The sequence below is a fragment of the Psychrobacillus faecigallinarum genome (assembly GCF_014836595.1).
Classification (GTDB): Bacteria; Bacillota; Bacilli; order Bacillales_A; family Planococcaceae; genus Psychrobacillus; species Psychrobacillus faecigallinarum.
The window spans coordinates 57,672-115,342 of record NZ_JACSQO010000001.1 but is presented as its reverse complement, the minus strand read 5'-3'; the positions used below and the strand labels follow the sequence as shown (position 1 = coordinate 115,342).

Annotated in this window: 64 protein-coding genes and 5 pseudogenes (1 of these 69 only partly in view); 62 read left to right on the top strand and 7 right to left on the bottom strand. The window is 34.4% G+C overall.

Annotation, left to right across the window (positions count from 1 at the left end):
• Together H9650_RS00690 and H9650_RS00685 are read left to right on the top strand one after the other, a co-directional pair.
• Positions 1 to 451: the 3' portion of a helix-turn-helix transcriptional regulator gene (locus tag H9650_RS00690; protein WP_151110472.1), read on the top strand. The gene continues 5 nt to the left of window position 1, outside the view; only the last 451 of its 456 coding nucleotides appear in the window; its start codon lies beyond the left edge, outside the window; its stop codon occupies positions 449 to 451.
• A 54-nt stretch (positions 452 to 505) separates the two neighbouring features.
• Complete coding sequence (locus H9650_RS00685; RefSeq protein ID WP_191696364.1) at positions 506 to 1,282, top strand: hypothetical protein; 777 nt, start codon at positions 506 to 508, stop codon at positions 1,280 to 1,282.
• Positions 1,283 to 1,508: 226 nt separating this feature from the next.
• Here the strand turns inward: H9650_RS00685 and H9650_RS00680 are convergent, their stop codons facing one another.
• Positions 1,509 to 1,847, bottom strand: coding sequence for an NUDIX hydrolase (locus tag H9650_RS00680; protein WP_225215851.1), 339 nt, complete (start codon positions 1,845 to 1,847; stop codon positions 1,509 to 1,511).
• A 160-nt stretch (positions 1,848 to 2,007) separates the two neighbouring features.
• Here H9650_RS00680 and H9650_RS00675 point away from each other — a divergent pair, with 160 nt between their 5' ends.
• The 8 genes from H9650_RS00675 to H9650_RS00640 all read left to right on the top strand — a co-directional run bounded on the left by H9650_RS00675 (position 2,008) and on the right by H9650_RS00640 (position 8,469).
• Positions 2,008 to 2,334: a hypothetical protein gene (locus H9650_RS00675; RefSeq protein WP_144538132.1), complete on the top strand. Its 327-nt coding sequence runs from the start codon at positions 2,008 to 2,010 to the stop codon at positions 2,332 to 2,334.
• An 18-nt stretch (positions 2,335 to 2,352) separates the two neighbouring features.
• Positions 2,353 to 3,051 carry a class I SAM-dependent methyltransferase gene (locus tag H9650_RS00670; protein WP_191696363.1) on the top strand — a complete coding sequence of 233 codons (699 nt, stop codon included), beginning with the start codon at positions 2,353 to 2,355 and terminating at the stop codon, positions 3,049 to 3,051.
• Between the two features lie 52 nt (positions 3,052 to 3,103).
• A complete protein-coding gene (locus H9650_RS00665; RefSeq protein ID WP_191696362.1) occupies positions 3,104 to 3,940 on the top strand; it encodes an alpha/beta fold hydrolase in 837 nt (278 codons plus the stop codon).
• A 68-nt stretch (positions 3,941 to 4,008) separates the two neighbouring features.
• Positions 4,009 to 4,809 (top strand): class I SAM-dependent methyltransferase, encoded by an 801-nt coding sequence (locus H9650_RS00660; RefSeq protein WP_191696361.1) that lies wholly within the window; start codon positions 4,009 to 4,011, stop codon positions 4,807 to 4,809.
• A gap of 8 nt (positions 4,810 to 4,817) precedes the next feature.
• Positions 4,818 to 5,294 (top strand): AraC family transcriptional regulator, encoded by a 477-nt coding sequence (locus H9650_RS00655; RefSeq protein WP_191696360.1) that lies wholly within the window; start codon positions 4,818 to 4,820, stop codon positions 5,292 to 5,294.
• Between the two features lie 136 nt (positions 5,295 to 5,430).
• On the top strand, positions 5,431 to 6,102 hold the full coding sequence (locus H9650_RS00650) for an AlkZ-related protein (RefSeq protein ID WP_191696359.1): 672 nt from the start codon (positions 5,431 to 5,433) through the stop codon (positions 6,100 to 6,102).
• Positions 6,103 to 6,198: 96 nt separating this feature from the next.
• Positions 6,199 to 6,402 (top strand): VOC family protein, encoded by a 204-nt coding sequence (locus H9650_RS20725; protein ID WP_318245375.1) that lies wholly within the window; start codon positions 6,199 to 6,201, stop codon positions 6,400 to 6,402.
• Between the two features lie 597 nt (positions 6,403 to 6,999).
• The gene (locus tag H9650_RS00640) at positions 7,000 to 8,469 is read left to right on the top strand and encodes a protein adenylyltransferase SelO (RefSeq protein ID WP_191696358.1); all 1,470 of its coding nucleotides are present in this window, start codon (positions 7,000 to 7,002) and stop codon (positions 8,467 to 8,469) included.
• 361 nt (positions 8,470 to 8,830) lie between these two features.
• Here the strand turns inward: H9650_RS00640 and H9650_RS00635 are convergent, their stop codons facing one another.
• Together H9650_RS00635 and H9650_RS00630 are read right to left on the bottom strand one after the other, a co-directional pair.
• Positions 8,831 to 9,052, bottom strand: coding sequence for a hypothetical protein (locus H9650_RS00635; protein ID WP_191696357.1), 222 nt, complete (start codon positions 9,050 to 9,052; stop codon positions 8,831 to 8,833).
• Positions 9,053 to 9,276: 224 nt separating this feature from the next.
• Positions 9,277 to 10,092, bottom strand: coding sequence for an EcsC family protein (locus tag H9650_RS00630; protein WP_144538140.1), 816 nt, complete (start codon positions 10,090 to 10,092; stop codon positions 9,277 to 9,279).
• Between the two features lie 304 nt (positions 10,093 to 10,396).
• Between H9650_RS00630 and sstT the strand changes: the two genes are divergently transcribed.
• The 6 genes from sstT (at position 10,397) to H9650_RS00600 (ending at position 14,800) form a co-directional block, all read left to right on the top strand.
• On the top strand, positions 10,397 to 11,629 hold the full coding sequence (sstT, locus tag H9650_RS00625; RefSeq protein ID WP_144538141.1) for a serine/threonine transporter SstT: 1,233 nt from the start codon (positions 10,397 to 10,399) through the stop codon (positions 11,627 to 11,629).
• A 99-nt stretch (positions 11,630 to 11,728) separates the two neighbouring features.
• A complete protein-coding gene (locus H9650_RS00620) occupies positions 11,729 to 11,974 on the top strand; it encodes a hypothetical protein (RefSeq protein ID WP_151110446.1) in 246 nt (81 codons plus the stop codon).
• A 101-nt stretch (positions 11,975 to 12,075) separates the two neighbouring features.
• Positions 12,076 to 12,630, top strand: a complete 555-nt coding sequence (locus H9650_RS00615; RefSeq protein WP_151110444.1) for a DUF1572 family protein — start codon at positions 12,076 to 12,078, stop codon at positions 12,628 to 12,630.
• Positions 12,608 to 13,708: a DUF1835 domain-containing protein gene (locus tag H9650_RS00610; RefSeq protein ID WP_191696356.1), complete on the top strand. Its 1,101-nt coding sequence runs from the start codon at positions 12,608 to 12,610 to the stop codon at positions 13,706 to 13,708. Before H9650_RS00615 ends, H9650_RS00610 begins: the two co-directional genes overlap by 23 nt.
• A gap of 77 nt (positions 13,709 to 13,785) precedes the next feature.
• Positions 13,786 to 14,259 (top strand): DinB family protein, encoded by a 474-nt coding sequence (locus tag H9650_RS00605; protein ID WP_191696355.1) that lies wholly within the window; start codon positions 13,786 to 13,788, stop codon positions 14,257 to 14,259.
• Between the two features lie 46 nt (positions 14,260 to 14,305).
• A complete protein-coding gene (locus H9650_RS00600; protein WP_154311068.1) occupies positions 14,306 to 14,800 on the top strand; it encodes an LURP-one-related/scramblase family protein in 495 nt (164 codons plus the stop codon).
• Between the two features lie 184 nt (positions 14,801 to 14,984).
• Here the strand turns inward: H9650_RS00600 and H9650_RS00595 are convergent, their stop codons facing one another.
• A complete protein-coding gene (locus H9650_RS00595) occupies positions 14,985 to 15,536 on the bottom strand; it encodes a glutathione peroxidase (protein WP_144538147.1) in 552 nt (183 codons plus the stop codon).
• Between the two features lie 813 nt (positions 15,537 to 16,349).
• Between H9650_RS00595 and H9650_RS00590 the strand changes: the two genes are divergently transcribed.
• From H9650_RS00590 to H9650_RS00545, 10 genes are all read left to right on the top strand, one after another.
• Positions 16,350 to 16,793 (top strand): VOC family protein, encoded by a 444-nt coding sequence (locus H9650_RS00590; RefSeq protein WP_191696354.1) that lies wholly within the window; start codon positions 16,350 to 16,352, stop codon positions 16,791 to 16,793.
• A 33-nt stretch (positions 16,794 to 16,826) separates the two neighbouring features.
• Entirely contained in the window at positions 16,827 to 17,387 is a 561-nt protein-coding gene (locus H9650_RS00585; protein WP_191696353.1) for an AAA family ATPase, read from the top strand.
• A 24-nt stretch (positions 17,388 to 17,411) separates the two neighbouring features.
• Positions 17,412 to 17,858, top strand: a complete 447-nt coding sequence (locus tag H9650_RS00580) for a GNAT family N-acetyltransferase (protein WP_191696352.1) — start codon at positions 17,412 to 17,414, stop codon at positions 17,856 to 17,858.
• A gap of 265 nt (positions 17,859 to 18,123) precedes the next feature.
• Complete coding sequence (locus H9650_RS00575; RefSeq protein WP_191696351.1) at positions 18,124 to 18,906, top strand: serine hydrolase; 783 nt, start codon at positions 18,124 to 18,126, stop codon at positions 18,904 to 18,906.
• Positions 18,907 to 19,009: 103 nt separating this feature from the next.
• Complete coding sequence (locus H9650_RS00570; protein ID WP_191696350.1) at positions 19,010 to 19,834, top strand: SDR family oxidoreductase; 825 nt, start codon at positions 19,010 to 19,012, stop codon at positions 19,832 to 19,834.
• Between the two features lie 414 nt (positions 19,835 to 20,248).
• A complete protein-coding gene (gene dacB, locus H9650_RS00565) occupies positions 20,249 to 21,706 on the top strand; it encodes a D-alanyl-D-alanine carboxypeptidase/D-alanyl-D-alanine endopeptidase (protein WP_191696349.1) in 1,458 nt (485 codons plus the stop codon).
• Between the two features lie 161 nt (positions 21,707 to 21,867).
• Positions 21,868 to 23,571, top strand: a complete 1,704-nt coding sequence (locus tag H9650_RS00560) for a peptide ABC transporter substrate-binding protein (RefSeq protein ID WP_191696348.1) — start codon at positions 21,868 to 21,870, stop codon at positions 23,569 to 23,571.
• A gap of 422 nt (positions 23,572 to 23,993) precedes the next feature.
• Positions 23,994 to 24,749 carry an SDR family NAD(P)-dependent oxidoreductase gene (locus H9650_RS00555; RefSeq protein ID WP_144538163.1) on the top strand — a complete coding sequence of 252 codons (756 nt, stop codon included), beginning with the start codon at positions 23,994 to 23,996 and terminating at the stop codon, positions 24,747 to 24,749.
• Positions 24,750 to 24,956: 207 nt separating this feature from the next.
• Complete coding sequence (locus H9650_RS00550; protein WP_191696347.1) at positions 24,957 to 25,508, top strand: SUKH-4 family immunity protein; 552 nt, start codon at positions 24,957 to 24,959, stop codon at positions 25,506 to 25,508.
• 42 nt (positions 25,509 to 25,550) lie between these two features.
• Complete coding sequence (locus H9650_RS00545) at positions 25,551 to 26,150, top strand: NUDIX hydrolase N-terminal domain-containing protein (protein ID WP_191696346.1); 600 nt, start codon at positions 25,551 to 25,553, stop codon at positions 26,148 to 26,150.
• A gap of 582 nt (positions 26,151 to 26,732) precedes the next feature.
• On the opposite strand, the gene H9650_RS00540 is transcribed toward H9650_RS00545, so the two are convergent.
• Positions 26,733 to 27,626, bottom strand: a complete 894-nt coding sequence (locus H9650_RS00540) for a 3-hydroxyacyl-CoA dehydrogenase (RefSeq protein WP_191696345.1) — start codon at positions 27,624 to 27,626, stop codon at positions 26,733 to 26,735.
• Positions 27,627 to 27,866: 240 nt separating this feature from the next.
• Here H9650_RS00540 and H9650_RS00535 point away from each other — a divergent pair, with 240 nt between their 5' ends.
• The 10 genes from H9650_RS00535 (at position 27,867) to H9650_RS00495 (ending at position 35,158) form a co-directional block, all read left to right on the top strand.
• Positions 27,867 to 28,295, top strand: coding sequence for a GNAT family N-acetyltransferase (locus H9650_RS00535; RefSeq protein ID WP_191696344.1), 429 nt, complete (start codon positions 27,867 to 27,869; stop codon positions 28,293 to 28,295).
• 19 nt (positions 28,296 to 28,314) lie between these two features.
• Positions 28,315 to 29,097 carry a GNAT family N-acetyltransferase gene (locus H9650_RS00530; RefSeq protein WP_144538168.1) on the top strand — a complete coding sequence of 261 codons (783 nt, stop codon included), beginning with the start codon at positions 28,315 to 28,317 and terminating at the stop codon, positions 29,095 to 29,097.
• Positions 29,098 to 29,441: 344 nt separating this feature from the next.
• Positions 29,442 to 30,218 (top strand): NUDIX domain-containing protein, encoded by a 777-nt coding sequence (locus tag H9650_RS00525; RefSeq protein ID WP_191696343.1) that lies wholly within the window; start codon positions 29,442 to 29,444, stop codon positions 30,216 to 30,218.
• A 61-nt stretch (positions 30,219 to 30,279) separates the two neighbouring features.
• The gene (locus tag H9650_RS00520) at positions 30,280 to 30,825 is read left to right on the top strand and encodes a cysteine hydrolase family protein (protein WP_151110410.1); all 546 of its coding nucleotides are present in this window, start codon (positions 30,280 to 30,282) and stop codon (positions 30,823 to 30,825) included.
• Between the two features lie 29 nt (positions 30,826 to 30,854).
• A complete protein-coding gene (locus H9650_RS00515) occupies positions 30,855 to 32,327 on the top strand; it encodes a nicotinate phosphoribosyltransferase (RefSeq protein ID WP_191696342.1) in 1,473 nt (490 codons plus the stop codon).
• 19 nt (positions 32,328 to 32,346) lie between these two features.
• Positions 32,347 to 32,961: a nicotinate (nicotinamide) nucleotide adenylyltransferase gene (gene nadD, locus H9650_RS00510; protein ID WP_151110406.1), complete on the top strand. Its 615-nt coding sequence runs from the start codon at positions 32,347 to 32,349 to the stop codon at positions 32,959 to 32,961.
• 92 nt (positions 32,962 to 33,053) lie between these two features.
• The gene (locus H9650_RS00505) at positions 33,054 to 33,629 is read left to right on the top strand and encodes an alpha/beta fold hydrolase (protein ID WP_318245374.1); all 576 of its coding nucleotides are present in this window, start codon (positions 33,054 to 33,056) and stop codon (positions 33,627 to 33,629) included.
• Positions 33,630 to 33,647: 18 nt separating this feature from the next.
• A complete protein-coding gene (locus H9650_RS20720) occupies positions 33,648 to 33,797 on the top strand; it encodes a hypothetical protein (RefSeq protein WP_225321695.1) in 150 nt (49 codons plus the stop codon).
• A 113-nt stretch (positions 33,798 to 33,910) separates the two neighbouring features.
• The gene (locus tag H9650_RS00500) at positions 33,911 to 34,717 is read left to right on the top strand and encodes a hypothetical protein (protein ID WP_151110404.1); all 807 of its coding nucleotides are present in this window, start codon (positions 33,911 to 33,913) and stop codon (positions 34,715 to 34,717) included.
• Positions 34,718 to 34,846: 129 nt separating this feature from the next.
• A complete protein-coding gene (locus tag H9650_RS00495; protein ID WP_151110402.1) occupies positions 34,847 to 35,158 on the top strand; it encodes a hypothetical protein in 312 nt (103 codons plus the stop codon).
• A gap of 136 nt (positions 35,159 to 35,294) precedes the next feature.
• Here the strand turns inward: H9650_RS00495 and H9650_RS00490 are convergent, their stop codons facing one another.
• Both H9650_RS00490 and H9650_RS00485 read right to left on the bottom strand, forming a co-directional pair.
• Positions 35,295 to 35,849 (bottom strand): hypothetical protein, encoded by a 555-nt coding sequence (locus tag H9650_RS00490; RefSeq protein WP_151110400.1) that lies wholly within the window; start codon positions 35,847 to 35,849, stop codon positions 35,295 to 35,297.
• Positions 35,850 to 36,143: 294 nt separating this feature from the next.
• A complete protein-coding gene (locus tag H9650_RS00485; protein ID WP_151110398.1) occupies positions 36,144 to 36,686 on the bottom strand; it encodes a helix-turn-helix domain-containing protein in 543 nt (180 codons plus the stop codon).
• Between the two features lie 187 nt (positions 36,687 to 36,873).
• Between H9650_RS00485 and H9650_RS00480 the strand changes: the two genes are divergently transcribed.
• The 26 genes and pseudogenes from H9650_RS00480 to imm47 all read left to right on the top strand — a co-directional run bounded on the left by H9650_RS00480 (position 36,874) and on the right by imm47 (position 57,306).
• Positions 36,874 to 37,128: a PLD nuclease N-terminal domain-containing protein gene (locus tag H9650_RS00480; protein WP_191696341.1), complete on the top strand. Its 255-nt coding sequence runs from the start codon at positions 36,874 to 36,876 to the stop codon at positions 37,126 to 37,128.
• Positions 37,109 to 38,017: an ABC transporter ATP-binding protein gene (locus H9650_RS00475; protein ID WP_191696682.1), complete on the top strand. Its 909-nt coding sequence runs from the start codon at positions 37,109 to 37,111 to the stop codon at positions 38,015 to 38,017. Before H9650_RS00480 ends, H9650_RS00475 begins: the two co-directional genes overlap by 20 nt.
• The gene (locus H9650_RS00470; RefSeq protein ID WP_191696340.1) at positions 38,014 to 38,793 is read left to right on the top strand and encodes a hypothetical protein; all 780 of its coding nucleotides are present in this window, start codon (positions 38,014 to 38,016) and stop codon (positions 38,791 to 38,793) included. The genes H9650_RS00475 and H9650_RS00470 overlap by 4 nt, the downstream gene beginning before the upstream one ends.
• Before the next feature lie 41 nt (positions 38,794 to 38,834).
• Positions 38,835 to 39,536, top strand: coding sequence for an ABC transporter ATP-binding protein (locus H9650_RS00465; protein WP_191696339.1), 702 nt, complete (start codon positions 38,835 to 38,837; stop codon positions 39,534 to 39,536).
• 121 nt (positions 39,537 to 39,657) lie between these two features.
• Positions 39,658 to 41,109, top strand: coding sequence for a hypothetical protein (locus tag H9650_RS00460; protein WP_191696338.1), 1,452 nt, complete (start codon positions 39,658 to 39,660; stop codon positions 41,107 to 41,109).
• Positions 41,110 to 41,129: 20 nt separating this feature from the next.
• On the top strand, positions 41,130 to 41,453 hold the full coding sequence (locus tag H9650_RS00455) for a GntR family transcriptional regulator (RefSeq protein WP_225215850.1): 324 nt from the start codon (positions 41,130 to 41,132) through the stop codon (positions 41,451 to 41,453).
• 290 nt (positions 41,454 to 41,743) lie between these two features.
• Positions 41,744 to 43,294 carry a histidine kinase N-terminal 7TM domain-containing diguanylate cyclase gene (locus H9650_RS00450; RefSeq protein WP_225215849.1) on the top strand — a complete coding sequence of 517 codons (1,551 nt, stop codon included), beginning with the start codon at positions 41,744 to 41,746 and terminating at the stop codon, positions 43,292 to 43,294.
• 372 nt (positions 43,295 to 43,666) lie between these two features.
• Positions 43,667 to 45,439: a ribonuclease YeeF family protein gene (locus H9650_RS00445; protein ID WP_191696337.1), complete on the top strand. Its 1,773-nt coding sequence runs from the start codon at positions 43,667 to 43,669 to the stop codon at positions 45,437 to 45,439.
• A 1-nt stretch (position 45,440) separates the two neighbouring features.
• Positions 45,441 to 45,869: an SMI1/KNR4 family protein gene (locus tag H9650_RS00440; RefSeq protein ID WP_191696336.1), complete on the top strand. Its 429-nt coding sequence runs from the start codon at positions 45,441 to 45,443 to the stop codon at positions 45,867 to 45,869.
• Between the two features lie 798 nt (positions 45,870 to 46,667).
• Positions 46,668 to 47,254 (top strand): annotated as a pseudogene (locus H9650_RS00435) (recombinase family protein); the annotation flags it as partial.
• A gap of 78 nt (positions 47,255 to 47,332) precedes the next feature.
• Positions 47,333 to 48,475: pseudogene (locus tag H9650_RS00430) on the top strand (IS110 family transposase); the annotation flags it as partial.
• Positions 48,476 to 48,637: 162 nt separating this feature from the next.
• Positions 48,638 to 49,006 carry an HNH endonuclease gene (locus H9650_RS00425; RefSeq protein ID WP_191696335.1) on the top strand — a complete coding sequence of 123 codons (369 nt, stop codon included), beginning with the start codon at positions 48,638 to 48,640 and terminating at the stop codon, positions 49,004 to 49,006.
• Positions 48,976 to 49,413 (top strand): SMI1/KNR4 family protein, encoded by a 438-nt coding sequence (locus tag H9650_RS00420; protein ID WP_191696334.1) that lies wholly within the window; start codon positions 48,976 to 48,978, stop codon positions 49,411 to 49,413. Before H9650_RS00425 ends, H9650_RS00420 begins: the two co-directional genes overlap by 31 nt.
• An 896-nt stretch (positions 49,414 to 50,309) precedes the next feature.
• Entirely contained in the window at positions 50,310 to 50,621 is a 312-nt protein-coding gene (locus H9650_RS00415; RefSeq protein ID WP_191696333.1) for a hypothetical protein, read from the top strand.
• Positions 50,622 to 50,682: 61 nt separating this feature from the next.
• Positions 50,683 to 50,850: a hypothetical protein gene (locus tag H9650_RS20345; RefSeq protein ID WP_225215848.1), complete on the top strand. Its 168-nt coding sequence runs from the start codon at positions 50,683 to 50,685 to the stop codon at positions 50,848 to 50,850.
• A complete protein-coding gene (locus tag H9650_RS00410; protein WP_225215847.1) occupies positions 50,843 to 51,151 on the top strand; it encodes a hypothetical protein in 309 nt (102 codons plus the stop codon). Before H9650_RS20345 ends, H9650_RS00410 begins: the two co-directional genes overlap by 8 nt.
• A 28-nt stretch (positions 51,152 to 51,179) precedes the next feature.
• Positions 51,180 to 51,965 (top strand): PoNe immunity protein domain-containing protein, encoded by a 786-nt coding sequence (locus tag H9650_RS20340; RefSeq protein ID WP_225215846.1) that lies wholly within the window; start codon positions 51,180 to 51,182, stop codon positions 51,963 to 51,965.
• Between the two features lie 560 nt (positions 51,966 to 52,525).
• Positions 52,526 to 53,114, top strand: a pseudogene (locus tag H9650_RS00400) (hypothetical protein).
• Positions 53,111 to 53,758, top strand: coding sequence for an SMI1/KNR4 family protein (locus tag H9650_RS00390; protein ID WP_191696330.1), 648 nt, complete (start codon positions 53,111 to 53,113; stop codon positions 53,756 to 53,758). The pseudogene H9650_RS00400 and the gene H9650_RS00390 overlap by 4 nt, the downstream one beginning before the upstream one ends.
• 98 nt (positions 53,759 to 53,856) lie before the next feature.
• Complete coding sequence (locus H9650_RS00385; protein WP_225215845.1) at positions 53,857 to 54,201, top strand: hypothetical protein; 345 nt, start codon at positions 53,857 to 53,859, stop codon at positions 54,199 to 54,201.
• 51 nt (positions 54,202 to 54,252) lie between these two features.
• Positions 54,253 to 54,588, top strand: coding sequence for a transposase (locus tag H9650_RS00380; protein ID WP_225215844.1), 336 nt, complete (start codon positions 54,253 to 54,255; stop codon positions 54,586 to 54,588).
• Positions 54,589 to 55,075: 487 nt separating this feature from the next.
• Positions 55,076 to 55,399, top strand: a complete 324-nt coding sequence (locus H9650_RS00375) for an Imm30 family immunity protein (RefSeq protein ID WP_191696680.1) — start codon at positions 55,076 to 55,078, stop codon at positions 55,397 to 55,399.
• Positions 55,389 to 55,597, top strand: a pseudogene (locus tag H9650_RS00370) (polymorphic toxin type 50 domain-containing protein); the annotation flags it as partial. The gene H9650_RS00375 and the pseudogene H9650_RS00370, both read left to right, overlap by 11 nt.
• A gap of 19 nt (positions 55,598 to 55,616) precedes the next feature.
• Positions 55,617 to 55,841: pseudogene (locus H9650_RS00365) on the top strand (hypothetical protein); the annotation flags it as partial.
• 444 nt (positions 55,842 to 56,285) lie between these two features.
• A complete protein-coding gene (locus H9650_RS00360) occupies positions 56,286 to 56,489 on the top strand; it encodes a hypothetical protein (RefSeq protein ID WP_151110378.1) in 204 nt (67 codons plus the stop codon).
• Positions 56,490 to 56,511: 22 nt separating this feature from the next.
• Positions 56,512 to 57,306, top strand: coding sequence for an Imm47 family immunity protein (gene imm47, locus H9650_RS00355; RefSeq protein WP_191696329.1), 795 nt, complete (start codon positions 56,512 to 56,514; stop codon positions 57,304 to 57,306).
• Positions 57,307 to 57,671: the final 365 nt, after the last annotated feature.

Below are 57,671 nucleotides of genomic sequence, written 5' to 3'. Positions count from 1 at the left end.
TCGTGATTTCTTAATACATATAACTTCTCAAAGTCTTAAGCTTATTAGAGTAGAAAATGACTATACACAAGATAAAATGGCCGAACTCTTAGGCATCTCAAAGAAAACTTTGGTTCAGATAGAAAAGGAAAGGACTTTTGCAAATTGGACGACTACTATCGCAATATGCGCTTTGTTCCGTGATAGTCCTACGCTACAAAATCAAATTGGGGGAGATCCAATGGAGGTCATTGAGCTCACTGCCCATGATGTAATTATAAGACCAAAGGATAAAACGCTTGGCGGCTATATATGGTGGAAAAATGTAGAGGAGAAAAATGGTTTTCGTCTTCAACAAAATGTGCTCAGCAAGCACTTTCGAATAGTGGATGAAGAAAATTACCGTATACTTAGCACCTTTGATGAATTGGTAGCTAGAGAAAAATGGAGTATTATTAGTCAAAAAATATAATGTTGTTCAAACCTCCCTTTTAGTGTAATATTACACTAAAAGGGAGGTTTAGTTATGAGGGAAATAAAAAAATATATCCTGATACTTTTGTATTTAGTTGCGTTGGTGTTTAATTTCATGCCTGCTATTAAATTTCCAGATGGCAATTTAAACTTTTATCATTTAGTTATTTCTATATGTCTTTTGGTAGGGTTATTAATTTACACTGGCAAAAAGATGTTGAGGATTTGGATATTAATAGCTTTTGGAGCATCATTGACTGTATTCGGTATAAATAGTTTGGAAAATCAATTTTTGCATTTTTCCTTTTTAGACGTAATTGCGAATATACAATATCCACTGTATATGTTTTTCGTTATTCCGTTGTTTGGACTAAACAAATTATTGAATTTGAGCTATGGGAGTTTTTCGTTGATCGTTTCTCTAATATATTTAGTCATTCTGGCAAGTAACTATGCCCAATATAAGTGGAAAAAACAAAACGTAGCTTTTATTATTTTAGTTCTTATGTTTTATTGTTTCCCATTTGGATATTATGCAATGTATTTAGACTTTACGAAAGGAACGATGATTGGATACCTAATTATGATTATAGGGACAATAGTTCTTGCCTACATATGTAAGTCGTTTCTCTTTATTTCGGTCCTGCTAATAGGGAATATATTGTCAATTATCAGTTCTTTATATTTTATTCATATGATGAATACGACTGTAGACTGGGGATATTATTTTAAACCATTCCGTCCCTATACTGTATTTTTTATAAGCTTCCTCTTAAACTGTATTCCTCAATGGATTATCAGTAAATCAGTTAAAAGGAGGTCTAAATAAAGACAAAAAAAGGCTGACTTTCTTTAGAGCTATTGGAATCCATGTATTACTAATACAAATTTGAAGTGTCAAATTCTGTTTGATAATAAAATGAATTAATAATTTACAATTTCACCTAGTGATCCATTGCATGTCCACCGCTTTTTTCTTTGCTAGTTGTAAAATTTGAAGTCTAGGGGCATATTTGTTTTCAAGTTGTGTGATAAGCAGCTCGAAAGTTAAGAAATTACTTATAAGATAACCACGTTTTTTCGTTTTGAAAGTCATATTTTCCAAGTGTTTTTACTTTAGAAAGGTACCAAACTGTATATGTATCTGTAGAAGACCAGTACCAGGATGCAAATGGTATCTTTTCCTCCATTAATGTAATACCTACTTCCTCCATTACTTCTCGAACCAAAGCTTCCTCTAAGGTCTCGCTATTTTCAACTCGACCACCAATAGTGGTGATTAGCTGTTCATCTTTGTCCCAAGCAAGCATAATCATACCTTGCTCATTTATGGGGATACAATGAACCCCAGCAATTTGTTTATCGGTTGGTAGAGTATCGATAAAATTTAGCATGAAATTTCCTCCTTCGTTTTTAAAAGTATTCGATAATAATTGTAAAATACCTCTTAAAATAAAATACAGAATAATTAAAAATCTATTATTATATTTACAAATTTTGGTGTATAATTTAGTAGAAAGCCTATTTACAGTTCTCATAAAAGGGGGTCTAAGGTTGAAAAATTTATACGTAATAGTTGCTACTTTACTTGTGGAAACTGCATTAATCTGGGGTGTTTCTATCTTATTAAATTGGAAGATGGTTGATATAATCTTCCTTGGAGGATTAGCTTTATTTGGACTGATTTGGTTTTTTCAACTTAATTCAAATAGACAAAGCAATGCTGAAAATGCACATCTGAAAGGCTGGAATGGGCAGAACGGGGGAGCGATTACTCCGTTTCAGTTTAAGAGTTCTCCAGTAATTATTGGTCTATTACTTTTTATTGTAGTGAGCTTTTGTGTCACAGCATTTACTTATTATCCTTACTTTATTGATTAAACGAGACGGGGTCTAATAATGCGGAGGTTAGTTACTGAACCAGAAGATTTATATCTATTGTTAGATAGTCTATTAAGAGAGCCAAAATTATTTTGGAATGGGTTTTATAGTGATCGAAAAAAAGATATTCCTTTCTTTAGTAACGTACCCGATGAAAATTTAGTCGATTATATAGATTGCGGTATATTTAAGCCGGGGAGAGTATTAGAGCTAGGCTGTGGCCCGGGGCGAAATGCTATTTATCTTGCCAAAAAAGGATATGTAGTAGATGCCGTTGATCTTTCGAGGGAAACTATAAACTGGGCTATCGAGCGAGCTAAAATAGAACAAGTAGATATCAATTTTAATTGTCAAAATATTTTTGAACTGAATTTTCAGGAAGGAAGCTATGATATCGTGTATGATTCTGGCTGTTTTCACCATATTGCACCCCATCGACGAATAAGTTATATCCAATTAGTAAAGAAAGCTTTAAAAACAGGTGGTTATTTTGCTATCACATGCTTTGCACCAAATAGTGAGTATGGCGGGTCTACAATTTCAGACATAGAAGTTTATCGAACTCAAAGTTTAAAGGGAGGGCTTGGCTATGATGAAGAGAAATTAAGAGCTATCTTTAAAGACTTTGAGGAAATAGAGATAAGACAAATGAAAGAAAGTGATCAGTCAGTACTAGGCCTGGCTGGTTTTATGACGGCAATTTTTCAAAAGAGATAGTTGGTAAGTAAATTTTTGAGCATTAAAGTGATATAGAGTAAGGAGAGTTTCAATGTCTAAATGGTTAAGACAAATGGTAACAACTAGTCGAGGGGTTTTTGAAGTGTTTATTAAAGGAGAAGGGGAACCAGTTTGCGTTACCCATCTTTACTCAGAGTTCAATGATAGTGGTGACTATTTTGCAGATGTTTTCACAAATACAAACAAAGTATTTCTTGTGAACCTGAGAGATGTGGGTAGCTCGGACAAGCCTAAATTTCCACACGAATTAAGCATGATAGATGCAGTTCTTGATTTAGAAGCAATCCGTCAGGCATTTGGATATGACAAGTGGACCTTTGCAGGACATTCAACAGGAGGGATGCTGGGTTTAATATATGGCATTCATTTTTCCTACTATTTGAAATCTCTTGTAGTAGTTGGATCCTCTGCAAGGGAGTATAGCTCCACCTCTCCTAAATGTATCTATAATGAGGAACACCCAAATTATAAAAGAATGCAAGCCTTAATGGAGCTGTTAAAAAAACCTGATCTTACTAAAGAAGTAAGACTTCAACTCTCAAAAGAGAGGACACAATTTTCTTTGTACCACCCCGAAAGCTATGATGAATTGTTTTCATGTAATATACATAAGAAAATATCTGCAAACAGATTAAACTTCTTTGGAAGAGAGGTTTTAATCTATGATGTGACTCGCCAGCTTTATAAAGTTGAAACTCCTGTACATATTCTTTGTGGACGACATGATGTTCAATGTCCTGTAGAACTTTCTATAGAGATGAAAGAGCTATTGCCGCACGCATCCCTCCATATATTTGAACAGAGTAATCACTATCCATATTTAGAAGAAAAAGAGTTATTTATTCAAACTATTAATGAAGTTTTATAAACGAAAGAAATTTAGTTTAGTATCAATCGTTAAATGATTTATTTTCAATGAAGGAAGGGCATGAGTATATGAGAAGCTATGGAAATGATTTGTTTTCAGGAACAGCTAGATATTATTCACTTTATCGACCACTTTACCCTGATATTCTTATCAGATTTTTAATACATAAATTTGCTTTAGATGGTACAGGACAGATGTTGGATTTAGGGTGCGGTGATGGAAGATTGGCATTAAGATTTGTCGATTGGTTTGAAACGATAGTAGGGGTAGATCAAGAACCAGAGATGATTGAAGAAGCTAGATATCTACAGAAAGAATCTAGACATGACAATATTGAATGGTTTACAGGTAATCTTGAAAAATTTAACGCTCAGCAAAAAAAGACGTTTAAGATGATAACTATTGCAAAAGCTTTTCACTGGATGGAACGAGAAAAAACGCTTGAAATGTTATTTGACATGTCTTCACTAGGGGGAGGGATTGCAATTATCGACCCATGTTCTAAAAAAAATGAACGTTCTTTATGGCAAAACAAAGTGGATGAGGTTATCAAGCATTGGTATGGTTCAGAGCGAAGGGCAGGAAATACAATTTACCAATCCCCTAGTGAGAATTATGAGCAGCTAATTGAACGTTCTAAATTTAAATTGGACAAAGTGGAGCTTCCACCCTATGAACAAAGGTGGAGCATAGATTCTATTATTGGCAATATATATTCTACATCCTATGGAGCAAAACACTTTTTAGGTGACAATGTTCATTTATTTGAAGAACATTTAAAGAAGGAGTTATTGGCAATAGAACCAACTAATACTTTTAAGGAAAATATACATCTATCAGTCATTCTAGCACTTAAACAAGGAGAGTAGGTTGAAAAATGAATATAACTATAGTGGAATTGCCTAATTATGAAGTAGCATATATAAGACGTTTTGGCAGTTATCTTGAACCTAATACACACTGGGGAAGACTAATGGAATGGTCGTTCTCCGAAGGTCTTTTTCCGCCTGCGCAAGATTTCATAGGAATCTCATTAGACAACCCCAGCCTAGTAACCCCAGACAATTGCAGACATGATGCTTGCGTAACTTTACCTAGCAATTTTAAAAAAGGAGAACATAAGGAAATAAAGTACCAAACGTTAGAAGGTGGATTATTTGCCTTATGTTCCTACTACGGAGAACCTCAAAATCTACATATTGCTTATGATCAAGTATACGGTCAGTGGCTTCCAGCAAGTGATTTCGAACCAGATTTTAACCGATCCAATTTGGAATTTAGCCGAAATAACCCTGCAGAAGACTCAAAAAGCTATGCTAACGTAGATCTTTATGTACCTATTAAGGAAAAGTAACTGAACTTCAATGTATACGGTGATTATGATCAATAAGAATCTAATACAGCTTCCTGTTGAACATCTGCTGCATACAATTTTATAGATGTTTAAACAAAACATATAAGTAAGAGGATTTTATAGGAGGGTTAAATGTATGGAAAAACAGATTAAATCATATGAAGAAGCTGTTCTGATAATAGAAGAAATAGGGTTATTACCCCTTGCCCCCTTAATACCCGATTATCCTTCACTTAGTAGTGTAACACCTAAAGATAGCTGGCATTCTGATACGGCATTCGATCCATGGATATGGCGAACAAAATTTTCAACGGATGGAGTAGCAGGATACGGAAAGTTTATTAAGAAAAAATCTGTGCTAATTTCTCGTGAGCTTCTCCCATATTTTAAAAAGGTACTAGGAGAGGTAGCATCAATTGAAAAACGTTTTGCAGATGGAAAATTATCAAGAGAGGCATTAGCAATCTTTCAGTTAATTGAAGACGAACAGGGTATAGATACTAGAGTTTTAAGGAAAAGGGCGGGACTTTCACATAAGGATCAGAAGAAAATATTTGAGAATGCTTTATTAGAACTCCAAGGAACGATGGATATAGTTATAGCAGGAATTCAAGAAAAAAAAGATGAGCATGGAGAGAAAAATGGGTGGAATAGTACTGCATTTGAAACCTATGAAGCATGGACAGAAAGAAACAGTATAAAGAATCTAGAACTTAGTAAAAGGGAAGCTATAGAGTTTTTGATTGCTCATTTTGAAAACAAATGCAATGAGAATGCGATGAAGAAGCTAATGAAAATATTGACATGAGTTTGTCTAGAGCAATATCCATGGGATTTTATAGTACTTAAATCTGAAGAGCAATTGGATTGAAAAATCGATAAAACAATAGAAAGTGGGTAAAAGATGGGTAAAGTTGTAGGCTTTGAGATGAACAGTCAGGAACCAGAAAAGGCTTCGAAATTTTACGCAGAAGTATTTGGATGGAAGGTACATGAACCAAGCTGGGATTATTGGCCGGTCACTACAGATGAAAACACTGAAAGTAATCATCTGCAAGGTGGTATCAGTAAAGGACCTCATGATTATCCACATGGCACTAGAGTTTAAATTGAAGTAAATTCGATAGATCACTCTTTATCCAAAGCTGTTGCAAATGGAGCTATGGTACTGAGAGAAAAAATGGAATTTGATGATTTCTATCTTGCTTATCTTGTTGACCCAACAGGAATCGGTATTTGTTTAATAGAGAATAAATGAAAAATAACAAGAAGGAGCGGCGTGTGCCAGCTCCTTTTTATAATTCATGCTCAACTCCCCTATTCCATACGATTTACTACACCCTCCTTTATTTTTACTACAATCAACGCGTCGTTGACGACAAGAATTTCAAATTTTACGACAATCCGAAATCTGAACTATCCATTAAAATAGTTTGGTCTTTATAACTAATTAGGGATCATTTGTCACTCGGAGCTCCAGCGATTTGGCCTTCCTTATTGCTCACATTGCTAAAAAATGTCTATCTATAACTGAATTGAATTTTGCTTCATACTCTTTTCTGTTCTTCATATAAATTATACATATGTAAAACACCGATCAAATAAAGGTAAGTCATTAACTAGCGTATTACCCTACAATGAAGGGTATAATGAGAACAATAAGTAGAAGATAACTATTAAATGCTAGAGAGGAAAGGAAGATAGGATGTCAGAACAGAGAAAACGAGCTGGATGGAATTTAGACAACAGTTATGCAAGTCTTCCACCAATATTTTATACAATAATAGAACCTAATCCTGTTAGGTCACCAAAGCTAGCTATCTTGAATGAATCGCTTGTAGCTGAGTTAGGATTAGATGCAAATCTTATGAAAAGTGAACAAAGTTTACAAATCCTTGCAGGTAACAAAGCACCTAAAGGTAGCGAGCCTCTTGCTCAGGCATACGCAGGACACCAATTCGGCAATTTTACTATGCTAGGTGATGGACGTGCATTATTGTATGGGGAACAGATAACTCCAAACGGAGTGCGTTTAGATATTCAGCTAAAAGGTTCAGGGAGAACACCTTATTCCCGTGGAGGAGATGGAAGAGCGGGACTAGGCCCAATGCTAAGAGAATATATTATTAGTGAAGCAATGCATGGTCTTGGTATACCGACAACGCGCAGCCTATCTGTTGTAACTACTGGTGAAGCTATTGTTAGAGAGACTAAACAGCCAGGGGCAGTTATGGCGAGAATTGCCAGCAGTCATATTCGAGTTGGTACTTTCCAATTTGCTGCAAATATGGGAGAGTATGAGGATTTGCAGGCATTAGCTGACTACACGATTAACAGGCATTATCCTGAATTGAAGGATAAAGAAAATAAATATTTATTGCTACTTGAGGAGGTAGTAAAACGTCAAGCAACCCTTATTTCTCAATGGCAGCTAGTTGGTTTTATACACGGCGTGATGAATACAGATAATATGAGCATCAGCGGGGAAACAATAGACTACGGACCATGTGCTTTCATGGATACGTATGATATGAAAACAGTTTTTAGCTCGATTGATACTCAAGGTCGCTACGCATACGGAAACCAACCAGGTATTGGTGGTTGGAACTTGGCTAGACTTGCTGAAAGCTTATTGCCCCTTTTACACGAGGAGCAGGAGGAAGCTATTAGGCAAGCACAGGAAGTACTATCCGCATATCCAGAGTATTTCCAAGCAAATTATTTAAATGGTATGAGAGTAAAATTAGGATTATTTAATAAAAAAGAAGAGGATTTATCTCTTATTCATGAGCTTTTAGAACTAATAGAGAAATATAATGCAGACTATACGAACACCTTCCGTGCTCTTACTATGGAGAAACTAGAGGAAAATGAACTTTTCAAATCCGATAAATTTGCTCAGTGGCAAACGAAGTGGTCAGAAAGATTAGAAAAACAACAGGAATCGAAGCATGAATCTATAGAACTGATGAAACAGCATAATCCAACAATAATTCCAAGAAATCATCGCGTAGAGGAGGCCCTAGATGCAGCAGTTGAAAAAGGAGACTATCATGTGATGGAAAAGCTACTAGCAGCGCTTAAAAATCCTTACGATTATTCAGCTGATAACCTGGAATATACAGAACTACCTCCGAAAACTAGCGGCGGATACCAAACCTACTGTGGTACATGATAATAAAAGACTGTATTTCCTTCCTTTAAGCAAATGCCTAAGATGAGAAAGCAGCATTAGTCACCTAGTAATTCTAAATTAATTTCTTATTAAAGCCTACAAACAAGTATTTTGTTTGTAGGTTTTTGGTTTGGTATGCAGTAATTACTTCGTTTATATTTTAGAAAAGGATTTTATTAGTAAATTGAAGGTCTTTAGTATTATTTGTTTCTGATAGGTATTATATATCAACTAACATAGCGACATTTTTAAGACATATCTATCCTATCAAAAACTAATATACTGATAATTGTAATTCTAACGATAAATGAAGGTTTTTAAAAAAGGAGGAAGTGAATGTTCACTTTCCTCCTTTCACTATTTATCTCTTTTTCTTTTTTCCGAGCTCTAAGGCAGCTTTATTTTTCTCGACTATTTTTTCGAACTCTACTTGAACATGCACATGATTATTGTCATTATAAGTGACATCTAGAACCTTACACTTTCGTCCTTTGATTTTTAAATCTTCGTCCACTGCAGGAATAGTTCTTAAGGCTTGAGTTAATACGATTGTGTTATTTTCATGAAAATGTACCGCGAACATGTGCTTTTCCCCTTTTTCCAATAAATTAATTCCAATAGTAGAATCTCTATATTTTATGAAAAAGATAGGAATATAGAACAATAGAAACGGCAAACTTAAACTTGAAGAGAATAGAGTAATAATGATGGAATCGACCGATTAACTCTTTGAGCAAATAATTCCCCGTAACAGTTTAAATATGTCTAACTGTTACGGGGAAGGACACTTTGTGAGGCATCTTTCTTTTAAACCGAATCACTTTTTATATCCTGTAGCTTTTCATAAATTCTTCTTTTTCTGTAAAGCATAGTTCCAGTCTCTGCGATGTCTTGGATCATTCCTTTGTTTGCAAATGCTCCGAAGATGATTCCAGCGATTGGCACCATTTGTAAGAGCTTTTTCCATCCGAATTGATCACGATAAGTGAAAAATACCTCCTGCCATCCTTTTAACTGAGACAACATATTTTCAGATGATTGCTTGTTTTGATGTAGAGCAGATAATTCATTTAAAATGGATTCCTTTCCCACAATATCAGCCGAAGCAAACTGTAGGCACTTAACGATAAAAACACGCTCTTGCTTATCATTTGGATCATAACCATGAATAATCGCAATTTCTTGCAAAGTTTTAAGTGCTGTACCCAGGATCAAAGGAATATCAATCGCTAAAGTAAAAATACCCCCGATCCCAGTTGTTGCACCTTGCAGTGTGGCAAATTTCACTCGTTCCTTTTGGAGATTTTCACTTAATATAATCATATCTTCTAAAGGGATGTTCCTAATATCCTCAATAGATTCTATAGGTTCATATTTAGTGGAAGATTGTATTTTTTTAATCATTGCTTGTTCATTGATTAAGTATTTTCCACCCGTTTGAATATAATTACCTATTTCAGAAACAAGTACGCCAATTTTCTCCTGGATGAAAGCGGGAGTTAACTTGTCAAGAACCTTAAAAGGAAGGCGCCCTATCTTCTCCCAAAACCATAAACCCTTTTGGTCTTTCTCCCAATCTTCAATTTCCTGTATTCGAGAATATAAATATTCTTTCGTTTCCATCTATCACTTCTCCTTTTAATGAATTCCTACTATAACTATAATCTATTGTAACTTTCTTTTCTTAATAAGACGCCCACATTTCTTGAACAGTTACCTGAAAGCAAGATTATTACAGCTTCCAAGAATTGTTACAGGTGCCTGGCACCTGTAACAATTAGCAAATATTATCTTGCAATAATTGTTTACCAATTCTTAATCTTCGTGTTAAACTATCATTTATACTTAGATAACACAAAAATTTGATGTAATGAAGAGTCATTACATCTTAGATTATGCTATTATGTTAAATATCGGGGGGAAAAACATGAAAAATCTTATACATAAGTGGAACCAAGTAAGCCTAGTTAAACAAATTTTACTAGGGATTGTAATAGGCGTGGTTCTAGCTGTCACTATACCTGACGCTGCAAACTGGGTAACTATTTTCGGAACTTTATTTGTAGGTGCTTTGAAGGCTGTTGCACCAATATTAGTTTTATTCTTAGTTATGCATGCTATCTCTTCTCACAAAAGTGGCCAGCAGACTAATATGAAGTCAATTCTTATACTTTATGGAATTGGAACTTTCCTTGCAGCACTAGTTGGTGTAGTTGCTAGCTTTATATTTCCGGTTACTTTAACCCTCACCACAGGAGTTGAGGATGTAACTCCTCCTAGTGATATTGTAGAGGTATTGAAAACTCTATTGTTCAACGTTGTTGATAATCCAGTAAATGCAATTTTAAATGCCAATTATATCGGAATTTTGACTTGGGCTATCTTACTAGGTCTAACTTTAAAGAATGCTGCAGAAACAACAAAGAATGCCATTGCAAACTTTTCTGATGCTATCTCTCAATTAGTTAAATGGGTTATTAAATTAGCTCCACTCGGTATTTTAGGACTTGTTTTTGAGGCAATAGCTACAAATGGTCTTTCTGCTCTAAAGGAATATGGCCAATTAATTATCATATTATTAGGATGTATGTTATTTGTGGCGTTGGTTATTAATCCGCTCATTGTATACATATATGTACGCAAAAATCCTTATCCATTAGTATTCCGAACGTTAAGAGAAAGTGGTATAACTGCTTTCTTCACACGTAGCTCGGCTGCTAATATCCCAGTAAATATGGGGCTTTGTGAAAAGCTAGAATTGGACAAGGATACTTACTCTGTTTCAATTCCATTAGGTGCTACTATTAATATGGCTGGAGCAGCAGTAACTATTTCTGTATTGACACTTGCTGCCGTTCACACTTTAGATATAGAAGTAGATATAGCTACTGCAATAATCCTAAGTGTACTAGCTGCCGTTTCAGCTGCAGGTGCTTCAGGAGTAGCTGGCGGATCTCTTTTACTTATTCCATTAGCTTGTAGTCTATTTGGGATTCCTAACGAAATAGCAATGCAGGTTGTTGGTGTCGGATTCATCATTGGAGTTATTCAAGATTCATGTGAAACAGCGCTAAACTCTTCTTCTGATGTATTGTTCACAGCAACGGCAGAATATGCGAAAGATCGTAAAGAAGGAAAAGAAGTAATTATTCACTCCTAATAAAATAGCACCCCTTCATAAAGAGAAACTTTGTGAAGGGGTGCTTTTTACATATTTCTCAACAAATGAAGGATACTAAAGCAAAAAGGAGATTCCTAAATGTCCGAGTGTCCTCTATGTAACGCATTTAATCATTTAGAGCAATACTGTCCAAAGTGTACCAATCCTTTAGAAGATGCTGGTAAGGAAAGTGATTTTTTTGATCCCTATGCTCATTATAACGATTTAAATACTATAAAGATGGGAGACGGTTATCCAGACACATATAAAGATGACACCTGTCCACATCTTATTATGTGTAATAACTGCGGTTACGATGAGGTAAAATTTGTACAAGGAATATAATAAAGAAGCAGCTGATTTTGAATTTGAAAACAGCTGTTTTATTTTGTTCTATAAAGTACAATATATGTAATAATGAAAAAATTCGTAAGCGAGGTGGAGTTTTGAGTATTGAATCAGAATATTTATTGGCAGTTAAAAAAAGATTTGAAAGTATGAAAGCACTAGGGGACAAAACCTTTAATCAATTATCAGAAGAGGATATACATTGGACTTTAAATGAAGAGTCAAACAGTATTGCAATTATAGGGAAGCATATGAGCGGTAATATGATATCAAGATGGACTGACTTTTTAACCTCTGACGGTGAAAAGCTGAATCGAAATCGAGATAGTGAATTTGAAGATAATAACATAACCAAAAGGAATCTCCAGTCTATGTGGGAGAATGGATGGCATGTATTAATGAAGGCACTAAATGAACTAAAAGAGGAGGATTTATTGAAAATAGTTTATATTCGTGGTGAAGATCACTCCGTTATCGAGGCGATTGAAAGACAGTTAGCACACCAATCCTATCATGTCGGTCAAATAGTCTATATTGGTAAGCTTATTAAAAATAAGGAATGGAAAAACTTAAGTATACCAAAAGGTAAATCAGATGATTACTTACGCCAAATGCTAGAACAAAATGCTAATGAAAAGAGGAGTTATCATTAAAAAAAAGATTCATCACCCATTCATTTATTTTTTCTTCGAGCCGAATACAGTCATTGTTTATAAAATAGAAACTCAAATATATTTAACTGTTTATGATTTAAGAAAGCATGATTGCGATATTTATAAAATTAATGCAGCAATTGACTTTGAATATTTCCATCATGAAAATTATGAACCAGCTATTTCTTATAGCTACTTCATCAATGTGGATCTAATGGTTGAAATAGTAGAAGAGATCAACCTAGTAATACAAGATTATCTTCGCAAGAATTTCCAAAAACCTGAGGGCCCTTATCATATAGTTTGCTTTGAATCTACTGCCGGTTCGCTTAATGTGGGACTTCCAAGGCCAAAGACGGTAATCGCAATTCCGGATAACTTATCGTATGGTCCTTTAGGGAAATTAGATAAAAAAGAAGACAGAAAAATACGTGAAGAATGGCTATATGAAAATATAAATGACGAGCTTGAAGAAGGAATTTATACATGTAAATTCAGTAATTCATTACGCCAAATCGAGGATATTTCAGAGTCAGTACCTATTTATTTATGGTGTGGGAACAATGCAGCTGAACAAATAGGACTTCGATTTATGATGTATTTATTGAGAAAAAAGAAAAATACTATCTATCTATTAGGAGATCAGATAGAAGAGAAAAAAGCTGATATTTCTTTTACGAGTCAAATGGATTCAAAACAAATAAAATCCTTATTTGAGCGAAATAAAGAAAGCCGCCAACTATCCCTAGAAGAACGTTCTTATTACTCGGAGGAATGGTTAAAATTAATCGAAAGAATGGAAGTATTGCGCATTTGGAATGATGGGGAAATATTAGGCGTCCCAGAGAGCTTTTTTGATTCTCTCATCCTGGAAACACTAGAAGGACTACATGCCAAGCAAACGGAAAAAGATTTCATCCCTGTTGGAGAAGTGATTAGAGAGATGTTAATTTCTTCAGAAGCTAAAATCAATTTGTTCTTTTTAGAATATAGAATAAGACAGTTAATTTATAATGGCTCTTTATATATAAAAGGAATTCCTAAATCTATTGACCGATACAAAGTAAAACTTCATTAATGACTTTCAAACAACATTGGCTTTTAAGTCAGGGACTTTTATAAAGGTTTCTAAATATTTGGAAGGGAGTCTTGAAAATGAGAAAGTTCTTTGAGTACAATTGGCACGTAAGAGATGATTGGTTTGAATGGTGTAAGCAATTATCAAAAGAGGAGTTAAATAAGAAACGATGCGGTGGAGTAGAAAGTATTTTACATACCCTTTTTCATATTACAGAAGTAGAATACAGCTGGTTGCGAGGGATTCAGGGAAAAGAAGATATCCAATTTGAATTTTGTAATTACGCAACCTTGGAAAAAGTACAACTAATCTCAGATGAACTGAGAGATGAAAATGCAAAATTTTTATACTCAAACTTTGATATGAATAAGATGGTGAGTGTACCTTGGGATAAAGCAAAGTATACAATTGATGAAATTTTACACCATATTGTCGCACACGAAATACATCATATAGGACAACTTTCAGTTTGGGCAAGAGAACTAAATTTAGCGCCTATTCAAGCTCACTTCATTGGAAGAAGGATCGATATTTTAAGCGAAAATAAATGAAAGTAAATTAAAACAAAATTTACTATATACAATGGAGGAAAAGTAAATGAAGGAACTTTATATAAAGCAAAAGGTATTGAGTCTAAGTGGCAAGTTTACTGTAAAGAATCAGCAGGAGAACGATGTTTACTTCGTGGAGGGCAGCTTTATGCAGATTCCAAAAACTTTCTCCATTATGAATACATCAAGAGATGAAGTCGCGCTCATTACAAAGAAAATGTTCAGCTTCTTACCAAAGTTTTTTGTAGAGGTGAATGGTAGAGAGGTGTTAACGATTAAGAAAGAATGGTCCTTCTTGAAAGCGCGCTATTCTATTGACGCGGCAGGCATTGAGGTACATGGCAACTGGTGGGATATGAACTTTCAGGTGTTAGAGCATGGGGAAGTGGTAGGTAATGTGAACAAGGAGTGGTTCACTTGGGGAGATAGCTACAAGGTTCAAATTCTAAAAGAAGAAATGGAAACTATTATTATTTCGCTTGTTATCGCAATTGATTGTGTGAAGGCTGACGAAGCTGCATCCTCATCAGCCTCCGTTTAAAAATAAGAAGTTATGAATATTAACTAAGATGTATTTTCAGATAATACTAAAAAGAGATTCTTAAAATAATGTAGCTACTCTAAAAAGTACAAAAAAGGCAACAGAGTCTTTACATCAAAAAAAACGTCACAAAACACGATTTTTGCAAATTCACAAGAATCGTATTTTGAGAATTCAACCGGAACTATAATATTGCTTCAATATCCTTTTCCATATCTACTGTATCAGTAGTAGGTTCAAAGCGATGAAGAACATTGCCATTACGGTCTAATAAAAACTTGGTAAAGTTCCATTTAATAGAGTTACCGTGCATATAATGTGGAACCTTTTCATTAATGAGCGAACTTAAGATTCGCGATGATGGATGAAAATTGTTGAATCCTTTAAAGGGCTTAACCGCAGTTAGATAGTTGAAAAGAGGTTCAGCTCCCTCGTCTCTTACTTTTACCTTAGAAAACATAGGGAATTGAACACCATAATTTAACTTACAAAATTGGTTTATATCTTCATTCGTCCCAGGCTCCTGGTTATCAAAGTGATTAGTGGGGAATCCTAATACAACAAATCCTTTATTCTTATATCGATCGTATAATTTCTGAAGATCCTCATATTGATATGTAAAGCCACACTTACTAGCAGTATTGACAATTAATACTACATTCCCTTTAAATTTCTCTAACGAAACTAAGTTACCGCTGATGTCTGGCACTTTAAAATCAAAATCATAGATACTCATCTTTATTCTCTCCCATCTTCTAATAAAATAATGTAATAAGAGTCTTATGAACTAAGTCTTAAGTCTTATATTTTGATTATAGTATACTTTTAACTCTTTTACCAAATAACTGCTTAGTAAATTAATAAATGGTAACTAAATAATAGTTTGAATGAGCTATGCCTAAAGGTATTTGTAAATTTAACAAACTGAGACCATTAATAAATCCAAAAGTGGCGATCACTAAAGAAGGAAATGAAGAACTTTTGGCGTATTTATATAAATTGAGATTTTTTTGCATTAAGTTTTTATTACCATATGGGGTTGGGGTTCGAGAGGGTCTGGATGCGATAGTCTAATGAGTTCCGAGGTTTTGAAAAGAGGTAATTCTTAGTATTTATGCATGATACATACTCAAATACTAGAGGGATATACATTTCTAGTATTTGAGAGGCTGAATTTATAAGTTTTCGTTTTGTTGTTTTATTTCATCGCCAGTCAGAATTATATTGGCTTCCTCAAGCGCCTTATGTTCATCAACAGAGTTCCCAGGCACATTTTTGCCATTGGGAAAGGCAAGTGTTAACTTCTGTTTTTTATGAGAATTTTTTAGATAGTTCTCTTGCTATTTCAATTTGTATCACTCCTTTTTAAAAGGTTTTACAAGAGCATTTAAACTTATACAAATATATAAATTAATAGGTATTACAAGCTAAATAATGGGTTTTAAAATGAAAAATTTATTTGGTGTGTCTATCGTTCGGCGTATTTATGGTGTATCAATTTTTCCCACGTTATAAGATGCCTAAGGAATAAAATGGAGGAGGAAAGTCAATGAATCGAATTAATATTATTACACTAGGTACAAGGGATATAGTCAGTGCTCACCATTTTTATAAACAGCTTGGATTTGCCACATCTATTAGAGGAACAGAATCAAATCCGCATATTATTTTCTTTAAAAATGAAGGAACGAAAATAGCATTGTATCCAATAGTGGAGCTTGCAAAGGATACAAATAAAGAGAATCCCCCAGTCTTATCAAGTGGATTCCCAGGAATTACATTAGCTTACAACGCAAAAACCAAAGAAGAAGTAGATGAGTTAATGGAAAAGGCTAATTTAGCAGGAGCAACTATACAGAAAGCACCGAAAGCAACTGATTGGGGAGGCTATGGAGGCTACTTTACTGACCTAGATGGCTACTATTGGGAAATAGCTTATGCTGAAGACTGGGAGTTTGATGAAAACAATATGTTAGTGATAGAGGATCAATAAAGCTTGTTTTTAAGATAACGGAGGAAAATGAAAATGGAGAAGTTTGTGTTTATATTTGGTCCTCAAGCAGTTGGTAAGATGTCAGTTGGACAGGAGCTCGCAAAATTGACCGGTCTAAAGCTATTTCATAATCATATGACAATTGATCTACTAGAGCCGCTCTTTGGCTTTAGTGATGAAATGTGGCGGCTCACTCATCAATTTCGAAAGGAAATATTTCAATCATTTACTCAAAGTAATCATTACGGAATGATTTTTACAAAGGTTTGGTATTTTGATAAACAAGAGGATTGGGATGATATTGAAAGTATATGTCAGTTGATGTCTTGTAAAGGTGTCTCTGTTTACTTTGTTGAGTTAGAAGCTCATGTAGAGGAAAGATTAAGGAGAAATAAAGATCCACACCGTTTGGAATGTAAACCTACAAAAAGAAACGTGGAGCAATCAGAACAGCATTTACTAAGTACATTGCAAAGCAATAGGTTGAATTCGTTTCCTGGGGAAATAAAACGGGAAAACTATTTGAGAATAGATAATACTTTTTTAAGTCCATACGAGGTAGCAAAAATTATTAAATCTGAGTTTCATTTATAAAATTATAGAATATGAGGGAACAATATGTCTGCAAATTCATCGTTAGAAATAATTAGTGAATTAACTACAAAGGATCAGTGGATAGAAGCTTATCCTATAATGAAGCAGCTGAGAACTGATATGACCTTGGAAGCGTACATAGATTTATTACAAGAAATGCAGAAGGATGGTTACAAGCTTTACGCCTTATACTTTCAAGGGAAAATAGCTTCATTAGTCGGTTTTAGCTGGAGAACAAATTTTTACAGTAAGCGTCATATATTTGTCTACGATTTAGTAACCGATGCCTCCCGACGTTCAGGTGGTTACGGCAAGAAATTATTAAAATACATACAGGATTATGCTAAAGAAAACGGTGCAGAATATGTAGCACTAGAATCAGGTATTCAACGAATAGATGCACATCGGTTTTATGAAGAAAAATTAGAATATGACAAATGGTGCTATTCCTTTAGAAAAACTTTAATTTAATTTAGAAAACATTAAACGTCTTCAAAGTATTTATTGAAGACGTTTTTCTTATACGAATAGAGATTTATAATACGGAGGAAAGCATAATTAGATATGCGTTCAATTAGACAACTAGAGTGAAGCACAGTATTTATTACATTTAAGTATCAGAAAATTCACTTTTAACACATTTACCATTTATTAGTGTGTTATCATAAAGATAAAGCCTATTCTTGTAGTCTAGGTATAACATTATATAATATTATTTTTTGCTAGGTGGGGTTTAATGGATAACATAATAGAAAAATTAAAGGAAATTAAGCAGGGGGAAATTGGAATCACGCTTTACTCACCGACAGAAGACAAGATTTTACTTTCTTTAAATAAGGATTTAATAGTGCCTTTAGCTTCTGCAGCAAAGATAGCAATTGCTTTTTGCGTTGTAAAATTGGTGGAAGAGCAGAAATATAAGTGGACGGATAAAATACAAAATATAAAATTTAACCCTGATGAGGATAGCGATGTCCTTTATCCTCATTATCAAAATAGGTCCAGCCTGATGCTTTGTGAAGCGGTAGAGGTGATGATTGCCTGCCATGATAGTCATGTAGCAAATAGCGTAGTTCAATTTTGTGGAACCTGGGACTATTTTAATCAAAAGATTCGAACCTATTTTAAGAAAATTAATATAAAGCAAAATCCAAAGGATTTAAGTAGCGAGGGCGAGTTAGCTCAAATCTTAGAACTTTTAAAATGTAGTATTCAAGGCTATGATTCAGAGCCAGAAGTATGGGCTCCTCTTGTCAATGGTCTAGTTAGGCAAAGAGGAGAAATCAAAGGAATTCCAAGCCACTTAGTAAATCATATGACAGGTGGATTAGATAATGTAGTAATAGATATTGGGATAATCGGTGAATTTTCGAAAGCTCCAATTTTATTCGTTTTAGGAGCCAAAAATTTGCCGAATCGAAATATTAATCAATTGGCGGATGAGAAAATAGCAGAAGCTTTGAAATTAATTTACGAAACATATTGTAATAGTAACATTGTTCAGGACTGTAAAATTTGATAAAAGGGAATGGACTAAACTTAAAGAAGAATGGAAGAAATTCAATACAAGAATCTATAGAAAACCTTATAATAACCAAATCTAAAAACAAAGGAAAGACATGATGAAAATACTTATATTAGGTGCTACGGGATTTTTGGGCTCTACTCTATATCGAAGGGCTTTAGAAGATGACTCGCTAACCGTTGTAGGAACCTCTCGATCACTGAAAAATGAAATAAATTTAATGCATGTAAATGTAACAGACAAACCTTCCATTGTACAAGCTATTAAGAAGAGTATGCCGGATGTAGTAATATGGTGTCTTATGAGTATGGAGGCAGAGGATCAACTAATTCACGTGGGATTGAAAAATGTCCTAGAAGAATTAGAAAGTACCACCAAGCTAATCTTCGTATCTACCGATGCAGTATTTGTGGAAGGGAAAGGCAGCTATAAGGAATTAGATCCTACCGGTTTGTTGCCTAAAGAAGCCCGGCTAGTAGTATATGTGAATGCTAAACATGCGGGAGAAAGCTATGTTATGAATACTCATCCAAATCATGTAATAATTCGAACAGGTCCTTTGTATGGCGATATGAATAAATTAGACAATCGAACAGACCAAATAATAAAGAACATTAAAGATGATAAACCATTCCATGCGTGGGCAAATGTTTATAGATCCTTTGTGAATGTGGATGACTTATCTAATGCTATTTTAGAGCTAGCTAAAAATGATGTGACGGGAATATTACATGCTGGGCCGTTAAAGAAGGATAGCTATTATTCCTTTTACAAAAAACGTTTAGAGCAGCTGGGCTTGGATAGCCCACTTTTTCTTCCGAAAATGGTCTCACAGGAGGAATCTCCTTATCTTTCCTTTGATACATCATTAAACACCGAAAAGATTCATCAACTGCTTTCAACTAATTTTCGAATCATTTAATTACATTAAGCTGAACGGTCATAAATAAATTTATGCGGTCATAAAACTTACTTAAACGGTCATAAATAAATTTATGCGGTCATAAAACTTACTTGAACGGTCATAAAAAATTCTATCCGGTCATAAAACTTACTTGAACGGTCATAAAAAATTTTATACGGTCATAACAAAATGAATTACTAAAAATCTACTTCTTTATTATGCAGCAAACGTAACTACTTCTATTAAAAAGTGAAAAAATCACCACTAATACAAAAGACGCGTTATTCAGAAAGTGTATATAGGCTTATCGAATGAGTGAGGCTACATTAAACTCAATCGAAAAGCCTGTTTTTTATTCCATTGAAGGAAATTTTTTCTTTATGAGGAATATGACCCTTATCTATCAATGAAAATTAGAAGAGGGGGAAGGTTATGAGGAAAAAGTGGACAAGCCTATTGATGGCTTGGGTATTATTTGTAAGTTTACTTGGAATGGGACAGGTTGCTCAAGCAGAAGAACCGCTCGTTTTGACTTTGGATGAGTCAATTTCAAAAATTATTGATGAAAAACTGACGGGTGGAGAGGTGAGTATCGCGGTTATCGATCGGGTGACTGGTGAGGCTGTGTATGACTATAATGGTCAAACTCCTGTCAAACCAGCTTCGAATATGAAACTGATCACCACTGCAGCAGCACTAGACATTCTTGGAGAAGATTATCGTTTTAAAACAAGTTTATATACTAGTGGTAAGCTATCTAACGGAGTTCTCAAAGGGGATGTATATCTTCAGGGGCAAGGAGATCCTACTCTTATGGAGGAAGACTTAAGACAATTTGCGCAAGCTTTAAAAGCAAAAGGTATTCAAACTATTGATGGAAGAATTGTTGGTGATGACAAGTGGTTCGATGATGATTTGTTAACTCCAGGTATATGGGAAGGTGATGAATCGTATTACTATGCAGCTCCAATTTCTGCATTGACTACATCACCAAATGCTGACTACGATTCTGGAACAATTATCATAGATGTAAGTGGTTCGGCTATCGGAAATGCTCCTTTAGTAAAAGCAACTCCTTATCTTGGAGATTTAGAAATAGTCAATCAAGCTCAAACCGTTGCGGCGGGTCAAAGCAACACCATCACAATTGAGAGATCTTATAGAACAAATCAAATCGTCATAAATGGTAACCTACCGATTGATAAAACCAAAAGAGAATGGGTAACGATGCTTCACCCTACTACTCATACGCTCACAATGTTTCAAGCAATACTAGAAGAAGAAGGTATAGAGTACAAAAAAGACAAACTTTTTAGAGCAGCAACTCCTAAAAGTGCTACTCTCATCTCGGTGAAAGAATCTATGCCATTGAAGGAATTACTTATTCCATTTATGAAGCTAAGTAATAATGGAATTGCAGACATTTTAGTAAAAACGATGGGTAAAGTAGAGGGACATCATGGAAGCACGAAGGCAGGTTTAAAGGTAATTGAGCAATACGGCAAGTCCATCCAATTAAATATGAATGACTGGAAGTTTGAGGACGGGTCCGGAATGTCTCATGCAAACTCGGTCTCTAGCTTTGCTATTAGTGACTTGCTATATAAAGTGCAAGGGGAAGATTGGTTCAATACTTATTTTAATAGTCTTCCTATAGCTGCACATCCTGAAAGAATGGTAGGAGGTACATTAAGAAATCGATTGAAGGATTCGCTCACTTCAGGTAAGGTTTTTGCCAAAACTGGATCTTTAACTGGAGTTAGTACACTTAGTGGTTATTTAGAAGGCAGTAGCGGTCAACAATATATTTTCAGCGTATTAGTACAAAACAAATCCGGTGCAGTGACTGCAATAGATGAAATTGTAAAGGAAATGGCTAGGGAATTATAAATTATAACGGTGAAATTGAGAAGCTAGTAAACGAATGTTTGCTAGCTTCTTCTTTACTAAGGAATTAAGCTGAAAGAATGAGTGAAATCTAAAAAAGCATTGATTTTTTAGAATTTTTAAAATATATTAATATAGTTACAGTACAAAAGGGGGAAAATTATGTGAGGAAGATTAATAGAAAGTTATTATGTGTGTTTTTACTTGTCTTAAGTATTTTGTTAGTTGCTTGCAATCAAGAAGAAAAAACAGAAAGTAGTACACCAAAAGAGCCTGAAACTACTGAGGGAAAGGATTCTGGTGAGCTTGATGAGGCACAAGAGTTAAATTTAGTTGCAGGTGCTGAAATTCCATCGATGGATTCTGTTTTAGCGGACGATGCAGTTTCATTCAATTACTTAAACAATGTTATGGAAGGTCTTTACCGATTAAATCAAGAGAACATTGCAGTGCCTGCAATGGCTGAGGGAGAACCAGAAGTTTCAGAGGATGGATTGACCTATACGTTTAAATTACGAGATGCAAAATGGTCAAATGGTACTTCAGTTACTGCAAATGATTTTGTGTTTGCCTGGAGAAGAGCGATTGACCCTGACACAGGTAGCTCATATGGACCTTATATGATGCAGGGATTAATAAAAAATGCAACGCAAATTTCAATGGGTGAGATGAGCAAGGATGAATTAGGTGTAGAAGCAATAGATGAGAAAACATTGAAGGTTACTCTAGAAAGACCAGTGCCTTATTTTAGTTCCTTAATGGCATTTGGAACTTTTTATCCTCAAAATGAAGAATATGTAACAGAGATGGGAAGTTCCTATTCTTCTAATTCTGATAGTCTTATATACAACGGTCCATTCGTATTGACTGAATGGGATGGGACAGGCTTATCTTGGTCACTGGAGAAAAATCCGAATTATTGGGATGCGGAAGTTGTTCAGTTAGACAAAATTAACGTGGACGTAATTAAAGAAACTGCTACATCTGTTAACCTATACGAGAATGGTGAAAAAGATCGTGTTGGTTTATCCGGTGAGTTTGCTCTTCAATATGCCGATCATGAAGAGGTGCTACAAGAGCTAAAACCGACAATATTCTATTTGAAGCTGAACCAAGAGCGTGATGGACAAAAGACTGCTCTTTCAAATGTGAAAATCCGTAAAGCAATCGCAATGTCCTTCAATAAAGAGGATTTGGCATCTGTGATATTAGCTAACGGCTCTATTCCAGGAGATTTCCTAGTTCCTAAAGGATTAACTTTTGATGAAAATCAACAGGATTTCCGTGAAATTAACGGTGACATGGCTAAGTACAATCCAGAAGAAGCTACTAAACTATTTGCAGAGGGAATGGCCGAGGAAGGATTGACGGAATTAGAATTAGAATTGGTTGGTAATGATGGTGAGCTAGCTCAAAATATGGATGAATATTTAAAAGCTCAGATGGAAGGTAATCTTAAAGGATTGACTGTCAAGCTTATACCAGTCACTTTCAATGTAAAATTAGATAAAGACGCAGCACAGGATTACGATATTCAAAGTACAGGCTGGGCACCTGACTTCCAGGATCCAATTACCTTCCTAGAATTGTTTGTCACGGGCTCACCACAAAACAATATGTCCTATTCAAACCCCGAGCTGGATAAGCTCATTGACCAAGCAAAAAATGAACTTGCATTGGAGCCAGAGGCACGTTGGGAAGCACTAGCTAAAGCAGAGAAAATTATAATGGAAGAAGATGCTCCAATTGCATCCATGTATCAATCAGGGCTAATGTCTCTACAAAAACCATATGTGCACGGAATCATTTCTCATCCGTTTACAGGTGACTATAGCTATAAATGGGCTTATATTTCAGGAAAAGAATAAAAAACTAAGAGTGTCTATCCGTCCCAAGGATATTCACTCTTTTTTTAAGGATTAAAACCTTAGTTTTCTACATAGACTGCATATTTGCAAATTGGGAGGAGAATATAATAAAATGGACTATTTATTTTAACAAATTAGGCAAATAATAAGAAGGTGCCAAAAAGGGTGATCCAACTACATTTACGGCCTACGGTGACACTACCGTATAGTCAGAAAATCTTATAAATGGAGACTTTAATATGCTTCTGCAATCATTGCTAAAAGCCCAGAAGATGAAGAATATATGGAAAAGAGAAATAAGTAATGCAAATAAATTCTGCTTCAAAATTTGGCGGATAACTTTTATACTTATAAAAGCGATTTAATGGAGATTTTATTGTTAAAGTAGTAGGATTTAATAGATAAGTTAAGGAGGCAATATAATGGACAAACTTAAAGATAAGGTAATTATTGTTACTGGTGGCGCTGGAGGTATTGGACTTGGTATGTCCAAGGCGATGGCTAGAGAAGGAGCAATATTAGCAATCGTGGATGTTAACGAAGAAGCTGGACAAGCAGGTTTAAAAATACTTCAAGAAATCTCGCCTAAATCTATGTTTTTAAAAGCGAACTTAATGGATAGAGAAAATCTTCCATCTATAGTTACAGCTGTAGCAGAAAAATATGGAAGAATTGATGTTTTAGTAAATAATGCACATGCATCTAAACAGGTGACAATTGAAGAAACGACACAAGCCGATCTTGACCTGTCATTTGGAACAGGATTTTACCCGACCTTCTATCTAATGCAGGCAGCATTGCCTTACTTAAAGGAATCTAAAGGAAATGTTATTAACTTTGCTTCTGGAGCAGGTTTAAATGGACACGAAACACAAGGTGCTTACGCTGCTGCCAAAGAAGCAATTCGTGGAATTTCCAGAGTAGCTGCCAATGAATGGGGTCGCTTCGGTATTAATGTAAACCTTATTTCTCCTATTGCAAACTCAGAAGGCGTACAAGCATGGGCGAAAGCACAACCAGAATATTATGAAGCGGTTCGCAGCAAAATTCCCCTTGGTCGCTTTGGTGATGTTGAGGAAGATATCGGTCGTGTAGCAGTATTTTTAGCAAGTGAGGATTCTCAATATATCACTGGCCAAACAATTATGGTTGATGGCGGATCTATAATGCTTCACTAAATAAATAAAGAAAGTCAGGGTGATAATTACGTCGCTCTGGCTTTTTTTGTTTATTAACAAGTGAATGGAAGCTCCGCAAGGTTCTCTTTCGTTTCTGCAAGGTTTACTCCACTCTTTATTCTATCCATTATAAAGAACAAGGAAATAGGAACAATTTGTAGAATTATACTAGGTGGCTAACAAAAATGCATAAAGGAGTAGACAAAATTGGAACTAAACGAAAATATACATAATTATAGATTTGATGAAAATGAATATGAATGTTTAAATGTGGAGCTATTTACTAATTCAAACGGTTTTCTATTAGATGTAAAAGAATGGACTATAAAAAATGATTGGTCTTTATCAACATTAGATAATGATTTCAAAGAAAACTTTCTAGCTAGCTTAGAAAAGTTCCAACCATACTTAGTTATTGCTGAAAATAGTAATACCGGAAATTTAATTACAATCTCCCAGACTACAGGTGAAATATATGAGCTTGAGCACGAGATCACGGAAAGAGTAGAAAAATATTTTGTAAATTCCTCATTAGATAGCTTGTTTTCCTGTTTGAAATATTTTAAAGAGTATTGGCTTTTAATAATAGAAATAGAAAACGAAGAAAAGTTAATATGCATCTTTAATGAACTAAAGCATAAACTAATGAATTTAGATGAAAGAGTACAGATAAATGAGGATAATTATAATAGACAATTTTGGAACTCCTTGTATCACGATAATTTAAATTTTTTCATTGAGAGACTTAGAGAAAAATAGATTATCTCGATAATATTTACTAATAAAGGAGGGAAATAATAAATGGAAAATCGATTATCTTTATTAGATCAAATTCGATCAATAGCTCAGCATGGTCTTCATTATGCTAATGATCCGTATGATAGAGATAGATATGAAATGCTACTCACCCTAGCAAGCAAAGAATATTCGGAAATTGTTGAAATTAAAGAAAGCATTATTAAAGATAAATTTTTAAAAGAGCTTGGACATGTAACGCCCAAGGTCGGAGTAAATGGTGTGATTTTTTCAGAAGATAGAAAAATTCTTTTAGAGTGTCGAGCAGATGATGGAACATGGGGCATTATTGGTGGTTGGTGCGAAGCTGGCGAAAGTCCTCAAGAATCTTTAAAAAGAGAATTTTTAGAGGAAACGGGTTTAACTGTAAAGGTTAATGAACTTATTGATATATTTACAAGAAAGCCTGGAGACCTTGGACAGCCACATACTTCCTATCACCCGCTTTTTGCTTGTGAAATTATGGAGGGCAAAATGCAAAAATCATTTGAGAGCTTAGAGCTGAAGTTTTTTCACTTAAATGAGGTGAAAAATTGGCACGGTGACCATTATGAAATGGCGAAGAGGGCATATGAATCGAGTATTATTAATGGGGAAATTATTTAATTGCAACGAATAACTAAACCAGCCTCATAAACAAGAGCGGTGAATGGATTGTAGTAAAATATCGGGGGATTGTCGTAAAGTAGAGCCTCATTGTAGTAAACGAGCGTTAGATTGTCGTAAATCTGCCTCACAATCAAGAGATGGAAATGGATTGTAGTAAAATATCGGTGGATTGTCGTAAAGTAGAGCCTCATTGTAGTAAACGAGCACTAGATTGTCGTAAATCAGCCTCACAATCAAGAGGTGTAAATGGATTGTAGTAAAATAATGAGGGATTGTCGTAAAGTAGAGCTCGATTGTAGTAAACGAGCGTTAGATTGTCGTAAACCAGCCTCACAAACAAGAGCGAGAAATGGATTGTAGTAAAATATTGAGAAATTGACGTAAAGTAGCGCCCCATTGTAGTAAACAAGCGTTAGATTGTCTTAATAGTCTTTAGGATTTGGATTCCAGTAATACTCACATGTATTAGATAGTGAGGAATAGGTGAAAATTCACATAGATAAGCTTTAATTTCCCTATCAGAGGAAATGGCAAAGAACCAAAGAAAAAGAAGACTGAAGAACAGTCTTCTTTTGGAATTTATTTTAGGAAATTTGGGTCTTCATATTTTGGGTGTGGATAATCATAGAATCCTTTACCTGTTTGTATGCCAAGTCTGCCTTTATCGATTAGCTCTGTTTTAAAGTATTCTGCTATTTTAGCCTTTTGCTCATTACCTGATTTGGCTTTTTCAACTGCTATATTATAAGGTGTGTTAAGCCCAATAATATCTAGAACGCCGAAGGGACCTCTCGATACTCCCATGCCAGCCATCCATGTCTTATCAACTGTTTCAGGGTCTGCAATACCATTAGCTACTAAATTTTGAGCAGCGTCTAAAAATGGTACTAATAAGGAATTTAAAATATATCCAGGTTGTTCTTTGTAAATAGGAAGAGCAATCATATTTATAGCTTTAGCAAATTCAATAATTTCTTCAAATACGCTAGCATCTGTTCTATCATGCTTCATAATTTCGGCTGTGTTGTTTACCCAAATTCTATTAGCGAAGTGCAAGTGAAGGAATTTTTCAGGGCGACCTGTAAATTCAACAAGCTGACTAGGAATCATTGTGGAAGAGTTAGATGCGAAAATTGTTTTTTCAGGTGCAATCTTTGCCAATTTTTCATATAATGCTTTTTTGATGTCTAAAACCTCAGGGACTGCTTCAATTACTAAATCAGCATCCTTAACTGCTTCAGCCAAATCAGTAAACAAAGTTAAACGTTCATAAGCAGCATCAACTGCCTCTTGGGTTGTCCCTAAGTCTTCTTTATAATCCGCTTTCAATCCAGTAAGTCTTTCCTTGGCTCTCTCTAAAGCCTCATCATTAATATCGTAAACGGAAACATTAAATCCGTTAAAAGCAGTTTGAAATGCTATTTGACTTCCTAAAACTCCACTTCCAGCAACCATAACTTGTTTAATATTCAATTTATTCTCTCCTTCATACAGTCTAATAACTAATAGTTATTTTCTAAATTCTACTTAATATACATCCCAAAATCATACAATCAACTTACTCAATTTTGCTTATCTAAAATATACTCTCTAATTAATTGGAAAATTGAAAGAATAAAGTATTTATCATTCTGTAGTCATGTTAAAATTAGATAAGAATTAATTTACCAATTTTAGGATTTATCGACTTTATTAAAGAAGAGGTGAGAACATATGGAATTACGAATGATAAGAGAAGATAATAATGAATCTAAAAAAAATATTAATGAACGATTGTATTATTTTAATCTTGCACACTTTCCGGAGGATTTAAGAGGTAGGTATGAAGAGGTTAACATTTTTTTAAAGGATGAAAATGATAATGTACTTGGAGGGATTTTGGGAGAAATCTGCTGGAATTGGCTAGAAATTCATGTTTTGATAATGGATGATTCGCTACGCAATAAAGGATTTGGTACAAAGTTGTTAATGGAAGCAGAGGAAATTGCTAAGGAACAAAAATGTGACTTTATCAAATTGGATACTTTAAGCTTTCAGGCGTTAGACTTTTATAAGAAACATGGGTATGAAGTATATGGAACTCTTCCTAACGTAGGTAGGGATTTTAACCATTATTACTTGAAAAAAGATTTATTGAATTAAAAGAGATAGGAGTAATTTAATGACCATGCAGAATATACATGCACTAGACATTTCATATTGTGAAACATTTTCGAGAAAAATAGATAAGCCTTGGGGAATACTATTTTATAATGAAAATCAGCCTAATTACTATGACGCCAATCATGCAAGGATAATGAATGCTTGTGAGGACCCTCAAAAAGTAGTTGAAGAGACAACAATATTCTATCAATCAAAAAATATTGTTCCTAGATTTTATATATATGATTTAGTAAATCAGCAAAATCTACTTTCCGAATTAAAATTGAGAAATTTTAAATATGAAGAAATGATTAGCCCAGTTCAATTATGGAATAACAGAGATATTAATATTCCACCTAATCCTATGGTGACGATTGAAATAGTTACAGATGAAAACTATCAAGAAGCACTAGAGATAGAAGGTAGCATTAAAGAGTTCGGTGGCATTGAAGTAATGGAAAAAGTTTTTGAGGAGCAGTTTAATCATCCAGCTTTCACTCATTATCTTCTCCGTTACGATGGTATGGCCTGCTCCACTGCTTGTATTTTTGAAGATGGCAATCAAGCTAGAATGGAAAGTGTTGCTACATTAGAAGCCTTTAGAGGTAAAGGATTAATCGGTCAAATTATTGATTATATTCAGCAAGAGACAAAGAAAAAAGGGATAGAAATGCTATGGGTTTTGCCGATAAATGAAGCTATCGAAAAGGTCTACCAAAAATATGGATTCGAAACAGTCGAAAAATACATATCAGGTCACGCGTTTTTAAGTGGGAAAAGCATTAAAGAAATTCAAGGATAAACCTAGGTAAATAAATAGGAAATATAAGATTATTGGCTTGGTTCATTTTAATGAGCTAAGCTTTTTGGACGGATTTTAAGCTTTCTGCAAAGTTTATGCTTTTTCCCGCAAGGTTTGGTTTCATCTCTGCAAGGTTCTCCTCGGTCTCTGCATGTTCTGTTTGTCTCCCACAATCCTTAGTGGGCAATTCGTATACAAGAATTGGTCACTAAAAATTTTCCAAGCTGTTTCTTTTGTTTGACTTTTCAGTTGACTTTTTTAATTCCAGATATTACAATACAATAAAGATTAACAAATCGTTAATCAAAAAATGAATTAAATCGTCTTCGAAAGGAGTGGAAGTTATGTCTAACGAAGAAGCGTTAAAGCAATATAATATTAGTAAATATAAAACCCCTGATGGCTATACATCAGACATTGCGGTTTTCACCATCATTCCAGAAAACAAGGAAGAGCACAAGCCACCAAAAATGTCACTAAAACTTATGCTAATTCAGAGAGCGTTACTCAATGCAGAGGGAGATCCAAATATAGAAGCGGGAAAATGGGCGCTTCCTGGAGGGTTTGTCCAAGAGGATGAAACAGCTTTGGAAGCTGCTAAAAGAGAGTTAGAGGAAGAAACCGGTGTAGTTGATGTACTGATTAAACATTTCGGGGTGTACGACAAACCTGGTAGAGACCCACGCGGTTGGATTATTACGAACGCACACTATGCAATTGTACCCATGGATTACCTTTCTAAAAGAAAAGCGGCAGACGACGCGGCAGAAGTTGAGTTATATTCCATTGATGAAGTATTAAACCTTAAGTTAGCTTTCGATCACCAGAATATTATTACAGATGCTATTCGAATAATCACTAATGATTTGCTGCAAACGACGGTGGCAAAAAACTTCTTGCCGAAAAATTTCACTTATTCAGAACTGCAAGCGGTACTAGCAACGGTAACTGATGAACCAAGTATACTGAGCGAACAATCATTTGCTCGCAAGATTAAGACCCTTCCTTTCATTCAAAAAGTACCAGGCAAAAAGACACAAAGGACTTCTAAGTCACCAGCGGCCCTATACGAATTTTTGGAGATGGATATTATTAAATCAATCTATACGGCTAGATATTAATTTTTTTAATAATTATGATTAACATTTTGTTTGTCAATAACATAATTAGGAGGAAGTTAAAATGAAAGCACTTATTAACATTGATTACACAAATGACTTTGTTGCAACAGATGGAGCTTTGACATGTGGTAAACCAGGGCAAGAAATTGAGCAAGAAATTATACGTATAACAGAATCTTTTTTACAGGAAAATCATTACGTAGTGTTTGCGATTGATCTACACAAGCAGGGAGATCCCTATCACCCCGAAACCAAATTATTTCCTGCCCACAATTTAGAAGGAACAGAAGGTCGTAAATTATACGGTGGACTGCAAGAGGTATATGAAAAGCATAAAAGTAGTAACCAAGTGTATTGGATGGACAAAACAAGATACTCTGCTTTCGCTGGGACAGATTTAGAAATAAAACTACGTGAAAGAGGGATTACTGAAGTTCATTTAGTAGGAGTATGTACCGATATTTGTGTGCTTCATACTGCTATGGACGCTTACAACAAAGGCTTTAAGATTGTCATCCACAAGGAGGCAGTTGCTAGCTTCAACCAAGTGGGACATGACTGGGCATTAGGGCATTTCCAAGGCTCTTTAGGAGCGGAAATTATTTAATCGAATTTAAAAATAGGAGGTTTTGTTAAATGGAAAGGTTATATAACGACGATAGCTTGGCACTTCATACGGACCTTTATCAAATAAATATGGCACAAACGTATTGGAAAGATGGATTTCACAATCAAAAATCTGTGTTCGAAGTTTATTTTCGAAAGCTTCCCTTTGGTAACGGCTATGCTATTTTTGCCGGTCTAGAGCGAGTAATCCAATATATAAACAACTTCCATTTTTCTGATACTGATATCGATTATTTAAGAGAACAGGGCTATGAAGAGGAATACTTGAATTACTTAAAAGGTCTTCGATTCACTGGTACTTTGAGAAGTCTAAAAGAAGGAGAGCTGGTTTTTCCGAATGAACCAATTTTGCGCATAGAGGCTCCACTGGCAGAAGCTCAGCTGATTGAAACTCCTATTTTAAACATCATCAATTTTCAAACGCTTATTGCAACTAAGGCAGCACGAATCAAACAAGTAGTTGGAGATGATACAACTTTAGAATTTGGTACACGTCGTGCTCAAGAGATGGATGCGGCTATCTGGGGCACAAGAGCTGCTTATATTGCAGGTTTCAATGGGACATCTAATGTCAGAGCTGGAAAACTGTTTGGGATCCCTATTGCCGGTACCCACGCTCATTCATTGGTTCAGGCTTATATTGATGAATATTTAGCGTTCACCAAGTATGCCGAGAGTCATAAGGACTGTGTATTTTTAGTCGATACGTACGATACATTGAAGTCGGGTGTGCCGAATGCTATCCGAGTAGCAAAAGAGCAGGGGGACAAGATTAATTTTAAGGGTATTCGGTTAGACAGTGGCGACTTGGCCTATTTATCAAAAGAAGCAAGGAAGATGCTGGACGAAGCTGGGTTCAAAAACACAAAGATATCTGCCTCTAATGATTTAGACGAGGAAACCATTATGAACCTCAAAGCACAAGGTGCAAAAATAGATACATGGGGAATTGGAACAAAGCTAATCACTGCTTTCGACCAGCCTGCATTAGGGGCTGTTTATAAGCTTGTTTCTATAGAAGGAAAAGATGGGGAGATGGTGGACACTATCAAAATTAGTGCGAACCCAGAAAAGGTTTCGACCCCTGGCCTCAAAAAGGTTTACCGAATCATTAATCGAAACAATGGAAAATCAGAAGGTGACTATATCGCATTGGAAACAGAGGAACCTCAAAACGAGGAAAGATTAAAGATGTTCCATCCGGTCCATACATTTATCAGCAAATTTGTTACCAATTTCGAAGCAAGGGAATTGCATCATACGATCTTTCAAAATGGAATTCTTGTTTACGATCTTCCTTCCATTCAAGAAATTCGAGAAAATGTTATCGAAAACTTGGAGCTGCTTTGGGATGAATATAAGCGCCCACTTAACCCGGAAGAATATCCAGTTGATTTGAGTCAAAAATGTTGGGATAACAAAATGACTCGAATTGCGGAGATTAAAGAGAAGACTCATAAAATGATGAAACAAAAAAAATAGATTTACAGGAGGAAACAATATGGCTAGGATTGGAATCTATGGTTCATCCTTTGATCCCATCACGAATGTTCATTTATGGACGGCGAGTACAGTGGGACGCAGGTGTCGTTTGGATAAAGTAGTCTTTTTACCTTGCTCGCATAAGAGAAGGGACAAAGAGATGAATGTTGCAGATAGTCATCGTTGGAATATGATATTACTTGCTATCGAAAATAACGAAAATTTTGAAGCGGATGACTATGAGATGAACCAGGAAGCTTGGAATGCAAATACTTATGAAACGATGAAGCATTTCAAAGAAAAGTATCCAAATGATGAAGTGTTCTTCATAATGGGAGCTGATTTACTGGTAGACATAGGCGCTGGTAAATGGCAAAGAGGTGAAGATCTAGTGAAGGAAAACAAATTTATCGTAATGGCAAGAGATGGAATCGATATGCTAAAGGTAATCAGCAAATCACCTATCTTAAGAAACAACGATGAAGGCTTTCATCTCATAGACAAAGGCCTAGCAATGGAAATCAGCTCTTCCTATATAAGAGATGAGTTTGCAATGGGTGGGGAGCCAAGATATCTTCTTCCAGATAATTGTTACCAGTACATTATAGATAATTTACTTTATCAAAGAGAATAGATCGAAGACGCCTGTATTATTGTAACAGGCGTCTTTTTAAGTTTATGCAATAAGAGATTGAATAGAAAGTAATTAAAGATTGGAGAGGTTTAATGACTACCTATCAGCTTTGCCAAAAAATTAATGTAAATGAAGTGGAGTTTTATTGTGAATCTATCAAAGGTTCTAATGATAATCTCACGATTGTATTCGAGTCTGGGTATGGATGGGATAGTAATAATTGGCTTCCGATAAAGCATAAAGTCTCTAAGTTTGCTAACGTTTTTATGTATGACAGAGATGGCATAGGCAAAAGTGAGAAAAGTAATAAACCCAAACACAGTTTTCAAATTATAGAAAATTTAAGATGTCTTCTTCGTAAGTTAGATATTAAACCACCATATATAATGGTTGGTCATTCATTCGGAGGAATTAATGTAAGATTATATGCAAGTAAATATCCCCAAGAAGTAGTTGGAATAATACTTTTAGATTCTGTACACGAGGATCAAAACCAGAGAATGATACCCTTATTCACAAAGGAGGTCCAAGAAGAATACTTAGGGCAATTTGTGGTAGAAGCTTCCCTTGATGAATTTGAAGAAAGTCTGGAACAAGTAAGAGGAACGAACCTTAACAATATTCCCCTCATTGTTATGACTGGTAGTAATCAGCCACAACATACTTAAGAATCCATGGAGGTTTGGATGAAGTTTCAAAAAGAACTAGCTAACCTTTCGTCTGTAAGTAAACATCTTATCGTTAAAGAAGCAGGACATGCAATTCATATCGACCAAACTCAAGCAGTGATAGAAGCTATTGGTAGCATGTTAAGAATGGTACAGAATCTTCATTGAAAATAAAGGTAATAGTAGTTTACAGATTTCTTTCAAAGTAATTGTTTATGGTAAAATAAAAAAATAACATTTAAACCTTATAATGGATTTTCAGAACTGGGAGATATGACCTCATGATAAGAATGCACAATTTACCGGAGAATATTAAGGATGCATTGAAGCCTTACTATAATGAAAATGAAAAACCAGACGTTTTTCCGGCTAAATTTTTATTTAAGGGAGAGCTTTATTACTATTTTACATTTGCTCCAGCAGCAGAACAGTTGATTTTACGTAATGATGGCAGCACTCCTTTCTTCGGGGAAATAAAGGAAGAAGCATTATTAGCAAACAATTTTAATGTTTGTATAGAGAAATTTGTGCATATTGGTGCTAAATGGGCTACTGCAAATAGGTTAGGAAACTATGAAAATTACAAAAATATTCTTGGTCAAATTGAAAGGAAATTAGGTCCTTTACCAGAGCATATACAAAAGGCTTACGATGTCGTTAAGGATGTTCCCGATATTATTATTGAAAATCAACACCAAATAGTAGATGCAGTCAAAAAGGCAGATGATTTGTGGAAAGTAGCAAGTGACAAAGAGTTAGTCACCGATTTAGATGAAGAGAAAATGGAGTCGTATTTAGTTGAAATGATTCAGGCACAGGTTAGACAAAATGATATCCAAATCAAAACGGAAAACGAAAGAAAATTAATTAGTGAATTTGTTTCCTCTAAAAAGAAAAGGTTTAATTTAAACGCTTGTATATTATCAATAAGGCTAAAACCCTTTGATAAAAATATGTTTAGCAGTAGTCATGAACATGCAGGAGAATGGGATGAGTTTAGAGATATGGCGTTATATAGTAATCGTAAAGCAGAAGAAGTAAAGGATCATTATTTGGTTTTCGATAGTCTGCGAAATCCCAAAGAATAAGGGTATTTATATGTTTATATGAAAAAGCAAGAAATCAAGAAATAGTATTTTCTAGAGTTAAATAATTTGATTTTTTTGTTTTAATTCGATAATCGAAACTATAAATCTAATTCTGGAAGTGAAATTAACATGAAAAGAATATATTGGATCATTTTATCCAGCCTGATGATTGTAATTATGTTAATAGTTTTCTTTTTTTACAGAGCAGATTATCACGGAGTAATAAGAGGTTTAGAAGGTAATCAATTTACCTTATACCCTCTTAAAGTTAACCCTGAATACGAACATTATACTCCTGTAATATTTTTTTCTAAGGATACTTATGTGATAGGGGAAACTAATAGTATCACCGATTTAAAACCTGGACAAGAAGTGGAATTGTGGGTAGAAGAAATCGATGAAAAGAAAATCGCAAAAAAAATTAAGGTAATAAATGAATAATAAACTAAAGTAACTTCCAACGTCTCGGGGACCGCTATCAAACCAAATCATCCCCGATATGATTAACTTGTTGGCATAGTCATACTAAAGATTTGCTTTCTCGGAAAACAAAACACCCCACATAGGGGGTGTTTGTTCAATCCTCTTTCGGTATATACAGCTTCACGTTGTAATAGCCTTCTAGGAAGTGAAGCGTCCCTTCAGGCGCAATGGCTTCCTCTAGGTACTGATAAGTTATATACGGTTCGGTCAATCCTTCGACACGCACACGCTCCACATTAAGACGAAGCTTTTCCCCATCTGGAATGTCCCCACCGCTCAGCTGATAGGAATACAGCTTGCGCGGAGGGTCGGTGAAGGATACCATCTCAGCACGCATGGAATTAATTTCCTTGTACTCATCAATCTTTAGGGTCACCAGTGGCAATGTAAGGATATAGTACTCTTCTACCTGTTCCTCCCACTCTGTGATATGTTCCTCCTCATAGGAGTCCACGATGACCCATAGGTAGAATCCGCCAAAAACGGTAGCAAGAAGGGTTATAAAGAACACCCCGATGAAGGCAAACAGACTGATGTTCCGAAACAAGAACCACATCAATATTAATGCTAGTACGATAAATGCTCCCCCGATGATTAACCAGCGCTCCGTAGAAGACAGGATAAGCGCCTCCTCGTAGGTACGTAACACATCTGCTTTTGTAATATCTTTTCCCCCTTTTTTTGTCCGTAGAAGAGTAGCAACGTTTCTCCATCCTTCTCTATAAAGGATACCACGGGAAGAGGGTGAAAAATCTATAAAAGTTAAAATGGTGGTTTTATGTTATATTTTTACAAAATTAGTCACCAGGAACCTTAGCACTTACTTTCAATAATGCTCAAATGGGCGAAGGGACAGCCGATGCTCTGCTATCCCACTGTCGCCTGCATTTTCCTGAGCTTCCCTTGAAGCATGTGCAATCCCTCATGCAGGTATCGCTTAAATCTAAAGCTTAGGAATTATGTTAACTGCAACGGTTTTATTGTTTGTTTTCTCGTTTGAGTTGCTCATTTTATAATATTTTATCATTAGATTGTTTAGTTCATTTTGGAAAAGCGTAAATTGCTCATCAGATAAGGCCAATTCTATTAATGAGAATGTTGCTGTATCTTCAACGTTTTCCTTATCCTCTAGTAAAGTTAAATAATTTTGATATTGGGATAGTAAAACCAATTGATAGTTGGAAATATAATTTAATTTTTGTTCCTTTGTAAGGCTCTTCCAATCCTCGTCATTTATACCTGCTGCCTCCTCTTCATTAAGAGCATAAAATTTTTCAATGACGGATCTTACCTTCCTTTCCTTGACGATTTTTATGATACTTTCATCCAATAAAATTTGAATATGGCGATATAAGGTTGCTTGTGGCACATCTTTAATAATGGCAATCATTTCTAATGTACTTACGCCTTCTTCTTTATTTTTCATTAGAGCTTGTAATATTTTCATTCTCACGGGGTGCATTATTACCTCTACTTTGTTACGCATAATTAGTTCCTCCTACAAGATAGATGTGATGTTATCAATATTTAAAGAGTTTCATTCCTATAACAGAGAACATTATCAAAAAATATATAACAAAAATTTAGAAATGTACAGTGAAAAAAGTTATTGAGTTTGGTTAATTCTTCTGTTATCGTTATCGATAATGATAACAGAATGGAGTGAAAAAATCATGCAATTACACTTTGGAGTAAATGAAATTTCAGAAATTGATTGGGGATTCTTTTTGCCAATTATAATTCCTTTTTTTCTTGTAACACTTTTATTAATAATGATTGCCTTAATTGATTTATATCGTCATAGATCCACGAGACAAAATGTGTTTCTTTGGACATTGTTAATAATCTTCTTTAATACTATTGGACCTATTTTATATTTTGTGATTGGCAGAAGGGACGTAAATGAACATGCGATTAGAAATAAATAATATTACTAAAAGGTTTAAACATAAAACAGCTGTTCATCATTTTTCAATGGAGATGTATTCAAACGAATGTGTAGGTCTAATCGGTCCAAACGGTGCTGGTAAATCTACCCTAATACAAATCATTGCAGATATTCTAAATGCTGATGAAGGTAATATTTTGCTAGATGGAAAAAAAATCTCTACGAAAAAAAATCAGATCGGTTATTTACCGCAGTATCCTAATTTTTTCTCATGGATGACTGCTTATGAAACCTTACTATTTATGGGGACATTATCAGGTATTGCTAAAAATATATTGCAACAAGATATACCTCTTATTTTAGAGAAGGTAGGACTAGCAAATGAGTCTCAAACTAAGGTAGGGATATTTTCAGGTGGAATGAAGCAGCGGTTAGGTATTGCACAAGCCCTCCTACATAAGCCAACAATAATAATCATGGACGAACCTGTATCTGCACTTGACCCAATAGGGAGAAGAGAAGTTTTGAATTTGATGAAAGAAATAAAAAAGGATACGACAATATTATTATCCACACATATCCTGGGAGATGCAGAAGAAATCTGTGAACGATTTGTTGTCATAAAAAACGGTCAGAAAATTGAAGATGCAACAAAATCAGATTTACTAAATCGAAATCAGGAAAGCGCTATATACATAGCTATTCCAAAAGAAAATTTTAAATGGTTACAAAAAGTTGACCAGTTTCCTTATGTTAAGAAGATAGTCAGCTATGAAGACGGGTTTAAAATATTCGTAAATGAACCAGAAGTAAATGCGTCTCAATTATTACAATTTGGTTTGGATGAAAAAGTTTGTTTTACAAAATTTGAGATAGGGATTAAAGAGAGTCTTGAAGAAATATTTTTATCATTGGTGGTGGATGTATGAATACGTTTATAGCATTAAGTAAAAAGGAAATCAATCAAATGATTAGCGAATATAAAATTATATGGCTACCAATAGTTTTTGTCCTGTTAGGGCTTACTCAACCGATTATGATGTATTATTTGCCACTTATTTTAGAAACCCTTGGTGGAGTGGAGGGCATTATTATTGACCCTACAATGACAAAACCTATGGGTAGTGAAGTACTTGCTTCGACTCTTAACTCACAGTTTGATCAGTTAGGGATTATTGTTCTGGTAGTTGCTGTAATGAGTGTGATTCAATCTGAGAAAGCAAATGGAATGCTGGCATTTATTTTGACGAGACCAGTTTCTATCTCCTCTTATATAGGAAGTAAAATATTCACCCATTATTTGTTGGCAGTTCTTTGTATTGCAATTGGTTACACCGTGTCCTACGGTTATACTGTTTACTTATTTACGCCGATTCCTATTTCGCAAACGATTTTAGCGTTTGTTCTATATAGTATTTGGGTGTTATTTGTCATTACATTTGTAGCCATGATGAGTACATTTTTTACTAGCCCTGCGTTTATCGCATTGATAAGTATTGTTTTTCTTTTAATAAGCCGTTTATGTGCAGGTTTAAACCCAATAATAGATACTTTTAATCCGGCAAGTATGAGTCTTCGAGCTACAAGCATTCTTATAACAGGTGATCTGGGTGCTAGTTGGACAATTGATATTATAGCAACACTCCTCATCATTTTTGTAATGATGTCTATAATGCGTTACTGGATTGCCAAAAAGAAGTTTTAATAAATTCGGGAGAGTACAACAGTGAAGGAAGGTAGGCGTAAGTGCTAACTATTCTAAATTTAACCAAAAAGTTTGGTAAACAGGAAGTTTTAAAAGGCGTAGATTTACAAGTGAAAAAAGGAGAAATTTTAGGATTTGTTGGTGCTAATGGTGCTGGGAAGACAACCACATTACATTGTATCACGGGGTTGGAAGAGCAAGACGGTGGAAATATAGTGATAAATAATATACCGAAAACTCATGAAACAATATTTAAAAAGCAGTTTTATTTTATTCCGGATACATTTCATGTCTTTAAAAATATTTCTGCATACGATTGGATACATTTTGTTTTAAAGCTATATGAAAAATTAGATGAAGAAAAGTTAGATTACTATATAAAGGCATTTGAAATGCAAAAGAGTATTTATAAACCAATGGGAACTTATTCCTATGGAATGCTCCACAAAATGGCTTTGATAGCAGCTTTCACGATTAGTCCACCTATTATCATAATGGATGAACCATTAAATGGTTTAGATCCTTTTGCTGTGCTTGTCTTTAAAAATTGCTTGAAGGATTATGTGGAGAATGGAGGAACCGTGATATTTTCTACTCATTTACTGGATGTTGTAGAGAAAATCTGCGAATCCATAGCATTTTTAAAAGAGGGTAGGATCGTATTGCATGAGTCTGTAGAGAGTTTGCTACTAGAAGGAAATTTAGAAACTACTTTTATGGAGATACAAGCAAATGAAGTTTAATTTTCAACTAGTGAGATTTTTTATTGCTTCGAGCTATTCAAAGCCCCAGCAGCTACCTATATATATTATGTTAATCATAGCTATATTTTATTTAGCTTCACAGTACCTAGGGGTTAATATAATGATTTACTTTTTAGGAACTTCTAAAGAATATTTGTTTTTCAATCTATTTATTTCCATGGCATTAACTTATCTATTGACAGCTTATTTTGCCGTTTCAGTTGTATTTAATCAGCGTGATTTTAATATCTTATCTAGTCTTCCTATTTCACCAAAACAAATAGTTAAAGCAAAAATTATAAGTGGGCTTGCTTTTCCTATAATTATAGTTGGAACGTTACAAATACCAATTTATTTTTTTTTGTTTTATAAATATGAGATATGGGAAATTGTTCGAGCGGTGATTATTTTAACTCTTATAAATGTAATGACAGCATTATTTCTTTTATTTATATTGTCTTTTTCTAACCGTTTTAGAAGACTATACTCAAGTTCCTTATTGTACTTCGTGACAAATACATTATTAGTCGTACTAATTGGAGTAAGCCCAATTATGTATTTCTTTGAAATAATAAATACTGATATAATGAGTCTTCAATTCTCATCTATGTCCGACATAATCACTACTTTATCAAGTTCGCTTAAAATGTACTATAGTTTTTCAATTCAAGAGCCACTTATAAAAGTTATAGTAACTCCACTCTTATTCAAAGTTAGCATGATAGATTTTCTCGTTATAGTCAGTAGTCTAATGGTAATCTGCGTGCTCTTTTTCATCTCTACAGTAAAGAATACAGCTGTTAACTATTACAAAAATGGGTTGCTAGAAAATAGTGTAGAAAATAGTGTAGAAAATATGCCTAAGGTTAAGATATACAAAACGGAAAATATTTGGTCATATTACTTACAAAGAGAGTGGTGGATTATTCAATCAGAGCCATATTTTAAATTGCAAGTGATTTTAAGTTTGTTTTTAGCTCCACTATTCACCTTTATCTTTCTCATTGTAGCTCAGATGGATTTATTGAAGACGGGGTGGCTAATCGACAAAGAACTTTATATATTTGGATATATGATTTTGTTTGTAAGCTGTGTGAACAATATTAGTGGTACGCCATATTCGAGAGAGGGAAAGAATTATGCTTTTAGTATTGTACTTCCTTTAGATCGCCGAATGGTTTTTCTTTCAAAAGTTGCAACTTCCTCGTTTATTAGTATCGCTTCCGTTGTAATCAGCTATATTATTTACCTGTTGTTTGGAAGAACCGATATTCTCAGCCTGTTGCTATTATTTATTACATTAGTCTTAATCATTTGTTATAACTTACTGTCTCCTATTCATGATATGCGACATCCATTAGTAAACTGGAAAACACCATCAGAAGCTGTAAAATCGAATCCTAATGTTTTAATCAGCCTAGTATCTGGTTCTCCAATATTAATTTTTATTGCCATCTGTCATGTCTGGCTACTCGTGTTAAATGTTTCTCAATGGATAGTGGCGATTATCATTGCACTCTTAACAGTAGCAATTACAATGTTCACATTTATAAAGGTAATGCGCTCTATTTAAATATGAAAGGAAGGAGAGAAATGAATGTAACTTTAGACCCGACCAGCAAGATTCCTCTTTATCAACAGCTTGCTCAGCGACTCATATTAGAAATGGCTAAAGGGAATTTGAAAAATGGCAATCGATTACCATCTATTAGAGACTTGGCAATACAAGCAAATATTAATCTACATACCGTTCATAAAAGCTACAAAGAACTTCAGAATAAAGGTTTGATAGAAGTGAAGCCTAAATCTAAAGCTTTTGTTTTCACTGGAAAATCAAGTCCTCCAAAAGAAAGTAAACTGTATCATATCACTTCTAATCTGGAATTTCTTTTAGCAGAAGCATGTGTAATAGGATAGATAAAGAAGAGTTACAACAATTATTCAATCAAATCATTCAAAAATATTCTATTTCATAACATATTTTTTCGTAAGTTTTATAGCAGAAAATAATCCCTATCCTTCTTATCGTTTTTATGCGTTAAGACAGATAGGGATTTATTAATGAGTAAAGAGCTCATCTCAATGAATAAAAAAGTGGTTTCCCCTTTACATTGGTGGCAAAAAATAGCAAAACAGTCTCTAGTCATTGGACGATAATCTACTATATAATATATGTACAAAAGATAAATTGGAACGGAGAAAATTTCTTGACACATATTCTGGTAGTAATAATGGCAGGGGCAATAAGTTTGTTTCTTAGCTTATATATACGAGTCAAAGCTAAGGATGCTCCAGGAGTAAAGCCGTATATTTTAGTTACATTACTGTCATCGATTTTCACTTTTGCTTATGCCTTTGAATTAGCAAGTACCTCTTTAAAGGAAATGAAGTTTTGGCTTGGTGTAGAATATCTTGCCATGCCTTTCATACCTGTATATGTTCTTTTTATGTGTTTAGAGTATGTAGGACGCAAAATAAAAACATGGAACTATGCTCTTTTCATCATTCCCATCACTACTATATTTATGATGCAAACGAATGACCTTCATCATCTTTATTATAAATCTATGAACATTAATAATGAAGGACCATTCCCATTGTTAAAGCTAGAATGGGGGCCTTGGTTTTATATTCACGCCGTTTTCCTATTTGTATGCTTAACTCTATCTGTCTTCGTATTGCTACGAGAATACCGTAAATCTTTATTTTTGTTTCGTATGCAAATATTATTGATGGTTGCAGGTTTTATTTCCCCAATAATAGCGAATTATTTTTATTTAAACGACTGGAGCAAAGGTATTGATCTTGGTCCTATTTCTTTGAGTATCGCTTTTATTTTTCATGGCGTGGCTCTTATATCCTTACAAATGTTCAATGTCGCTCCGATTGCTAGGGAGAGTGTATTTGAAAGTTTAAAGGAAGGAGTAATTGTTTTAAATCAAAATAAGGTGATAGTTGACTACAATAAGGCTGCATTATTTTTAATCCCTCAGTTGAGTAACCATCATATCGGTAAATCGATAGCAGATGTCATCGATGACCCTATACTGAAAGGAAAATTAGATGAGGAATTAGAGTTCGATTATACTAGCTTACTAGAGGATCGAGCTATTCACTTTCGGATTAATTTTACAGAAGTGAAGAATAAAAATGGAGTACAGGTTGGTAAGATTATTACCTTTATGAATGTTACGGAAAAAGTGCAAATGGAAGCGAAACTAAAACAATTAGCAAGCCTAGATGGCCTAACACAGGTGTTGAATCGAACATTTTTTATGAAAAAATCTGAAATGCTATTTGATGATTTAATGTTGGATGGAGGGAATATATCTATTGTAATGTTTGACATTGATTATTTTAAAAGGGTAAATGACACATATGGACACGAGGCTGGAGATATAGTCTTGACTAGAGTCACAAGTATAGTAAAGGAAAAATTACGTTCTGTAGACTATATGGGTCGTTATGGTGGAGAGGAGTTCATTATTTGTATGCCTGAAACTACATTAATGGAGGCCACTAATAGAGCGAATATAATTCGACAAGCAGTTGCAGAAAGTTTAACGACTTTTAATAAAGTGGAAATTCAAGTGACATCAAGTTTTGGGGTATCCCATGCACTTTTGGAAGTAGGAGAGGAAAGTTACTCCATTCAACAATTAATAAGAGAAGCCGATCAAGCGTTATATGCTGCCAAGCATAAAGGTAGAAACTGTGTAGAGTATTACAGTACAGATGAACTTTTGCTGCAAATTTAATGAATATAACTTTTTAAAATTGAGTGCAAGTGAGTAAACAGATGGTCTGTTTGCTCTTTTTTTCTTTGTAAAGAACCAAGCGCATATGTATTTATTTAAGCTATCGGAATAGATTTTTATACAAAAAATAAGGAAAAAGTCTTGTGTGTGATTAATACAAAAGATTTAAATGTACAGAAAACTAATGCTCCTTCTGAATTATTTTAAGAGAAAAGGCAATTTAACTCTTTACGTTTCTTTGTAATAAATGGAATATTATACCTAACGAAAGGTTACTAGAGGAGGAGAAAGTATGTCTAGTAGTAGGGGAATATTGTATAATAAAGAAAACAGGCAATCCTTCCTTGTGCCCAGTATGTGGAGTGGTTGCCTATGAAAATATTAGACGTAGACTTACTTCAAGTTGGGCTAAAACGAAATATGGCTATGCTGGAGCGCCTGAAAACCGAGATAGAGAATATAGAAAGAACAGTAAGCGGCTTAGTTGAAATGGACGAACTGTTAAAGGGAGAGGGAGGCTATGCTATACGCGACTTCTATGCAGAATGTCACCTGCCCTTTCTACAATTCTTCCAGCTGTTTTCAGACACCTATGGGCAGACACTTCAACAAATAGAGTCTGCACTACAATCACTGGAGCCAGATTCGGCTGGATACATAATGCAAGAATTTCTAGAGGGAGAGCTGGAACAGGGTCTAACACTTATCGGTAACCTGACAGAAGCCCTCACGAATGAGGCTAACAGTATCATGGATAGTGTCAGTGATATCGTGTCCTTGCCGCATCTCGATGACAGTGCTGTCCAAGAGGGTGTTATTACTTCCAAAAAGAAGCGGGATGACACCGTTCAACAGTTGAATGAGTTCGATTACTCTCAGACAGTATCATTAAATCCTGTGGAGCAAGATATCCAGACGATGGACATATGGCTAACGGATATAGAAGGAATGTTTCAAAGCGGTCTAACCGATGTCCATTTTCAGTCGCCTCAGTGGAGGGTGAACCCATCAAGGAAAAGACTGGTATGGGAACTTGCAACTCGAGAGTCTGTTCTTCCAAAGCTAAAAAAATACGCTTTAACCGAGGAACTTTCCAGTATGCTTCAAACTTATCTCGAAGGGGTTTCTCCCATATCGTTTGGACTTGGTGGGCAGATTTCCAGTCCAAATGTCTTTATAGGTCCTGCCCTGAATAGGATGAGTACCGGGAATCAATTTAATTTAAGTCATTTGAAGAATATCTTAATTCCTTCCGTGGAACAGTTGGTTAGTGCTACAGAGGCCGAAACACTCATCAGTAAAGCAGTCGATGAAAAACAAGTCTTTGACGATTACGTTAGCTTCCCAGAAGTGAGCACCATCCAAGGGAAATACTATACATCACCGGATGGCAGAATCTTGCGTCAATACTATGGGAAGACAGGAGCCTACGAGTATAAATATGTCAACAGCATTCCGGAAGATCAGCTCGGCGATTCCAAAACGTTAGAAGATATATTCCCCGCAATAACAGTGATGGATGAATTTTTAGTAGGAGACATCATCACCATGGTAGAGAACCCTTCACCTGGACCCATTGCGGAGGCAGCATTATTTACAGTTGTCAAACCACTTAAAATAATAGATAAGATTAATGATGGCTTCAAAGATGGGAAAAAGATAGAAAAGATTGATGGTAAGGGTACGGGTAAAGAAACTTATCAACATCTAAAGGACTATAAGAATAATAAATATTTTACTCGAAGTGTAGAGTATAATGCAGGTAAGGATGGCACAGGATTTACTTATAAAGTATATCAAAGAGGAGATATTGATTGGGATATGGTCCGAACAAAAGGGGCTAAAAAAGGTCGCGGGTTAACAAATGCTGAAGCATCTGCGAAACACGGTCTTGCTCCTATTCTTGATGATGCAGGTAGTGTTGCAACATTGCATCATTCACAACAAAAAGGTGTTGGACCTTTATATGAAGCTTCAACTAGGTACCATAATATCAGTAATGCTAAAAGAGCTCCACTACATCCTTATAAAGGAAAGTTAAATCCGTTTTATCCAATGGATGAAACAAATAGAGGAGCATTTCAAAAAGTAGATTCTATTAATTATTGGAAAACACGAGGAGAAGAAGCTTTAGGAGGAAAATAATATGAGTATTTTGCCTGGTAGACTAGATGAAGTTCTTGGAGAAGAAATATATAAACGTGATGATAGAAATCTAGTGAAGGATGCTTTAATAAGGCTAGGTGTAGACGTATCAGTTACTTTCCAAGAATTTTATAATCAGTATGCAGGACCTTTTTGGGAAGAGCATGTACCCTTTGAATTACTAGATATATCAGATGAAGAAAATAATATTGAATCATACACACTTATTTCTAGAAAAGAACATGGTTTTCCGAAGCAGTATCTGGTTTTAAGTGAAATGTCAGCTAATGCTGTATTAGTTCTGGAGACTGTAACTGATAAAGTTTATATAGTTAATTTTGAGGGTGGAGATGAAATGCTTTTAAAAGGGGAGTTAAAGGAAACTTGGTCATCGTTTTTTGAGTTCTTGAAGGCTTATTTTAATTGTTAATCATCGTTCAATAAAACATAATTCATATATACTTAAAACCTTGATTGGTAATACGCTTTCAAGGTTTTTTGTAAACAAACATAGTAAGAATAGTTAAATTGACATTTAGATAAAACTACCAAACATAATACTCGCTCTATATTTTCGCATGTGATGACAAAGCTCGATTTGATAAAGGAGGGTACATAAGTGAGTGGAATAATGATTATTGAGTGGGACTAAACGGAAATAGTAGGTTTCAGAATCGAGAGCTCCTGAAGGCTGTACCATTAGTTACTTTAATACGGGGATAACTAGAAAAGTACGAAAATTGGGCGAGATGACATTTTAAGTAGTAAGGGTTGTATAACATGGAATAACTAATAAACTACGAGAATGACAAAGTTCGTGGATATAAACAAGGATATAATAGTTTTTAAATTGTATACAGTTAAAGATATCCTTGAATTTGAAATAATAACTCTTGAAGGCTAGACCATCAAGGAGTGCTATTTTAACAATAAAGCAATAAAGCAATAAAAGCGAGAATAGGCGAGATGACAAATTTATTTACAAGGACCACTTTTGGATGGCATAAGCAACAAACACACGAGATTAAACAAGCTAACGGGTTTAAACGTTACACTTGCTAAGTGTTATAAAGATGTCATACTGTCAATATAAAAATAACTTATAAAACTTGCACATATTAATAAACTTAAAAAATCTATAATCTTAAAGCACTTGATTGTCTATAACAGGCGACAAGTGCTTTTTGGCATGTTTAAATACGTAAATTGAAAAGATTACAATTATTTAATTAGTGTTCTAAGTGTTAAATTTTATATAAGTACTAGCATACAAGGGGAAGAAAAAGGATATAGTTTAGCGTATCAAGTAGAAGAAATTGAAAGGTATTGTGACGAAAATAAGCTCCAAATACTTCACATATATGAAGATAGAGGGTTCAGCGGAGCGACAGTTGATGAGGATAGATTAACAATTGAGCGAGAAGGCTTGCAAAAGCTATTAGCAGATATAGAATACCATCAAGTGAGCCAAGTAATTGTACTGAATACGTCGCGCTTGTGGCGCTCAGATATGGCAAAAGTATTGATACAACGAGAGTTGAAAAAATATAACGTAGATGTTAAAGCGATTGAGCAGCCAAATTACAGCATATACACACATGAACCAAATAATTTTTTAGTGAATGGCATGTTAGAGCTGTTAGATCAGTATCAAAGGCTCGAAATTGCATTAAAGTTGAGTAGAGGTAGAAAGAAAAAAGCTGAACAAGGTGGATATGCAGGTGGCGGTGTCATGTTTGGTTATACAGTACAGAAAAGCAAAAAGTATTAGAAGTGAATACAGAGAAAGCAATAGTTGTACGGAGGCTTTTTGACTTTCTCTGTTCGATGACCTTCCAAGTTGAGCTGTTCCGCCAATTGAGACAGTGACCAATGCTTAAAAAAATGTCTTAATTAGATGAAATAAAGTTTGAAAATAAACCTTCTGCTTTTTCAACGATTTTACTAGATATTTATAACATATTAAAAATGGGTTGAAACCAATTTTTGGTTTAGAAGATGTTGGGGGCTATGGAAGGGCATTGTCACAGTTTTTAACCGACCATGGACAGGTTGTAAAAGAAGTAAATCCAGCACTTTCATATGCTGAACGAAAAAGTCATATGACGACACAAAAAAGTGACAGTTGGGATGCAGAATGTGTAGCCAGAATTTTGGTGAACAAACTAGACCAGTTACCAGACGCTAAACCGCAGGATTTGTTTTGGTCGATACAACAACTGGTCACTAGAAGAAATGCATTAGTAAAGGCACAAGGTACTTTAAAAAACCAACTACATATTCAATTAAGCCACCACTATCCAAGCTATAAGAAGTTTTTCTCAGAGGTTGATGGAAAAACAGCATTGGCATTTTGGGAACGATATCCGTCTCCACCTTGTTTAGAGGGTGCAAGTGTTAAGCAATTGACCACTTTTTTATTAGAAGCCAGTCACAATACATGTTCGGTGAAAAAAGCGAGTGAAATTTTAAAGCTGTTTAAAGAGGATGGAAACACAATAAAAGAACACCAAGAAATACGAGATTTTCTAGTGAGAAGCATTGTTCGAGACATTTTTTTAAAAAGCAGGAAATACGCTATGCAGAACGAGAATTAAAAGGGTTAATGAATTTACTAGACTTTCAACTTGACTCTATCCCAGGAATTGAACTCGTAACGGCTTCTGCATTAATTGCAGAAATAGGTGATGTACGCCGTTTTCCGAAGGCCAACAAATTAGCACGATTTGCGGCATTGCGCCGGTTTACTTTGGTTCTGGTGGGAAAGGAAGGGAACAAAAAAGCAAGCAGGGAAATCGGGCGCTACACGCTTTATTTTACAACTTAGCCGTACAGCAAGTACAAGTGGCAAAAGGAAGTAAGCTACCAAGGAATCCAGTATTCCATGAATACTATCAACGGAAGCTAAAAGAAGGCAAAACAAAGGGACAAGCATTGGTTTGTATCATGAGAAGGCTTGTAAACATTATATACGGCATGATGAAGCACAAAACAGCCTATGAATTGCCGATAATAAAAGAGGAAGAAGTAGTTTAATAAGGTTTAAGAGAGATTGTTTTTTTATTAGCGGATTTTAAGATTACAACATAGGGTACGGGTGAACTTAATAAGGATTTAGCAAAAGCTTATCTTAGGGATATAGAGGGTAAAACTGGACGAAAGGTTAATAAAGAGCAGATTCATCTTATAAAAGAAGCCTTGAGAACCAAAAACTATGAAAAATTGACACCAAAAGAGACAGCTAAGCATAGAAGCAAATTTACTTCGAGCTTGAAAGATAAATTGATTGCAGAATGGGAAGAAAAAACCAAACAAAAATGGCCAAGATATACAGAAGAAGTGCTTGATAAGAATGGAGAGGTTGCTCGGAGTATCGGTCAACCGTATGATGCCCATCATATCATAGAGAACAACTTTGGTGGCCCTCATGAGTGGTGGAATATTCATCCAGCAAAATATCCTAACGAACACCAAGCAGGGATACATGGAAAGGGAGCTCCATCAGGTAAACTATTTCCAAGGAGGTTAAATAGCAAATGGCTGATTTTGAATTTATTAATGAGCTAGAAAATAAAATTTATAAGGTACCTGAAGATGATATTTTAAAAGCTGAACAAAGAATGGATATCAGTTTTCCAAATGATTTAAAACAGTTATATTTAGAAGTTGGTTATGGTTTTATTAAAGGTCAAAGTGCTAATGCAATAAATAGAATATTGGGACCAGGGGCTGTAGCAGATATTAGATTAAGAGAAGGTATTTTTGAATTTGACCCAGATTTAGATGAAATTTTTAATGATGAAGATAAACTTGTTTTCTTTGAAGTAAACGAGAGTGTTTATATTTCAATAGATTTACAATTAGTTAATAATCCAATATATTATTTCGATATTCAAATAGCTGAATCGTTAGAGGATTTTTTTAAAAAGTTCCTCAATAATAATGAATATTATATAGATTTAATTGAGGATTAGGCGTAATTGGAAGAAGAAGTAAAAACCAATTGACCTTGATTGGCTATGAAATGCCTTTCAAGGTTTTTTACTTTATTTGAATCAACTACTCTTAAGTAGAGAAAAAGAAAATGATTTAATTGAAAATCGAAAGCTCATGATGGTTGTACCTTCAAGGAGTATCGTTATGATACTTGGCAGAACTAAATAAGTAAGAGAAATGGGCGAGATGACATTTTATATAGGAGGGGTAGTTATGATATGGAATGAGCTGATAAACTAACGAGATTGACAAAGCTCGTGGCGATAAACAATAAGTAACGTGAAAGAGCGTTCTTTTACTGACTTTGGCTCATTAATTTTGGGTTGTATTTTTACTAGAGACGGTCTTATAATACTCGCTATTCGTTAAAAAGCGTTACATAAATTGTGATTTTTGTAACGGGAGGGTGAAAAATTGAAGGTTGTCGGGTATATAAGAGTCTCAACTCAAGGGCAAGCTAGAGCTAGAGAAGATAATAGAATTGTGGACAGAGGAGATAAATAGCACTGTTGAGTAAATGGTTAAAACCTTGAATGGCATTATGCTTTCAATGTTTCTTTTTTTTATGGGGCTAGCTACCCAGTGCCGAATAACTCCGATTTATTCAGAGGAAAAGTGATAATACTTGTAAGCCATTTATAATGTTTTAACAATTTATAAAGTACGTACTACACTTATAAACCGTATAACCTATTTAATGTATTATACCTATTTACAAAATTATTCAGGTTCAGCATCAGGTTCAAGATGGACTGCACAGATAAAAATCGGAAATAAACAGTTAAAATCAGACGAAACATGGACAAAAAATCAGTCTTTAAATGAGGTTCATATTCCAGTGAAAGGTAAATAAAATATGGATATAAATGAATTTATGAATCTACCTGATAGAATTCCAACTGGAATACTAATATCAATGTTTCAAAACGCATTATATCAATTTAGAAATAATGAAATTGAAAAGGATAGTTTTTTATTAATCCTTAGTCAACTAACAGACAGGCAAGTTATGACATACGAGTTATTAATAAGTGATATACGAAATGATATTGATAGAACACTCTCTAGATTATGGAATACAGATTCCTATGATGATGTAGATATTATTCTTTCTATTGTAGTAAATCTTGGTCTAGAAATTTGCTTTAATAAAATAAAAGAGTCCTTGGAACAGTATAAGAGTTGATTCTAGTTATACAATCAATGATATCAAGAGTGATACAAACTCAAAATTTGATGATTTAGATTTGAATCATGCTTCAAATAAACAAAAGGGCAATTATGGGGAATACAAAGCATATGATAATCTTATAAATAATGAGAGCTTGAAAAAAGCCGGTTACGATTTGGAGCGTATAGGAAATGTAGCACCAACTTCACCGAATGATAGAATTATTAAAGGAATTGATGGATAAAAATAATAATACTAAAAGTGTTGTAAAGTATGTTATTGACGAAGCAAAATTTGGTACTTCACAATTAGGAACAACCAAACTAGAGGGTCACCAGATGTTGAATGATTGGTTGTTAGGTATTGGTTCGGGAAAAAGCAGAATATCAAAAGCGGTTAATGGAGATGATAAATTAGCTACAGAAATTTCGAATGCATTAGAAAATGGTCAAATTGAAAGAGTTTTATCCAAAGTTAATTCAAAAGGAGAGACAATTACATTTCGTTTGGATTCAGAAGGAAAAATTGTAGGAACTTGGCCATAATTGAAAACACAATACGAGGTGGAATTTAATGAGGGATTTGCTATGTAATTTAGAATATTTAAAGGAAACAATTGACTTTAAAGAGAAAGTAATTAAAGAAAAAAATATCAAAATAGAAGAATTAAAACAAGATATACAAAAAAATATTCAAAAATACCCATTGGATAACGAACAAATTATATTTAATACAAGATCTTCATTGTTTCAGATATATACTGAATTGATACGGGCCAAGTACTCATTAGGAAGAGCATGTGCTGATTTAGAAGAAGAGTATCTAGAATCACTCATACTGCTAGAGTATATTGGATATAAAAAAGTGCGTTATATTAATTTTATTTGGATGGTTGCTTTAGGAATACTCCTGGAAACTGACAAAGAAAACATAGATAGGTTAGCAAAGATTGCAGATGGTGAACAGGTAGACGATGTTCTATTGGATTTCTTGTTATATTCATATAAAATTGAGCGAAAGATAAAATCTACACAATTTGAATTGAAAAACCCTTATGCTAAGTCATTAGAAATTATTGAGCTAGGTTTCAGAAATAAAGTAGTAGCATCTACGAGACTAGAAAAATATATCGAAAAAGAATGGTTTCAAGGACACTATAGTTATGGTTGGAAGAACTCGCATAAAGAGCCAGGTTATCTTGGCTTTTGGAGTTTTGAAACTGCAGCCCTAGCGAAAATTCTGGAGTTAGATGACAGTCCACTAAAAGCAAATAACCATTATCCGTACGACTTAGCCCATTACAAAAAGGACATTGTATTTAATATTGGACCGTTAAAACAGGTAGGAAAAGATGAATAGTCACTAATAGAAGAAGATTATCCTTTCAAGATTGAAGCTAATCGTAATTTAGAACAAATTATACCTAAAAACTATCATCAAATTGTCAAACAAATAATCAATGACTATAACAATATTTCCTCTGCAGAATTTTGGATTAAATATAATCTGAAAGATATTTGGTTTGAGGAAGAAGAATTTGTTCGGGATAATAACAAAAAAGATTTACTTGGTACATTAATCGTTTTTGCCCTCGTGAATCAAGGATACATTTTACAGCTTGATTATAAAGAAGAAGTAGAAGATTATTTAGATGAAATACCTAATGACTGACACAGACAGGATGTGAAATTAGTAAGATTAGAAATGGATAAGGATCAAGATTACTATATGTATGTTCCAGTAACAGTTCAATTGAAACATCTCTTTGAAGTAAAAATAATTAATGAAATATAGTAATCTTAACATGGGAGTGTTGAAAACGATTTTTCTTAAGCGTTTTCTAACACTCCTTCTTTCTTAAATGCACTTTTCCAAGTTCCCTTCAATCTGAAGAAGATATATTCCCCGCAATAAAAGTGATGGATGAATTTTTAGTAGGAGACATCATCACCATGGTAGAGGACCCTTCACCAGGGCCCATTGCGGAGGCAGCGTTATTTACAGTTGTCAAACCACTTAAAATAATAGATAAGATTAATGATGGCTTCAAAGATGGGAAAAAGATAGAAAAGATTGATGGTAAGGGTACGGATAATGCTAAAAGGCCAGGGGGATATCTAAAGGGAGATGTTGATGAACATGGCTATTTAAGTCCTGGGGTTAATCGCGCAACAGGAAATAAAAATATTGCTTCAGATAATCGAATACAGTCTCACCATCCAATACAAAATGAATGGGCGAATAGATGGGCTAGAGAGGGAGGATTTGATTATAACGAAAAGAAAGCTTCCGCAATACTTCTCCCTTCAAGCTCGGGCCAATCCCATGCTAATTTCTTCTATGCAGAGGAAACGGAGAAAAACTGAGGGCTTTAATACAGATTTACGTTATGAATTTAATGAGAGCTATAGGGAAATGATTGAGGCAGGAGTTGATCCAAAAACTGCCCGTAAAGCAATGGGAGATGCATACAAATATTTTGATAGTTTAGGAGGATTTGTCAAATGATTAATTTATCCAAGGTTTCAGACTTGGCAAAAAATACAGCAGCAAGTGATATTGAAATACAAGAAGTAGAAAATCTATTAAAATTAGAATTACCGAATGTATACAAGGATTTATTAAGATATACAAATGGGTTTTCAATAGGAGGTGGGTTGGTTATTTATGGTACGGAAGATATAGTGGAAAGAAATGAAACTTGGGAAGTAGATGAGTATGCAAGTGGGTTTATTGCAATCGGTGACGATGGTGGAGGAAATGTTTTTCTAATGCTTCAAGATGCGGATGAAAAAGAGGTATTAGTTATTGATTCTGGGGATATGAACCCAAGCCATGCTAATTTAGTTACCTCGGATTTTAACAAATGGGTGAATAGTGGGTGTTTAAATGAAATAGTACAGAAAACAAGTATTGAGATTCCTAATACTTGTAATATTTTGTTAGTAAAACCTCCAAATGAAGGCTTAAAAGATTTAATAAAAATAAAGAACGTATTAGGAATTGAGATTTCAACAGGAGATTTGCTTAAGGGCTCAAAAAATCCTCCATTTATATTAGTAGAAAGATTTCCATATGGTAAGGCGAAAAAACTAATGGAAAAATTAGGGTCAACTAGTACGGTGCTGAGTATAGAACCTATTCGACACTGACTATCCTTTTCGGGGCCGTAATAAAACATAAAACACTCTATTATGCAGCCAATTGACGGTATTGAACCGGCGATTGGCTGTTTAGTTTCGTATGTATTATGGATTATAAGAGTAATAATGGCTTCAAAGATGGGAAAAAGATAGAAAAGATTGATGGTAAGGGTACGGATAAATATCAAGTTGGAGCATATAAAGATATTAAAGGAGTAGAAGGACTTGATGCCCATCATGCAGGACAGAAGGCAGCAATGAAGAAATTAGTAGATAATTATGATTTAAATGCTGGACCTGCAATTAATGTTCCAAAGGTGGGGCACACCATTAAAGGGCCTAATGGAATAGTTTCAAGAAGTACAAAAGGAATAGATAATCCCAGACAGTTATTGGTAAAGATATTAGCGAACTTAGAAGAGTATATGATGACATACCGAATTCTGCTTTAAAAGAACTTATTGAATTAAACAAAAAAATGTATCCGGAAATGAGGAAATAAAATGAATGATATTTTTGTTAAATCACTTTATGAGTCTATCGTTAATGAGAACCTTCAACTATACAAAGACTTGTATGAAACAACGATTGTTACTTCTAAAACAGATGATTATTGGAAAAGAGCTATTGGTTTTTACGATAGTTTAACTGACGAAAATAAAGATATATTAATGAATATAATTGAGCAAACTATGATTGATACTATTTCAAACATGCTAGGAGTAATTGATGGAAGCTCAACTTTAAACAATTGTTCGTTAGAACCTAAATTATTGCTTGACTCTATTGATACAGAGGGAGAATTGCAAGATTTATTTTTAGAATTAAGAAAGAGATAGTAACAACTAAATGAAATTTATATAACAAAAGATTGCTTGAAGAGAAAAATTTAAATAACTTAAATGAATTCACAACTTTGATTGGCTCAAAGCTTTTCAAGGTTTTTTATTTTAATTTATTAACTCAGCTGATATTTGAGTGAGTAAATAAGAGAATGATATGATTGAGAATCAGAGCTCACGAATGTTGTAACATCATGAAGTTTGGTTTTAATACTAGGATAGTGTGACAAGTAAGATAATTAGATTTCACATCCATACACTCCACCCCCAATTATTAAATAATTCAGGATATAATTCTCTATTCTTTCTAATCGTATTTAAAAGCCCGCTCTTATTTCAGGAGTGTAGACACCATCCTTCATGTATATCCTTCTTGCGTCTAATGTATCATGAGTAAGGGCATCACGGTAACTTAGGTTTAAAGTTTATCGCCACGAGCTTTGTCATTCTCTAGTTTTTTAGCCATTCCATGTCATAACTAACCCTGTCATGTAAAATATCATCTCGTCAATTAAAGATAGTCTACACAAATAGACTTTTACAATCTCCAAAAGAAGTATCCTCATTTGAAGAAGCATTAGGTAATCTCATTGGTTTAGGAGATATATCAGTTATTACAGGATTATGTATGGGATTTGATGATGATACCGAACAATATGAAATAATGTTCGGATTAGTACATGGCATAGAGCATCTCTATAGAGAAAATATTGAAGAAGGATTATATTTAATCGCTTTAGCTGTCCCTAGTGTTATTGATAGGGCAAGAGAATGGATGGAAGTTTTACATTACAGAATTTGGCGATAATAAGACTGCACAAGAATTACTTGATAAGTTTGCAGGGAAAGGAACCACTGTCACCAAAAATAAAGAGAGAGTGGACTTTGGTAAGCCAATAGGTAAATACTATGACACTGTGACTGGACAATATATAGAGACTAATAGAGAATGATACACCATAGAAAGGATGGTGCTCATATAGTACCAGCAAAACCATCAGAATAAAATAAGAAAGAGGATGTCTATGGAAGCAGATTCTTTATTTAAAACATTAATAGAGTATGAAGGTGTAGAGATCATAATAGAGTGGAACAGTGGATTAAGAATTGAAGGCAAAACAGACACATTTTTTGAGACAGACAATGGATTAGATGAGGATGATTCCGAGTACGCAGAATATTATGCAACTGCATTTCAAGTAAATCATATTTTATCCCATCCTTCTACTAACGAAGGCAGTGTATATAATTGATTGAAACAAGAAAAAAGTTCATTGGCACATGGTGACCTTTTTCGAGTTCTCCTCTTCTAACCAACGCTTGATAGTCTAATCTTGCTTCCTTTAGTTCTTTTCCCTTTACTATCGTAGATTCATCAGGGTTAGGATACCAATCTGGCTTAGTTTCGTGTAATTTTTACTTCACAGAGATGTTTCAATTGAACTGTTACTGGAACATACATATAGTAATCTTGATCGTTATCCATTTCTAATCTTACTAATTTCAGATCCTGTCTGTGCCAGTCATTAGGTATTTCATATAATAATCATTTTCAATTTGCTTCTCACAAATATCAGCTATATTAATGTAAATTAAAGAAACAACCTTGAAAGGCATTTAACCAATCAAGGTAAAAGTAAGGTTTATCTTTTGGTGGAGAGAATGTAAGTTTAAATATTAAAAAGACAGGAGAATTGACTATTCGTCGAGAACAAATTGATGATTTAAATTTGGATTTTTATTATGAAATGGGTTATGGTAAAGAAAATGCTAAAATACTGAAAATGCATGAGAATGAGAAGGGGATTATTGTATTTGGTAATAATCCTCAACATACTGAAGTTACTGTTTTTCAAAATAAAGTTTTGAAATGGCAAAAAGAAAATGGCAAGAGATAATTCAATGAAAGGAGGTGCATCTATGGGAGTAACGGGAAATCTTATGAATAGTATATGGTTTGGAGAAAAAACAACTTTAGTCAAATCAGAAATTAAAGAAAAAATTTTAAATTCTATAACAGAAAAGGAAGTTTTATTTAATTTAATTGAATTATTTAAAACAGGTGATTTTACTCAAAAACCATTATTGTTCCAATTAATGAATCAGACTAGAGATGAATCGGTTTTGAATTTATGTATTAGGATGTTCTTAGCTGTTGGGTCACATGATGATTTAAGGGATTCAAATAATCTACGTTTTCTTAGTGAGGTAACCGAAGAAACAGTAAACACTTTTGCATCAGCAGCCACAACATCACTTTCTCTTGATATAATTCCATATTTATTGGCTTTACTTGAAGAATGGGCTGAAATCAGTGATACAGCTATTATTATAAGGGATTCTATTGATTTTTTTATTAATTTTGAGGAAGAAATTGGTGAAGATGCAACTATAGATGAAGTTGGAAATTTTTATTTTAATTATTGTGAGGAAATGGATACAGAGAGTTATTATTTCCAACAAAAATTAGCTTTTCCTGGCGACTTAGCTAAAAAGTTGATAGAGCGGGTTATGATTGCTGCGAATAATGAGGAGCCATTAAAAATGGAGTTAATACCTTCTTTATTATCAATTTGGTCTGGTGAAAAAGTACCTGGAGACTACAATACTGTCATTAATGCGAGCAATTATAAAGAATTTATTGGCTATATAGACAGACTTTCAAGTGAAAACTGGGAAAAAGGACAAAAATATTTTTATGGATATAAGCTTTAAGTATAACATGTAAAAATAAAGTATATGTGAAGTGAATAGGAAAATGATAGGGTGATTGGAAATACGTACTTCACGATGGTTGTATCAACCCGGAGTATCCCGGGAAATAATAAACTTGAAAAAGAAGTACGAGCTTAGGCGAGATGACATTTTATATGGCAGCGGGACTTATAACAGGGAATTGACTGTAAAGTAACGAGATTGTACCTGCTCGTGGAAATAAACATTTGGTTATGATATGAAACCTCAAGATTATCTTTTATACAGAAAAAGATATCATTGATTTTGAATTAAAATTCATGAAGGTTATACCATTATTTTAATATTACGGCAATTAGAGCGAGAATAGGCGAGATGACATTTTG

Bases quoted from the DNA above. Each gene is read 5' to 3' on its own strand.
- H9650_RS00685 (WP_191696364.1), top strand. From the start codon at position 506: ATGAGGGAAATAAAAAAATATATCCTGATACTTTTGTATTTAGTTGCG.
- H9650_RS00680 (WP_225215851.1), bottom strand. From the start codon at position 1,847: ATGCTAAATTTTATCGATACTCTACCAACCGATAAACAAATTGCTGGG.
- H9650_RS00670 (WP_191696363.1), top strand. From the start codon at position 2,353: ATGCGGAGGTTAGTTACTGAACCAGAAGATTTATATCTATTGTTAGAT.
- H9650_RS00665 (WP_191696362.1), top strand. From the start codon at position 3,104: ATGTCTAAATGGTTAAGACAAATGGTAACAACTAGTCGAGGGGTTTTT.
- H9650_RS00660 (WP_191696361.1), top strand. From the start codon at position 4,009: ATGAGAAGCTATGGAAATGATTTGTTTTCAGGAACAGCTAGATATTAT.
- H9650_RS00655 (WP_191696360.1), top strand. From the start codon at position 4,818: ATGAATATAACTATAGTGGAATTGCCTAATTATGAAGTAGCATATATA.
- H9650_RS00650 (WP_191696359.1), top strand. From the start codon at position 5,431: ATGGAAAAACAGATTAAATCATATGAAGAAGCTGTTCTGATAATAGAA.
- H9650_RS20725 (WP_318245375.1), top strand. From the start codon at position 6,199: ATGGGTAAAGTTGTAGGCTTTGAGATGAACAGTCAGGAACCAGAAAAG.
- H9650_RS00640 (WP_191696358.1), top strand. From the start codon at position 7,000: ATGTCAGAACAGAGAAAACGAGCTGGATGGAATTTAGACAACAGTTAT.
- H9650_RS00635 (WP_191696357.1), bottom strand. From the start codon at position 9,052: ATGTTCGCGGTACATTTTCATGAAAATAACACAATCGTATTAACTCAA.
- H9650_RS00630 (WP_144538140.1), bottom strand. From the start codon at position 10,092: ATGGAAACGAAAGAATATTTATATTCTCGAATACAGGAAATTGAAGAT.
- sstT (WP_144538141.1), top strand. From the start codon at position 10,397: ATGAAAAATCTTATACATAAGTGGAACCAAGTAAGCCTAGTTAAACAA.
- H9650_RS00620 (WP_151110446.1), top strand. From the start codon at position 11,729: ATGTCCGAGTGTCCTCTATGTAACGCATTTAATCATTTAGAGCAATAC.
- H9650_RS00610 (WP_191696356.1), top strand. From the start codon at position 12,608: ATGAAAAGAGGAGTTATCATTAAAAAAAAGATTCATCACCCATTCATT.
- H9650_RS00605 (WP_191696355.1), top strand. From the start codon at position 13,786: ATGAGAAAGTTCTTTGAGTACAATTGGCACGTAAGAGATGATTGGTTT.
- H9650_RS00600 (WP_154311068.1), top strand. From the start codon at position 14,306: ATGAAGGAACTTTATATAAAGCAAAAGGTATTGAGTCTAAGTGGCAAG.
- H9650_RS00595 (WP_144538147.1), bottom strand. From the start codon at position 15,536: ATGAGTATCTATGATTTTGATTTTAAAGTGCCAGACATCAGCGGTAAC.
- H9650_RS00590 (WP_191696354.1), top strand. From the start codon at position 16,350: ATGAATCGAATTAATATTATTACACTAGGTACAAGGGATATAGTCAGT.
- H9650_RS00585 (WP_191696353.1), top strand. From the start codon at position 16,827: ATGGAGAAGTTTGTGTTTATATTTGGTCCTCAAGCAGTTGGTAAGATG.
- H9650_RS00580 (WP_191696352.1), top strand. From the start codon at position 17,412: ATGTCTGCAAATTCATCGTTAGAAATAATTAGTGAATTAACTACAAAG.
- H9650_RS00575 (WP_191696351.1), top strand. From the start codon at position 18,124: ATGGATAACATAATAGAAAAATTAAAGGAAATTAAGCAGGGGGAAATT.
- H9650_RS00570 (WP_191696350.1), top strand. From the start codon at position 19,010: ATGAAAATACTTATATTAGGTGCTACGGGATTTTTGGGCTCTACTCTA.
- dacB (WP_191696349.1), top strand. From the start codon at position 20,249: ATGAGGAAAAAGTGGACAAGCCTATTGATGGCTTGGGTATTATTTGTA.
- H9650_RS00555 (WP_144538163.1), top strand. From the start codon at position 23,994: ATGGACAAACTTAAAGATAAGGTAATTATTGTTACTGGTGGCGCTGGA.
- H9650_RS00545 (WP_191696346.1), top strand. From the start codon at position 25,551: ATGGAAAATCGATTATCTTTATTAGATCAAATTCGATCAATAGCTCAG.
- H9650_RS00535 (WP_191696344.1), top strand. From the start codon at position 27,867: ATGGAATTACGAATGATAAGAGAAGATAATAATGAATCTAAAAAAAAT.
- H9650_RS00530 (WP_144538168.1), top strand. From the start codon at position 28,315: ATGACCATGCAGAATATACATGCACTAGACATTTCATATTGTGAAACA.
- H9650_RS00525 (WP_191696343.1), top strand. From the start codon at position 29,442: ATGTCTAACGAAGAAGCGTTAAAGCAATATAATATTAGTAAATATAAA.
- H9650_RS00520 (WP_151110410.1), top strand. From the start codon at position 30,280: ATGAAAGCACTTATTAACATTGATTACACAAATGACTTTGTTGCAACA.
- H9650_RS00515 (WP_191696342.1), top strand. From the start codon at position 30,855: ATGGAAAGGTTATATAACGACGATAGCTTGGCACTTCATACGGACCTT.
- nadD (WP_151110406.1), top strand. From the start codon at position 32,347: ATGGCTAGGATTGGAATCTATGGTTCATCCTTTGATCCCATCACGAAT.
- H9650_RS00505 (WP_318245374.1), top strand. From the start codon at position 33,054: ATGACTACCTATCAGCTTTGCCAAAAAATTAATGTAAATGAAGTGGAG.
- H9650_RS20720 (WP_225321695.1), top strand. From the start codon at position 33,648: ATGAAGTTTCAAAAAGAACTAGCTAACCTTTCGTCTGTAAGTAAACAT.
- H9650_RS00500 (WP_151110404.1), top strand. From the start codon at position 33,911: ATGATAAGAATGCACAATTTACCGGAGAATATTAAGGATGCATTGAAG.
- H9650_RS00495 (WP_151110402.1), top strand. From the start codon at position 34,847: ATGAAAAGAATATATTGGATCATTTTATCCAGCCTGATGATTGTAATT.
- H9650_RS00485 (WP_151110398.1), bottom strand. From the start codon at position 36,686: ATGCGTAACAAAGTAGAGGTAATAATGCACCCCGTGAGAATGAAAATA.
- H9650_RS00480 (WP_191696341.1), top strand. From the start codon at position 36,874: ATGCAATTACACTTTGGAGTAAATGAAATTTCAGAAATTGATTGGGGA.
- H9650_RS00475 (WP_191696682.1), top strand. From the start codon at position 37,109: ATGCGATTAGAAATAAATAATATTACTAAAAGGTTTAAACATAAAACA.
- H9650_RS00470 (WP_191696340.1), top strand. From the start codon at position 38,014: ATGAATACGTTTATAGCATTAAGTAAAAAGGAAATCAATCAAATGATT.
- H9650_RS00460 (WP_191696338.1), top strand. From the start codon at position 39,658: ATGATTTACTTTTTAGGAACTTCTAAAGAATATTTGTTTTTCAATCTA.
- H9650_RS00455 (WP_225215850.1), top strand. From the start codon at position 41,130: ATGAATGTAACTTTAGACCCGACCAGCAAGATTCCTCTTTATCAACAG.
- H9650_RS00445 (WP_191696337.1), top strand. From the start codon at position 43,667: ATGAAAATATTAGACGTAGACTTACTTCAAGTTGGGCTAAAACGAAAT.
- H9650_RS00440 (WP_191696336.1), top strand. From the start codon at position 45,441: ATGAGTATTTTGCCTGGTAGACTAGATGAAGTTCTTGGAGAAGAAATA.
- H9650_RS00420 (WP_191696334.1), top strand. From the start codon at position 48,976: ATGGCTGATTTTGAATTTATTAATGAGCTAGAAAATAAAATTTATAAG.
- H9650_RS00415 (WP_191696333.1), top strand. From the start codon at position 50,310: ATGAATCTACCTGATAGAATTCCAACTGGAATACTAATATCAATGTTT.
- H9650_RS00410 (WP_225215847.1), top strand. From the start codon at position 50,843: ATGGATAAAAATAATAATACTAAAAGTGTTGTAAAGTATGTTATTGAC.
- H9650_RS20340 (WP_225215846.1), top strand. From the start codon at position 51,180: ATGAGGGATTTGCTATGTAATTTAGAATATTTAAAGGAAACAATTGAC.
- H9650_RS00390 (WP_191696330.1), top strand. From the start codon at position 53,111: ATGATTAATTTATCCAAGGTTTCAGACTTGGCAAAAAATACAGCAGCA.
- H9650_RS00385 (WP_225215845.1), top strand. From the start codon at position 53,857: ATGGATTATAAGAGTAATAATGGCTTCAAAGATGGGAAAAAGATAGAA.
- H9650_RS00380 (WP_225215844.1), top strand. From the start codon at position 54,253: ATGAATGATATTTTTGTTAAATCACTTTATGAGTCTATCGTTAATGAG.
- imm47 (WP_191696329.1), top strand. From the start codon at position 56,512: ATGGGAGTAACGGGAAATCTTATGAATAGTATATGGTTTGGAGAAAAA.